Below are 57,671 nucleotides of genomic sequence, written 5' to 3' on the forward strand. Positions count from 1 at the left end.
GGGATGCTGGTCGGTCTGATCTTCACCATGGGTTATATCATGTCCTACAAGGGCATCTTTATCCCGGTATTGATCGAAAACGTCGAAGCAAACTGGCTGTTCGGCATCTCGCCGGAAGGCATTGGCGTCGTTGGTATGATCCTGAACTTCATCGTTGCTTTCGCTGTGTCGAAAGTCACCGCTGAGCCGCCAGAGCATATCCAGCACATGATTGAAGACATCCGCGTTCCGAAAGGAGCCGGTGGCGCAGTTGACCACTAATCGGTCAACTGGTTTGCCAGGAACTGTTGCAGGCCCCCGGATCATTGATCCGGGGGCTTTTCTTTTCGGCCTTAGTCAGGCAACAATGCACTCAGGGCATGCCCTTGCGGAGGAAAACAGTCATGAGCATCGAACTCGAAGAAATTGCCGAGTTTCTAAAACAGCACCACCCGTTCGATCTGTTACCTGACGAAGAAATCAACGCCCTGCCCAAGCGCCTGTCGGCCCGTTATTTCCGTGCAGGAACCAAAGTCCTCTCGCCCGAGGAACAATGCCTTCATCTATACATCATCCGCACCGGCGGGACCGAAACCCGCGACCCGAACGGGCAGTTGCTTGCCCGCCTGTCAGAGGGTGAATGCTTTGGTGTGCGCGCGATGTATCAGAATGGACGGGCCGCCAACAACATTACAACTCTCGAAGACAGCCTGTGTTACTTGCTGCCCGAGAAGGATTTTCATGCGCTGACTGGCAAGTATCCGCAGTTTAGCTATTTCTTCGCCCAGATGGGTGGCGAACGCCTGCGCAGTGGCATGCAGTTGCTCGAAAGTCGCGATGACGATCAGCTCAAACTGATGAGTGTGAAGGTCAGTGACCTGGTCGCGCGCGAACTGGTCAGCATCGACAAGTCGGCATCGATCCTTGAAGCGGGCCAGTTGATGAGCAAGGAACGCGTTTCCTGTCTGTTGATTACCGAAGGCGGTGACGGCGTTGCCGGAATCATGACCGACCGTGACCTGCGCAATCGTGTCATCGCCAAGGGCCGCAGTTATGATGAGCCGGTAACGGCAATCATGACCGAGAAGCCGATCTCGATCGATCCCGATCAGTACGCCTTTGATGCGCTTCTGACCATGACGCGCAACAATATCCGCCATCTGCCGGTGATGAAGGATGGCAAGGCAGTTGGCATGATCACCACCAACAACTTGCTGGCACGCCAGTCGCTGTCGGCTGTTTACATGGCAGGTCGGATCGGCAAACTGACCGAACCCGAAGAAATGGCAAAGGTCATCGCCCAGGTCCCTGAACTTCTTAGCCACCTGATTGAAGCGGGCGCGACATCGCAAAATGCCGGACATATCGTAACGACCCTGTCGGATGCGGCGACCGCCCGGCTGCTGCAACTGGCAGAGGAAGAATTTGGCCCCCCGCCCGTCCCCTATGTCTGGATGGCGGGTGGGTCACAAGGCCGCCAGGAACAAACAGCACTTTCAGATCAGGACAATTGCCTGATTATTGATGACGCCTATGACGCGGATCAACACGGGGACTATTTCAAAAAGCTTGCCGACTTTGTCTGTGATAGCCTGAACAAGGTTGGCTACGTTTATTGCCCCGGTGAAATGATGGCCAGAACAGATGAGTGGCGGCAACCGGTGCGCACCTGGCAGCACTATTTCAACAAATGGATCGAACAACCCGAACCAAAGTCCCTGATGCTTTGCTCGGTCTGGTTTGATCTGCGCCCGGTCCACGGCACCAAGAGCCTGTTTGAAGACCTGCATCGCATGATCATCTCAAAAGCCAAGGACAACCGTATTTTCCAAGCCTATATGGTGGGCAATGCGCTGAGCCATCATGTCCCGCTTGGTTTCTTCAAGAATTTTGTCATGATCCGTGGCGGCGAACATGACAAGACCCTTGATTTGAAACATAACGGCGTGGTGCCAATCGTTGATGTCGCCCGCATTCACGCCCTTGCCAACGGGGTCGAGGCCGTAAACACCTATGAGCGGCTCAATGCCGTAAAGGCATTCCCATCCATAAGCAATCAGGGGGCGTCAGACCTTCTCGATGCCTTTGAATTCATCAGCATCACCCGCCTGAAACATCAGGTGCGTCAGATCCGGCGCGGCGAAAAGCCCGATAACTTCCTGCAACCTGAAAGCCTGTCGGCGTTTGAGCGCAGCCATCTCAAAGATGCGTTCTCGGTGATCAAGAACCTTCAGGGCGCGCTTGAGCACGCCTTTGGCAAAAGCGGGACGTAAGCCATATGGGATTGCGCCAGAAAATCCTCGACAGTCGGCTGTATCGTGACTTCATCCAGCGCAAGGCAACCGGGCCTTTGCGGACCTATTACGATGTGCCGCCTGCCGATCCTGAAAGATCCGTGATGGAAACCGAATTCATCGCTCTTGATCTGGAAACCACCGGCCTTGATCCCAAAAAGGATGAAATCGTCAGCCTCGGCTGGGTGATTATCCGTCAGCTTTCGGTCGATTTTTCAAGTTGCGAACATATTCTGGTGCGGCCAACCAAGGAGCTCAGCGAAAGCTCGGTTGTGGTCCACCGGATATTTGACAGCGATGTCGCCGATGCCCCAAGCATTGAAGCAGCCCTTGAGCATCTTTTGCCCCAGATGGCTGGCCGGGTTCTGTTATCCCACCATGCGCCGATTGAACTGGGATTCCTTGGCCAGGCCTGCAAACAATCCTTTGGCGCGCCGCTGCAAATCCCGACGGTCGATACCCTGGTTCTGGCTCTGCGCGACATCCGGCGTAGTGGTGAAACCATGAAATCCGGGGCGCTCAGGCTTGATACATTGCGCCGAAATCATAACCTGCCCCCTTTCCGGGCCCATAACGCATTGTCTGACGCAATTGCCGCGTCGGGCCTGTTTCTGGCCCAAATCGCCAAACGTGATCCGAAAGGCGAACTTGAGCTCGACCGGATACTGCGCTAATCGGTTATCAGGGCTCAAAAAATGCCCCGCCAATAATAACAGCAGATCGGGAGCCACCAGCCTATGTACGTCTTTATCTTCTCAACCGTTGTTATCGGGTTTGCGTCGGCTGGCGTGGTCATGTTGCTGTTCCGGCTTTGGGGCCGCAAGGCACCGAAATATGTCATTCCGCTCGTCGCAGCGATTGCGATGTTTGGCTACATGATCTGGGATGAATACACATGGTTTGATCGCTATGAAGCCCGCCTGCCTCAGACCATCAGCGTCATTCAGACCTTTACTGACGAAAACATTTTCGCGCCGTGGACACTGGTTTCCGCACCGACCAACCGCTTTACGGCGATTGATCGCGAAAAACTGGTATCCAATCCCCAAAACCCCGATGAAAAGCGCGTCATGACCCTGCTGCTGCGCAAGGGCGGCGAAACCCTTGCCCTGACCCATCTTGTTGATTGCGCGCAAGGACGGCGTGGCTATATCACGCCCGATACGTCACTCGACAGCAATGGTTTCCCGGCCGCAATGAATGAATGGTTTGATATGGATGCCGACGACCCACTGCGCGCGGCGGTCTGTTCCTGAACGCTGTTTCCATCGCGAAACCGGATAACCTTTGGCCCGCCCTGTGGCGGGCCTTGTCATGTGTGGCAACAAAACTGATTTCGTCTATAGTGATGCAAACGCGCCCTTTTTTAAGCTACGGGTCCCTATGCCCCATTTTCGATCCCCATTGCCATCTGCAGTCGCCTTCTTTGTGATCGCGGTCGTATTTGTCGGCAGCATCTCAACAGCGGCCCGTGCGCGCGACATCACTGTCTTTGCCGCTGCGAGCCTGACCAACGCCATTGAAACTGCGGCCGCCACCTATGAAAAGGAAACGGGTGATACAATACGCCTATCACTGGCAAGTTCCTCGACACTGGCGCGCCAGATTGCCGCAGGGGCACCCGCAGATGTCTTTATCTCTGCCAACGAAAAATGGATGACGTGGCTAAACGATCAGGGCTTGCTTGTCCCCGGCAGCCGCCATGACCTGCTGACAAACCGTCTGGTTATTGTCGCCCCCAAAGATAGCAATCTTACCCCGATTAAAATTAGCAATACTTCAGACCTGACAGCATTGATCGAACCCAGTGATCGCATCGCAGTCGGCGACCCGGATCACGTGCCGGCCGGCATTTATGCCAAACAGGCGCTGACATCTTTGGGGCAGTGGGAAACGGTCGCACTAAGGCTTGCGCGTACTGACAATGTTCGTGCGGCCTTGGCGCTGGTTGAACGGGGCGAAGCACCGATTGGCATCGTCTATCAAACTGACGCCGGCATTTCCGATAACGTCAAAATCATCGGCACCTTCCCTGAAAACAGCCACCCGATCATTACCTATCCTGTTGCCCTGACGGGTGATCCGTCCGAAACCAAAGCCACGAAATTCCTACTTTGGCTTTTGGGGGATGACGCGGGCCGCATTTTTGCAGACTATGGCTTTGAACCCGTTGCAACAACGCAAGCCAACGTGCCCGGAAAATGATCAGTTTGACCCCCGCCGAAATAGAGGCACTTCTCCTAAGCTTGCGCATCTCAGGCGTTGCTGTTGCTTGTGCCCTGCCCTTTGCGATTATTGTCGCAACTGCGCTTGCCCTTGGTCGGTTTCCCGGGCGCTTTATTCTTGATGCGATTGTGCATCTACCGCTGATCCTGCCACCGGTTGTTATGGGCTATTTATTATTGCTCGCGATGGGCACCCGGGCCCCCTTGGGTGCTTGGCTGTATGAGACCTTTGACCTGCGCTTTGTCTTTAGCTGGACGGGCGCGGCACTGGCATCGGCGATCGTAAGCTTCCCGTTTCAGGTCCGCGCCATTCGACTGAGCCTGGAAAACGTCAATCCGGGTCTTTATCAGGCTGCCGAAACCCTTGGCGCCGGGCCGATTGACCGGTTCTTTTCGCTGACATTGCCCTTGGCACTTCCCGGTATCATTGCTGGTGCCATTACCGCCTTTGCCGCAAGCCTTGGCGAATTTGGTGCGATAATCACGTTCGTATCAAACATCCCAGGCGAGACCCGCACCCTGCCACTCGCGATTTATACGGCGATCCAGACACCGGGCGGCGAACTGGCCGCAGCGCGCTTGGCGGCTCTTTCGATCGGCTTGGCCTTTGCCGGACTGCTTCTGTCTGAATTGGCGCTCCGTCGTATTCGCAAAAGGGCCGCGTCATGAGCATCGGTGTCAATGTTGAACGCAATCTCAAGACTTTCCGGCTTGCCGCCGAATTCAATATTCCTGAACCGGGTATAACCGCCCTGTTTGGCCCTTCTGGCAGTGGCAAGACGACGCTTGTTAACATGATTGCCGGTTTGGTCCGCCCGGATCGCGGCCATATTCAAATCAACGATCATGTGCTTTTTGAACATTCGCGTGGCATCAACCTTCCGGTTCGCAAGCGTCGGGTTGGCTGCGTGTTTCAGGATAATCGCCTGTTCCCGCATAAATCGGTGCGCGACAACCTGTTTTACGGGGCGCGCCGCAATCTCCACAAACTGCCACAGGATGAACAACAGACCATCCTTGAGATGCTTGATATCTGGGATCTGATGGATCGCCGACCCAACCTTCTGTCTGGCGGGGAAAAGCAACGGGTGGCACTTGGGCGTGCTCTTTTGTCCAATCCGGATGTATTGCTGCTTGATGAGCCGCTTTCCGCCCTTGATCACGCCCGCAAACAGGAAATCCTGCCGTATCTCGAATGGTTGCGCGATCATCGCAAGATACCGATCCTTTATGTCACCCACGCGATTGACGAGGTCGCCCGCCTTGCTGACCACATGGTAATCATTGATCAGGGCAAAACACTTGCGACCGGGTCGGTATTTGAAATGCTGGGCCGCACGGACTTGGCGCCGCTGGCCGGGCGCTTTGATGCCGGAACGGTTCTGGCCGCCCGGATTGTCAGTCGTGACCCCAAGGCCGAGGTCAGCTTCCTTGAATGTGGCGGGCAACGACTTGTCGTGCCCTATCTCGGCCGTCCGAAAAGTGATCGTGTCCGACTGCATATTCGTGCCCGTGATGTGATGATTGCCCGTACCCCGCCGCACGATATCAGTGCGAACAACATCATTCCCGTCACCATAACCAAAATCAGTGACGAGCCCGATGACACCATTGATGTAACCATGTGCTTTGGTCAGGATGCGGATGCCACCCTTCTTGCGGAAACCAGTGGCCGCCCCAAAATTCATGCCCGCATCACGAAATGGTCGGGATCACGCTTAAAACTGCAACCCCATCAAAAAGTCTTTGCCGTGATCAAATCGGTCACGGTCAATGGGCAGTTGCGCGATCGCTAAAACTGACGCACCAGGAAACGACAAACCCCCGTCGGTATCTTCGACGGGGGTTTGTTTTAAGGCTTAAGGGTGCTGATACGCACTGGGCGCTGGCCAGTCCCATTTGTCCTGCAAGGCTGAATCGGTTTCATAGATCTCGACCTTAAGCGGATAACAGGCGGCATCATCACTTGAATGGCCGGTGCTGCAATCCCCACCCGGACAGGTCGAAAGATTGCCCAGCAAATCGATCTCGGCAAACATTTCAAGATAGTCCCCCGGGCGTACCGGGCTTGCCTTCATGAAATACTGATGGGTGTCCTTGGTAAAGCCGGTGCACATGAAGACGTTCAACACATCATGCACATAGTGATCGGCTTCCTGCATCGACATGCCGGTCTCATCACTTAAAGCCCGGCACAGATTGGAATGACAGCAATGATGATAATCATTGCCTGACAACAACCGGTTGGTAAACGGATCGCAGCGGGTGCCAATCACATCATGCACACTGCCGCCATCCTCATCAAAACCATACCAATCAAGGGTATCTTCGCTGATGAGCGCCATCGAACGCAGATAGGGCATGTTGGACCACAAACGGTCACCGGTGGTCAGGTGGGTCCGATGCAGGGCACGGGTCTTGCCGCTGAAAAACCGTTCCTTAAGGTCATTTGCATTCCAAAGGTTCAAATCACCGACCTGCGGCCCATCGACACTGATAATGCGGAAAAAGTATCCCTTGGGCACATGAAACGTGCGCGCATCGCGCGGCGGAACGATAACCTCGTTCACTTTCTTCATTGATGCCTTGAATTCTGCGAGCGTCGCAAAGTCAGGCTCGGGCAAGGTTCCGTTGGGATAAACAACGACCGGCTTGATCGCGCGACGCTCGGCGGCGTCTGTTGGGGCTTGGTGCTGGGGCTTGAAAGTCATGGGGTGGCCTCGATAACAGGAAAATAGATGGGCGACAGAATGGCACAGTGACACGTTGACACAAGCCTGTTTCAACGGGGCCGACTGGCAGATCAAACGAACAACTAAACAAGCGGTGTGATCAATTCTTGGCGTTCATCCCACGCATCAAGATTATCGACAACCAATTGGCCCATGGCATCGCGGGTTTCCACCGTTCCACTTGCCAGATGCGGATAGAGCACAACATTATCAAGATTGGCAAATGCCGGATCGATATCCGGTTCATTTTCAAACACATCAAGTCCCGCACCGGCAATCAAGCCATGCTGCAACGCCCGGATCAAAGCCGGTTCATCAATCACCGATCCCCGTGCGATATTGATCACGACACCATCTTTGCCAAGGGCATCAAGCACCGCTTCATTGACGATGCCTTTGGTCGCGGCCCCACCGGGGCAGGACAACACCAAGATGTCCGACCATGTCGCGAGTGCCGTCAGATCGTCAAAGAACCGATAATCGACATCCTTCTTGCTGCGTCCGAAATAGCCGACCTCGACCCCGCTTGGAATTGCGCGTGATGCGATTGCCTGTCCGATCCGGCCCAGCCCGACAATGCCAAGCTTCTTGCCGCGCACACTTCTGGTCAGTGCCATCGGACCTTTTGCCGCCCACTTTCCGCTGCGCACCCAGTCATCACCCAACACAAGCTGTCTCAAGGTGGCATGCATCAACATGATCGCCGTGTCGGCAACGTCATCGGTCAGAACGTCAGGTGTGGTTGAAAGACGAACGCCGCGGTCACGCAGTGCCTTCAGATCAAAGACATCATGCCCAACGCCAAAGCTTGTAATGACTTCAAGGTTCGGGAGTTGCGCCAGCAAGTCTTCCGGAACACCAAAGCGTGCGGATGTCACAACGGCTCTGATCTGATCGCCCATTTCATCAAGAAATTTCTGCTTGTCCGGAACCAGGTCATAGCGATGCAGATCGTGGCGTTCTGCCAACATGGCCGTATAGGCCGGGCGGATATCAAGAAGGGCAAGGACGGAACGTATCATTGGGGCGTCTTTCGGTGGCTGCGTGTGCCCCAAAGACTAGCTGCCTCAATCACCTGAGACAAGTTGATGCGCAGTTTCATATCGCCAGAAAACCACATTCGACCCAATACGTTTGCCTAGATACAATAAGGGCGGGGATGGCAATCGCCAAATCCCCGCCCCAATGCAGATTATTCTGCCGCGAATTCCATGCAGCCGGTGCACAGCAGATCAATGATGTGCAGGGCGAACGAACGCCAGATATCCATGCGGAAGCTTTGCTCGGCATCCCGCCAAAGAACAACCGTGACACCATCGATCACCGTACGGCAGCCACCGCCAACCGGGATGCTGTCAATGTCGCGCGGGCAACCGATGGTCAGCAACTCGCTCGCACGTTCGCCTTCGATGCGCACCGTGACTTCACGGGCTGACACCTCGGTCAGGCTGTGGGTTGCCGATGCATAGACATCCGCGCACGCCTTGGTCACTGTGTCGGTATCATCCGGCTTGGCGATGATCAGCCATTCATCCGGGCCAAGACAGATGGACTCAGTCGTGCCATTGGCCGCACGTGCGCCAACTGTGGTTGCAAGATCAACACCAATCGCCTTGGATACGGCCGGAATGTTGGCCGCCCGCAAACGTAGCGAGAAACGGGCAACCGGCGCCATCAGGGTCAGTTTAACCGGCCCGGAAGCAACGATCGGACCCGGCGTAAATGCGTGTGTAAGTACCGTCATTTTTCTGTTCCCCGCCTAGAGTTTCAACCGTTCGCCTTCGGGATCGTAAAACACGGTCCCGGTGACGGTCGCCTTGATCACACGATCTGGCATCGGAATGTAAATGGTTTCACCCATACGATTGAAACCGTCTGCAAGCAGCGCCATGGCAATCGGGCGACCTGCGGCATCGCTGTGATAGCTCGATGTCACATGACCAACCATTTTCATCGGCTTGGGCTGGTTTGGATCAAGAACGATCTGCGCCCCTTCCTCAAGCTTGGTTTTGCCATCTTCGGTCAGAAGACCAATCAACTGCTTGCGGCCTTCGGCAACCAGATCCGGACGCGCCAGACCACGTTTACCGACAAAGTCGGGTTTCATTTTACCGATTGCCCAACTCAGCCCGGCATCATGCGGGGTGACAGTGCCGTCGGTGTCCTGACCGACAATGATATAGCCCTTTTCGGCACGCAGCACGTGCATGGTTTCGGTCCCATAGGGGCAGATATCGTATTTCTTGCCTGCTTCGAACAGCATTTCCCAAAGCGCACGACCAGCGTGGGCCGGAACGTTGACTTCAAAGCCGACTTCACCGGTAAAGCTGATGCGGAACAGTCGGGCCGGGAAGCCACCCACGCGGCATTCGGCAACTGACATGTGCGGGAATGCATCATCAGACATATCAAGACCTTCGACAAACGGCTCAAGCACCTTGCGGGCATTCGGGCCGTTCAGTGCAATGGTCGCCCACTGCTCGGTCGTTGAGGTCAGCCAGGCATCAAGGTCAGGCCATTCGGTCTGAAGGTAGTCTTCCATCATGTTCAAAACGCGCGCCGCACCACCGGTCGTGGTGGTGACATGGAAGCGATCATCGGCCAGACGGCCAATGACACCGTCATCGCGGATAAACCCGTCATCCCCCAAAAGCAGGCCATAACGTGCCCGTCCGGGGGCCAGTTTGGTCCAGGGGTTGGTGTACATACGGTTCATGAATTCAACCGCATCCGGGCCAACCACCTCGATCTTGCCAAGGGTCGATGCATCAAAGATACCGACACTTGCACGCGTCGCACGGCATTCGCGCGATACGGCTGCATGCATGTCTTCACCGTCTTTCGGGAAGTACCATGCACGGCGCCACAGGCTGACCGGCTCATAAACCGCACCGTTTTCTTCGGCCCAGCTGTCAATCGGGGTTTTTCGCGTCACTTCAAAGTGACTGCCCTTGTGATAGCCACAGAACGCGCCGAAGGTGGTCGGGGTGTAAGGCGGGCGGAAAGTGGTCAGACCAACTTTCGGCTGCGGCACACCCAAGGCGTCAGAGGCAATGTTCAGGCCGTTGATGTTCGACATCTTGCCCTGATCGGTCGCCATGCCGTTGGTGGTGTAACGTTTGACATGCTCGATCGAACGCATGCCTTCACGTACCGCCAGACGAAGGTCCTTGGCTGTCACGTCGTTCTGGTAGTCGACAAAGGCGCGTGCCTTGCCTGCATCCAGATCGGTCGGCAGTTCCTTGTGGCTGACACCGGTTCCCGGACGATCATTGGCAACGGCATATGTCGCCGCCTTGGCCTTCTTGCCAAGGCTTTTGGCCGCAGACGCGCCCATTTCTGCCCCGTCATTTAGAACGGCCTCAATGCCCCACAGGCCACGGCCTGCACCGGCGATTTCGCATTCCTCTGCCTTGTGATCGGGCAAGAAGGTCTGGCGTTCGTCGTCCCACTTAAGCGTTCCCTTGGTGTGGGAAAACAGATGCAGCGACGGCGTCCAGCCCCCCGACATCAGAAGGCAATCACATCCGATCATTTCAGCCGGACCGACCGTCGATCCGGTCACCGGGTTGACCCGAACCGATTTGACACGCAGGCGGCCTTCGGTGCCGGTCACGGTATGACCGGCCATGATGCGAATACCGCGACGCGTCGCCTCGGCAAGCAGATCCGCATTCGGTTCGGAACGGGTATCGACGATGGCGGCAATGGTGGTGCCCGCATCGGCCAGATCAAAGGCCGCGTACCATGCGCTGTCATGGCTGGTGACGATGACGGCCTTGTTGCCAACCCGCACGCCATAACGGTTGAGGTACGTCTGCGCCGAACCGGCAAGCATCACGCCCGGGCGGTCATTGCCATCAAACACCAGTGGCTTTTCCAGCGCGCCTTGCGCCAGAACAACCTGCTTGGCACGGACACGCCACATGCGTTCGCGCGGGGTTTCCCCATCCGGGCTAGCAAGATGGTCGGTCAGCTTTTCACACAGACCAACCATGTTCTGGTGGTAATAGCCAATCGCCGTCGTGCGGGTCATGACCTTGACGCCAAGCTCTTTGAGCTCCGCCACGGTTTTGGCAACCCAATCCCATGCCGGCATGTCTTCGATCATCGCTGATGGCTCAGACAGAAGCGAACCACCCGCTTCGGGGTTTTCATCAACAAGGGTCACTTGCGATCCGGCACGCGCCGCTGACAAGGCCGCAGCAAGACCGGCAGGACCGGCACCGATGATCAGAACATCAGTGTGCAGATAACGCGATGCATAGTGATCCGGATCGGGTTCGGTCGGCGAAACGCCAAGACCGGCTGCCGCACGAATAAACGGCTCATAAACCTTGTCCCAGAAGGATTTCGGCCACATGAAGGTCTTGTAATAGAACCCGGCCGAAAACAGCATATAGGCCTTATCGTTGATCGCACCAACGTCAAAGGACAGGCTGGGATAGCGGTTCTGGCTGTTGACTTGAAGACCGTCCCAGATTTCCTGAACGGTTGCACGGGTGTTCGGCTCAAACCGGCCCGGACCACGGCGCGTGCCGACCAGTGCGTTCGGTTCTTCCGAACCGGCCGTCACGGCACCACGCGGACGGTGATATTTAAACGAACGACCCATCAGGTGGATGCCATTGGCCAGCAATGCCGATGCAATGGTATCGCCTTTGAAGCCTTTGATTTTCTTGCCGTCAAAGGTGAACTGGATCGGTTGGGTGTGATCGACGCGACCACGCCCGGAAACGCGGAAGCTGCTCATTTCGATTTCTCCAACAATTTGGACAGTTCAGGACGGGGATCATCAGTTTTATAGGTGATCAGGAACAGGTCACTGACAGTGTCACGCACGGCGTTGAAATATCGACCGCAGCCATGGAAGTGGCGCCAACGTTCATAATGCGGGCCCTTGACGTTGGTGCGGATGAACAGGAAATCGCGCCATTCCTCGTCACTGACAGACGACGGATCGGCCGGACGTGCAATATGCGCTTCACCGGCATAGGTAAATTCCAGTTCCGGCAGGGTCTGATTGCAATAGGGGCAATGGATCAGAAGCATGTCCGGTCTCCTTAGTGCGCAACAGCGGCAGCAGCGGCTTCGTCAATCAGACGACCAGTGCTGAAACGTTCAAGGGTGAAGGGCGCGTTGGCCGGATGCGGATCATCCTTTGCCACGGTCCATGCCAGTGTATGGGCAGCACCCGGGGTCGCCTTGAACCCGCCGGTCCCCCAGCCACAGTTGACATAAAGACCTGGCACCGGCGTCTTGCCAAGGATAGCCGAACGGTCCGGGGTCACATCGACGATACCACCCCATTTACGCAGCATGCGCATGCGGTTGAAGATCGGGAAAATCTCGCAGATCGCGGCAACCGTATGTTCGATCAGCGGCAACCCGCCACGCTGGGAATAACTGGTGTACTGGTCGGTTCCCGACCCGATCACGAGCTCGCCCTTGTCAGACTGGCTGATATAGGCATGCACGCTGTTGGACATGACCACACAGGGGAAGATCGGCTTGATCGGCTCTGACACCAGCGCCTGCAGCGGATAGCTTTCAAGCGGCATGCGAACACCGGCCGTATCCATCACGACCGAGGTATGACCCGCGGCCGAGACAGCAACCTTTTTCGCCCCGATAAAGCCCTTGGCGGTTTCAACGCCCGTCACGTGGCCATCCGGGCCACGGCGAATGGCGGTTACCGGGCAGTTCTGAATGATATCGACACCACGTGCCGCAGCGCCACGGGCATACCCCCATGCCACGGCGTCATGGCGCGCGGTTCCTGCGCGACGCTGAAGTGCCGCGCCAACGACGGGATAGCGTGCAGTGGGCGAAATATCGAGTGGCGGGCAGAATTCCTTGGCTTCCTCGGCCGACAGCCAGACGTTATCGACACCGTTCAGACGGTTGGCATGTACGTGGCGCTGGAAGCTCTGAACATCATGAACGTTATGCGCAAGCATCAGAACGCCGCGCTGCGAATACATGACGTTGTAGTTCAGTTCCTGGCTCAGCCCATCCCACAGATCAAGCGCGTGGTCATAAAGCTTGGCACTTTCGTCATAGAGATAGTTCGACCGAATAATCGTCGTGTTACGGCCGGTGTTCCCACCGCCCAGCCAACCCTTGTCGATCACGGCGACATTGGTGATGCCGTGTTCCTTGGCCAGATAATAAGCCGCACCAAGACCATGACCACCCGCGCCGACGATGATGACATCGTATTCGGCCTTTGGCTCACTGTCGGGCCATTGCGGCTCCCAGTTTTTTTGGCCGCTAAGGGCGTTTTTGATAAGCGATAGCGCAGAAAAATGGGTCATGATTATACGATCCCCCGATTTACCATTGCCTGAACTCTATCAATGTCCATGCTCTGCGGACTGGATAATTGCGACAATTTCATTGTATATTTTTGCCATGAACTCTTTTTCGAACCTGGGATCAAACCCCGGTAAACCCAATGCAAAAAAGCGCCTTCGCGTCGCCTTTCTGCTGGCAGACAATTTCACGCTGACAGCGTTTGCCAGTTTTGTCGATGTCTTGCGTCTTTCGGCCGATGAAGCTGACCGTTCGCGGCCCATTCACTGCGACTGGACGGTGCTGTCTGATACCATGAACCCGGTGCGTTCAAGTTGCGGGGTCAAGGTGCAACCCGACACCCGCCTGCGCAATGCCGGTGACTACGACTATATCGTGGTTGTCGGCGGCCTTATTCAAGAACAGGGCGGGTTTTCATCTGATTGCATTGCCTATCTCAAGGCGGCTGCCGCCGAGGGCAAGAACCTGATCGGGTTGTGTACCGGGGTTTTCGCGCTGTATGAGGCGGGGTTGCTTGAAGGATACCGATGCTGTGTTAGCTGGTTTCACCATGACGAATTTGTCGCACGGTTCGAAGCCGCCCAACCGGTTTCCGATCAGATCTTTGTCGTGGATCGGGATCGCCTGACCTGTTCGGGCGGGCATGGCGCGGCACATCTGGCGGCCTGGGTGGTGGAAAAGCACATCGGGCGCACGGCGGCGACCAAAAGCCTGAGTATCATGATCATCAACGAGGCCATGACCGGCGAAAACCCGCAACCGGGCTTTCAGACCGATCTGGTTGCCAAAGACGCACTGGTGAAAAAGGCGCTTTTGCGAATGCGCCAGAATATTGAGTCGCCCGAAACCGTCGCCAAAATGGCCGAAAAACTTGGCGTCACACGCCGTAAGCTCGAACGGGCGTTTAATGCCGATATCGGCATTTCACCATCACGTGCTGCTTTGCGCATCCGGCTTGATGCCGCCAAAAAGCTGCTGGGCGAAACGGGAAAAACAACCACCCAGATAGCACTTAGCACCGGATTTTGTGATGCATCGCATTTCATTCATGCCTTCAAGGCCGAAATCGGCATGAACCCGTCGGAATACCGAAACAACATTCCGACGGCTCAGCCGTAATCAGGCATCAATGGTGACTTGCCCGATCGGGTTCGAGCAGCAAGCAAGGATGTAACCTTCTTCAATATCGTCGTCCGTGATCCCGCCATTGTGGACCATATGAACCTGCCCTTCGGTCTTGCGCACCTTGCACGTCCCGCAAATCCCCATCGAACAGCCTGACGGGATCACAAGGCCTGCCGTGCGCGCCGCGGCAAGGACGGTATCGGTTTGGGTGCAATTTGCCGTGATGCCAGATGCGGTGAATGCGATGACAGCCTTGCTGTCCTCATCAGGCACGACATCATCGGGCACGTCTTCTGCCTCCATTGTCGGCGCGTGGAAGCTTTCCTGATGGTAGCGATCCATATCATAGCCAAGCCCGACAAGAACCTCGCGCACGGCCTGCATGAACGGTTCCGGTCCGCAACAAAACACCTCACGTTCAAGATAATCCTGCGCCATCAGGCCCAGCATCAGCTGATTGAACGTCCCCAAATACCCGGTCCACGGCTTGTAGGGATCGGCTTCCTCCACCACCCACTTCAGGGCAATGCCGTTAATCCGCGACGCGCTGTGTTCCAAGCGTTCGCGAAAGATGATCTCGGAGGGGCGTTTCGCACAATTGACGAACACGATGTCGGGATCACGCCCGGCGTCATAAAGATAGGTCGTCATCGACATCATCGGCGTGATGCCCGACCCCGCCGAAATGAACAGGTATTTGTCCGCCGGATGATTAATCAGTGAAAAGCTGCCAGCCGGCCCCTTGGCCCGAATGCGCATGCCCGGACGCAAATGATCTAGCATCCAGCGCGTACCGACCGACCCCGCCTGCGCCTTGACCGTGACGGTCAAGGATGTCGGCCGCGATGGCGAGGACGAGATGGTATATGTCCGATAAAGCGTCCCGCCCGGCACCGGCAGCTCCAGAGTCAAAAACTGCCCGGGATCATAGCTGAACAACGCACCCGACACCGACTGAAAGCAAAATGTCATGACATTGGGGGCTTCTGGCAGGAACGAAACACATTCCAGTTCCTCGGAGTCCGACCAGAAGGCAAGCTTTGGTTTCTCGATCACAGACATCGCCCTACTCCGCCGCGATCAATCTGGTTTCGGCAAGCTTGTCAGACAGGGTTTTCGCATACCAGTTGCCAAACTGGGCAACACCGGCTTCGTGAATCTCTGAATACGGACCGACCTTGTAGGCTGGTGTCGCAATGCCACGCTGATTGTTTTCGACCACTTCCCTGTCTTCAGCATTGGTCGCAAGCCAGACTTCGGTCAGTCGGTTCAGATCATAGTCACGGCCTTCAACCGCGTCCTTGTGGACAAGCCACTTGGTGACGACTTCGGTTTCCATCGGGCTGATGGGCGTCACACGGAAAACAAGCGCATGATCAGACAGAAAATGGTTCCAGGTTGACGGATAATGGAACTTCAAAAGCGATCCGGCATTTTTGAACGGGATATTGGAGTTCGGCAGGCTGACAGCCGCCTTGGTATCAAGCGTGTAGCTTTCTGCTTCCCCCAAAAGCGGCACACGCACCAGACGCCATTCACCACTATCGGCCATCTGATAGGCAGATGGCGCGCCGACTGCCTCGCAGCGGGCCACATGATCATCAAGCACACCGGCCACAACACCATCGGACGTGCTGCCGATCGCACGCGCATCTTCCGGGAAGGTTCGGCACAGCGATGGGTGATTCCCGCCGCAGTGATAGCATTCCCGATTATTCTCCCAGACCAGCTTCCAGTTGGCCTTTTCGATAATCGTGCTTTCAAACGCGACCTTGGAATTTTCCAGATCGTGCGGCGCAAGGTATTGTTCTGCAGCCTTGGCAAACGGTTCGATATCCGGCGCATTTTCAGCCAGACAAATATAAACCAATCCGTGGATCACCCGGCAATGAACCGGGCTTAACCCGAATTTTGAATTGTCAAAATCCGGCCCCATATCACGCGCCCAAAGCAACTTGCCATCAAGGTCATAGGTCCACTGGTGATAAGGGCAAACCAGCCGTGGATTTCGGCCCTTTTTGGTTTTGCACAGAACCGACCCGCGATGGCGGCATGAATTGTGAAAGGCACGCACGATCTGATCGTTGCCGCGCACGATCACAACGGAATAAGCACCGACTTCATAAATGACGTAATCGCCCGCCTTGGGTATTTCGCATGCCGGGATCGCAAACAGCCATTCCTTGTAATGAATGTTTTCAAGGTCGAGCTCAAAGATCGACTGATCCGTATAGAACGGCTGTTCCAGAGAATATCCGGGAACACGACGCGCCAAAAGCTCTTGGACTGAATGCGGCATAACGGGCATGGCGGAAATCCGTTTCTTGATGGTTAAAAGCAACCAAAAGTGTGAACTTCATGCCACGATTTACAACGGCATTAATTTTCATCTTGGTTTAGCTCACCTAATCTGAAAAACTCACAGAAATTACCCTGCGCTGTTTTCAGGAGAGGCCGTTGGCCCGCCCGTATGATTTGTCTTCGATAAATGCCCTGATCTGCTTTGAGGCAGCCGGTCGCAACATGAGCTTCAAGGATGCGGCGGCAGAATTGAATGTGACACCTGCGGCTGTAAGCCACCAGATCAAGGCGCTTGAGGCCGATATTGGCAGCGCCCTTTTCATTCGCCGCAATCGCGGTGTGGAGCTGACCGAGAAAGGCGCCTTCCTTCTCGTCGCCCTGCAAAGGGGCTTTGAGACCATTTCCGATACGGTCATCCAATTGCGCGATCAACCCGAAACGGTTGATGTCACAATCCGGACGACAACAGCCGTCAGTTCACTCTGGCTTACGCCAAAAATTGCCGCATTCTGGAAAATTCATCCCAATATCACGGTCTCGCAAATTGTCTCGGATGTGCCCGGCATGACTGGGTATTGTGATCTTAGCATCCATTACAGCAACCCCGATGACGGGGCGGACGGATACTACAAACTGTTTCAGGATCGCGTGGCCGCCATCGGCACACCGGCCTTCAAGGCCGAACAAAACATCGAAACGATTGATGACCTTTTGCGTGCACCCCTGATCCACCTGCATAATGAGGAAACGGACTGGACAACATGGACCGACTGGTTCCGTGCATTGGGACGCCCAGCACCAAAGGGGCGAAGCTTCAAGCTTAACAATTACACAATTGCGCTTCAGGCCGCACAGGATGACGTCGGTGCGGTGCTTGGATGGGATGAACTGGTTGGACCGCTGCTGGAAGACGGACGCCTGATCAAACTTGTGCCTGACGAAATCCCCTCGCCGATGGGGTTTTATCTGCGCGTCCATCCGCGCGCATCCGAGAAGGCCCGCATATTTGTCGACTGGCTGATCGATGCCGCCTGAGATAGCGGGAAACGGCAAGCGCAGCACATCGCCACACTTGCCGCACAGATCAGACGTCTTTTAACAAACGCAATGCATCATAGATCGCCGCATGGGTATTGCGTGCTGATACTGCATCCCCGATCCGGAAAAGCTGATAGGCACCATCTGGATTGCGCACAACCGATTGCGGTTTTCCGGCCAACAGGTCGTCATGCGACATTTCACCATGGTTCGATGAGCCGGGCTTGAGATCAAAGTAGATGTCATCAAGCGGAATGGTGCCGTGGTTGACCACGATCTGATCAACGATCCGTTGCTTGGCAACCCCGCCATAGTCACTGCCGACATGCGCGATGAGTTGATTGCCCTGCTTTTCCACCGCCTCAAGGCGATAGGTCACCGTAAAGGTGGTATCAAGCTTCTGCATGCTGCGCATATAGGGCACAAGGTTCATCGCCATGACTTCGGGTGCAAAGGACCGATCCGGGGTCATGATTTCGACCTTGGCACCACTTTGGGCAATCAGTTCGGCCGCCTGCAAACCGGCATGATCCCCGGCATCGTCATAGACCAGAACATTGGCGCCCGGCTTGACGTCGCCCGAAATGATATCCCAGGTCGACACGACCAGATCATTACCCTCTGACAGGACTTCGGTATCGGGCATGCCGCCGGTGGCGATGATGACGACATCGGGGTTTTCGGCCGTAATCGTGTCGGCCTCTGCCCAGGTGTTGAAATGGAACGTCACGCCAAGTCGGGTGCATTCAGCCATGCGCCATTCAATGATGCTGATCATTTCACGGCGGCGTTCGTTCTGTGCGGTCAGGCGGATCTGCCCGCCCGGATTTGGGGCGGCTTCATAGACAACAACTTCATGACCACGTTCGCCGGCAACACGGGCGGCCTCCATCCCGGCCGGGCCGGATCCGACAATCACGACCTTCTTGCGGGTTTCTGCCGCCTCGATGATTTGAGGCATCGAAAGCTCACGCCCCGTGGCGGCGTTATGGATGCAATAGGCCGACCCGCCCTGATAGATGCGATCAAGGCAATAGTTCGCCCCGACGCACGGGCGGATTTCATCTTCGCGCTTTTCAATGATCTTGCGCACGATATGCGGATCGGTGATGTGCGCACGCGTCATGCCAACCATATCAACCTTGCCCGATGCAATCGCATGGCGTGCGGTTGCAACGTCCGGGATTTTCGCGGCATGGAAGGTCGGGAAATCGGTGGCGGCACGAATTTCACCGGCAAAATCCAGATGCGGCGAGTTCGCCATGCCCTGGATCGGGATCACATCGGTCAGGCCGGCATCCGTATCGATATGCCCACGAATGACATTGAGGAAATCGACCATGCCACTGTCTTTAAGGCGCTTGGAAATAGACAGGCCATCTTCCTTGGTCAAACCACCCTCAAGGTCTTCATCACCGGTATAGCGCACACCGACAATGAAATCTGGCCCGACGCGTTTGCGAATTTCGGTCAGAACATCAAACGTAAAGCGCAGGCGGTTATCAATGCTGCCACCATAAGGACCATCAAGTTCGTTGGTCAGCGGCGACCAGAACTGATCCATCAGATGGCCATAGGCCTGAAGCTCGATCCCGTCCATACCGCCCGCCTTCATGCGTTCGGCCGCATCGGCATAATCCTTGATGATGCGTTCGATATCCCAGTCTTCCATCTTCTTCGGGAAGGCCCGGTGGGCGGCTTCGCGCTTGTGCGATGGGGATACCACTGGCAACCAGTTTGCCTTGTCCCAACGCGTGCGACGACCAAGATGGGTCAGCTGGATCATAACCGCGGCACCCTGTTCATGCACCGCATCGGTCAGATCCTTCATCCACGGAACGACTTCGTCTTTCCAGACCAGAAGGTTGTTAAAGACCGGCGGGCTGTCCTTTGATACCGCAGCCGACCCCGCCGTCATCGTCATGGCAACACCACCCTTGGCGCGTTCCACATGATAGGCGCGATAACGATCCTTTGGCATGCCATCCTCGGGATAGGCCGGTTCGTGCGACGTCATCATGATGCGGTTACGCAGCGTCAGATGCTTAAGCTGATAAGGCTGAAGAAGCGGGTCGTTGGACATGTGCGGGGCTCCGGGTTTGGACTCTCTGCCCATGACGATATTCAGAAATGTACAGTTATGTCAATTTTAAGTTCACTGATGTATATTTTAGATACACTCATGTACACTTTGCTTGTCGCGAACCGCGCAGTTTGCTAAGGAAACGTCCATGGAAGAACAGATTGAAGATATCGCCGGACAAAATAGCGGCTGGCGCGGATCGGCCGAGATCTGGCTGAACGCGGCATATGACGCCCTGCTTGAAACCGGTGTCGATGGCGTCAAGATCCAGCCACTGGCAAAGCGCCTGAACCTGTCGCGCACCAGCTTCTATTGGTTCTTTAAGGACCGGAAGGAGTTGCTGGGTGCCTTGCTGGATCTGTGGCGCGAAAAGAACACCGGTAATCTGATCAAACAGACAGAGGCCTATGCCGAAACCGTCTCGGAGGCGATGCTGAACATCATCGATTGCTGGCTGATGCCCGACCTGTTTGACTCGCGTCTTGAATTTGCCGTGCGCAGCTGGTCGATGCAGTCCGACGATGTCCGGGCCGAAATTGAAAAGGCTGATCAGCAACGCCTTGATGCGCTTGCCAAACTGTTCATCCATTTCGGACAGGATGAACGCATGGCCGATGTCCGCGCCCGTGCTATCTATCTGGTACAGATCGGCTATATCTCGATGAAAGCAAACGAAGATTTAGCCGTGCGCATGGCACGCATTCCCGGCTATGTCGAAACATTTTGCGGCCAGGCACCGACGCAAAGCGAACTCAACCGGTTTTACGCGCGGCACAATTTTGCACCCTGAACCGATCAGCGGCATTCATCAGATTTTCAGGGCGGACAAATCCACCTTTCGGCTCAGAACTCTGCCTTGAAAATCGTATCATCCAGAAATTGATCCATCCCGACAAGCGATCGATCCGGTGCATCTGCGGCACCTTCAACGCGCCAATCATCCTGCGGAACCAGAACATCCAGCCCGGCAACCGCCGTTCGATAAAGGTCCGGTCGGAAGACATCGGGAATAACGGCTTTAAGATCCGTATCTTGGGGAATTTGTCGCCAACGCTTCATTTGTTCGCCAATCCAGCGCCCCTGTGACAACCAGGGGAAAGTCGCGGTATAGCGGTAAAATACGTGGCGGTCAGGCAGATCGATGGGCGGTTCCCCCGGACGCAATACCGGTTTACCGCTCAGCGATGCCTTAAGCACTTCAAACGGCGCGCCGACATTGGCCTCCTCAGACAGGATGTGGGCCAACTCAACGCGGTTCCCTGGCTGGTCTGCCCATTCAGCAGCCCGGACAAGCGCACGCACAAGTGCAGAAACAAGTTCGGGATTGCTTTGCGCCCAGTCTTCCCGCAGACCAAGAACCTTCTCCGGACTTCGTGACCAGATATCGTCTTTAAGCGCAACAATCACGCCATCACCGTGAAACACCGCGCGCTGGTTCCATGGTTCGCCAACGCAATAACCATCCACCCAGCCATTACGCAGACTGTCAAACATCCGCGGCGGCGCGATCACGCCGATATTCACATCCATGTCCGGATCAATGCCTGCTGCCGCCATCCAGTAGCGAAGCTCATAGTTATGGCTTGAGAACGGAAACACGGTGGCAAAGGACAGGATCGGCCGCCCTTCGGCCTTGTCTTCATCAATGACCTTTTTAAGCGCCCTGGCCGACCGCCCGCGCGGACCAAGCATCGCATTCGGGTCGGCCTCCAACATACGTTGATAAAGCTGGGTCGAGACCGTAATCGCATTACCACCACGACCCAACGCCATCGGCACGACGATATTTTGAACCGGCAGTCCGCCAAGCCCAAGCCGTGCAGCAATCGGGATCCCCGCCAAAAGGTGGGCCGCTTCAAACATGCCAAAGGAAAGTTTGTCGCGAATGGCTGCCCATGACATTTCGCGGACCAGTTCCAGATCGATATTTTCCTGCTGGGCAAACCCCATGGCACGCGCCACCACCGGAATGGCACAATCGACCAGTGGAACAAAACCGAGACGAACCTTGTTAGCCATCCATCAAAACTCCAACTGAAACGCCGTGATGACGCTTTGCGCGATTTCATAAATCTTGCGATTTTGCTTCATGGCGTTTTTGCGCAACAGCGCATAAGAATCTTCTTCGGACAGACCTTTTTCTTTCATCAGGATGCCCTTGGCCCGTTCAATGAGTTTGCGTTCATTGAGCTTCGCCTGCGCTTCATCACGTTCGCGGCGCAGCTGATCAAAGACGTTGAACCGTGAAATCGCCATTTCGACAATCGGGCGAATGCGGTCCTGACGCAGGCCATCAACCACATAGGCACTGACGCCTGCCGACACCGCCTCGTGGATCATGGATGCGTCGCTTTGATCAACGAACATCGCAATCGGGCGCGCAATGGCGCGCGACACCTGAAACATCTGTTCAAGCGTATCGCGGTCGGGGTTTTCAAGATCGATGATGATGATGTCTGGTGCCAACGCCTGAATACGTTCGACCAGATTGTGGGACGTGCCGATACGGGCCACGCGGGTATAGCCGCTTTCAACCAGACCACGTTCGACAATCGCCGCACGGTCCGGATTTTCATCAATCACCAGAATATTGAATTCTTCCAGCTTCACCAACTAACCCTAACTCCCTGACAGCCTGAAATGGCTGCGCCTCTCTGACGTATCTTTTTATATGCTCCGTCCCATTTGCGGGTCCGGATTACTGGTTTCGGGATGCGGTCGGAACCGCATCCCGAAAAGATCGTATCAAACAGCGTATCTTACTCAGCCGGAACCGGCTGCGCTGTACCTGAAGTCCCAAAACGTTCTGACTGCGCCGCGTCGAAACGCGCCTTTTCTTCAGCCTGGGTTTCCGCCGAGAAACGCACCGCCAAAGCCGCGAACGAGCAGATGATCACAGCCAGACCGAGATACAGAAGACCTTCCTGATAGGTAAGTGCTTCGGACTTGAACAGGAAGCCCGCTGCGACCGCGCCAGCATTACCGCCCGCACCGACAATACCGGCAACAGAGCCAAGCGCCTTGCGGTTGACGAACGGCACAATCCCGAAGGTCGCACCTTCTGACATCTGAACAAACAGCGAAAAGACGATCATCACAGATACGGCAACAACCAGTGCTTCCATCTGCGAAAAGGCAACAAGTGCGACGCCTTCGATGAACAGTGCCATGAACAGGAATTTCACACGACCCGAAAGGCCGCCCTTGGCAGCAAATTTGTCAGAGAACACACCACCCAGCGTCCGGGCAAAGATGTTCATCAAACCAAACAGACCGGCAATCATGCCAGCGGTTGCCAATGAAAGCTCAAACTTGTCGAAGAAATAGATCGCTGCAATGTTGTTGATCGTCAGCTCGACACCAAAGCACGCGGCATACACCAGGAACAATGCCCAGACACGGTAATCGGAAACGGCAGCCATCATGCCCTTGGCGGCACCGGCAGTATCGTCCTCCGGCTTAAGCGCGCCACTTTTGCGCATGTCGGAATAGTTGCCTTCCGGGCAATCGGTGGTGAAGACCCAGTATAGCACGGCAACAACCAGCATGATTGCACCCGGGAACACCATCGCCAGACGCCAGCCCATGGTTTCAGCCACGCCAAAACCAAGAACCATCGCAAGGATTGCTGGCATGACCATCTGGGTCACGCCACCGCCAAGGTTACCCCAACCCGCCGTCGTGGCATTGGCCGTACCGACAACGTTTGGCGCAAACATCATGGAGGTATGATACTGCGTGATGACAAAGGATGCGCCGATAGACCCAATGGCCAAACGGGCAAGCAGGAAGGTTTCATAACTGTCGGCAAGACCGATCAGCATGACCGGAAGCGACCCCAGCACCAGAAGGCCGGTATAGGTCTTGCGCGGGCCGATCTTGTCACAGAGCGGCCCGATCAGAAGCCTTACCAGAACTGTAATCGCGACCGAGGCAATGATAGTACTGCCGATTTCGCTTTTGCTAAGACCGAGATCATCGCGCACCAGCGGCATCAGCGGTGCGATCCCGAACCAGCCAAAGAAGCACAGGAAGAATGAAAGCCAGGTGAGGTGGAAAGTACGCATTTGGACAGTCTTGAGACTGAATAGATTTATGCGTGTAGCCTTGTTCTTGATTTCCATAACATTGAAGCCCTTCGTTTAGGTCGCGCAGAGCTTGATGTTTGCTTTGTACGACCGACGGTTTTTCCCCATGGGCCTCATGCTTCATCTGGAAGATGTCCGCAGGCGGCCCGTCATTCGTATCGGAAAGGCTGCGCGCTCATCGCGCTGCTGTTCCAAACGTCTGATCGTCCGCCGTTGGACGAAGAACTGTGAGCCACCCGTCATTGGGCATGCTTTCGTCGAAGCTGCTCACACGAAACCGGTATTGCAAACACCGCGCCAGTTCTTCCGCGATGCGGGACAATTCCATCAAATGATTGAAAATAATCATAATTTGACGACCGCATCTGCACAGGATGTTTTTTAGCCTGCCAAAATGACTATTTTTTGCACAAATTTAAATCACTCATTTTTCGTGATGGTTATTTTTTAATCATTCCGGTAAACCCAGCCAAATTCGTCAATCTGCCGAACAAGTATTTTCATCAATATTTTCAGTTTGTTAAAAGATAATTTTCTCAATTTTCAATTCTGGCACGGCACTTGAATACATTGACGCAAGAGCGCGGGCAGTGTCGCCTGCGGCTCCGGCGAAAAAGCCGATTGTATATATAAAGAATCCAAAGACGGGTTCACCGGATAACGACGTCCGTTGCGAAATGCCTCTTTTGAGGGCAGGCCGCATCGGGCGTTTTTTTGTGCCAATTAGCATCCCGCGACGAGGAGCCATAGACAAATGAACCACGTCACTGCTGCATTACGAACCGCCAAAGCCCGCCTGGTTGTCATCGGCAACGGCATGGCCGGCATGCGGACCGTTGAAGAAATCCTGAACCGCGCACCAGACAAATATGACATCACCGTTTTCGGTGCCGAGCCGCGCGTGAACTACAACCGCATCATGCTGTCGCCACTGTTGTCTGGCGAAAAGGATTTCGACGAGATCGTGATCAACACCCCGGAATGGTACACCGAAAACAACATCCATCTTTATTCCGGCGACCCTGTGGTCAAGATCGACCGCGACCGCAAAGTGGTGATTTCCAAAAGTGGAACCGAAACCGAGTATGACCAGCTTTTGCTGGCAACCGGTTCTGATCCGATCATCATTCCGGTTCCCGGTCACAAGCTTGACGGCGTTGTCACCTTCCGCGATGTCGATGATGTCGACACCATGCTGGGTGCTGCTGCCAAGGGCGGCCCGGCAGTCGTCATCGGCGGCGGCCTTCTGGGCCTTGAAGCGGCCGTTGGCCTGCAATCGCGCGGCATGGATGTAACGGTTTTGCATCTGGCAGGCCATGTTATGGAACGCCAGCTTGACCCGTCGGCAGGTTACCTTCTGGCGCAAGAACTGGAACGTCGCGGCATCACGGTGATTACCGAGGCCGATACCGCCGAAATCGTTGGCAGTGAAAATGTTACCGGCGTTCGCCTTAAAGACGGACGCATGATCCCGGCTGATCTGGTGGTTATGGCTGTTGGTATTCGTCCAAATGGGCGCCTTGCCGCAGACGCGGGTGTTGCAGTCGAACGCGGCATCGTGGTTGACGATGTCATGACCACCAGTGATCCGGCGATCTTTGCCGTTGGCGAATGTGTTCAGCATCGCGGTCAATGTTATGGCCTGGTCGCCCCGCTGTTTGAAATGGCCAAATCACTGGCCGATCACATGGCCGAAATAGACACTGATGGCTATACCGGCTCAGTCACCTCGACCAAGCTTAAGGTGACGGGTGTTGATGTCTTTTCGGCTGGTGATTTTTCCGGCGGCGGCGAGACAGAGGAAATCGTTTTCCGCGATGCCGGTCGCGGCGTTTACAAGCGCATCGTCCTTGAAGACGGCAAGATCAAGGGCGCGGTCCTGTATGGTGACACATCCGATGGCGGCTGGTATTTCCAGCTGATGAAGGACGGTGAAGATGTCACCGAACTGCGCGACACACTTGCCTTTGGTCAGGCATTTGCGGGGGGATCTTCTGGAAACCCTCTTGATGCCGTTGCAGCCCTGCCAGACGATGCAGAAATTTGTGGCTGTAACGGCGTTTGCAAAGGATCGATCGTTGCCGCCATCAATGAAAAGAGCCTGACCACCCTTGATGAGGTCAAAGGTCACACCAAGGCATCGGCATCCTGCGGATCCTGCTCTGGCCTTGTTGAAAACCTGTTGGCCGCAACCCTTGGCGGCGATTATCAGGCCGCAATGGTCAAGCCGATCTGCACCTGTACCGATCATGATCATGACAGCGTCCGTCGTCTGATCATTGCCAAAAACCTGAAATCCATGCCTGCCGTCATGCAGGAACTTGAATGGAAGTCATCTGATGGCTGCCATGTTTGCCGCCCGGCTTTGAACTATTACCTGCTGGCGGCGTGGCCGGGCGAATATGTCGATCACGGTGCGTCACGCTTTATCAACGAACGTGTTCACGCCAACATCCAGAAAGACGGCACCTATTCGGTTATTCCGCGCATGTGGGGTGGCTTGACCAACCCACGCGAATTGCGTGCGATTGCCGATGTTGCCGACAAGTTCGAAATTCCCACAGTCAAGGTTACCGGCGGCCAGCGCATTGACCTTTTGGGGGTCAAAAAAGAAGACCTGCCGGCTGTCTGGGCAGATCTCAATGCGGCGGGCATGGTATCGGGTCATGCCTATGGCAAATCGCTTAGAACGGTCAAAAGCTGCGTCGGGCAGGAATGGTGTCGCTTTGGCACCCAGATGTCGATGGGCATGGCCGTCGAACTCGAAAAAATGACCTGGGGGTCCTGGATGCCCCACAAGTTCAAAATGGCCGTATCGGGTTGCCCTCGTAATTGCGCCGAAGCAACCATCAAGGATTTCGGCGTTGTTGCCACCGATGGCGGCTGGGACCTGCATGTTGGTGGCAATGGCGGCATTCATGTCCGTGCGACCGATCTTCTGTGCAAGGTCACGACCGATGACGAGGTCAAGGAATATTGCGGCGCCTTCATTCAGCTTTACCGTGAAGAAGCCCGATACCTTGAACGCACGGCACCCTGGATCGAGCGGGTTGGCCTGAAACATGTTCAGGAACGGGTCGTCGATGATGAAGCCAACCGCAAGGCGCTATTTGAACGCTTCATGATCAGTCAGAAAACAGCGCAAATTGATCCATGGGCGGAACGCGCATCCGAAGGCGTTGACGCGCACGAATTCACCCCCCTTTCGATGGTCGCAGCGGAGTAAGACAGATGAGCAACACTCTGACATGGGTAGAAGTCGGACCCGCTGCCAACATCCCGCGGCAAGGGGCACGCACCCTTCAAACCGAAACAGATCGCATTGCGATTTTCAGAACGCTTGATGATCAGATCTTTGCTTTGCTGGACCGCTGCCCGCACAAACAAGGGCCGCTGGCACAGGGCATCGTCCATGGCCATTTCGTGACCTGTCCGTTGCATAACATGGTGTTCTCGCTTGAAACCGGCGAGGCACAGGGGCCCGATGACGGCTGTGCCGCCAAGGTGGAATGCCAGGTCATTGACGGGATTGTTCGAGTTGGCCTGACCGAACTGCAAGCTGGATTGCGCCATGCAGGATGAGGTCAAAACAACCTGCCCCTATTGCGGTGTTGGCTGTGGCCTGATCATTTCGCCAACCCGTGACGGATGGGCTGTCGGCGGCGATCAGGATCATCCGGCCAATTTCGGGCGGATATGTTCCAAGGGTGCCGCGCTGATCGATACTATCATGGCCGAGGAACAGCGCGATATTCGCCTGCTCGAGCCCGAAGTCGATGGCAAGCAGGTCGCATGGAATGATGCCATTGGCGAAACGGCAAAGCGCCTGCGCAATACCATCGAACAGCATGGTCCGAAATCGGTGGCGTTTTATGTCTCGGGTCAACTTCTGACCGAGGATTACTACGTCGCCAACAAGCTGATCAAAGGCTTCATCGGATCACCGCATATCGATACCAATTCCCGGCTGTGCATGGCCTCGACCGTGGTGGGACATAAGCGGGCGTTTGGCGCGGACGTTGTGCCGGGCTGTTACGAGGATCTTGAAATCGCCGATCTGGTCATTCTGACCGGATCAAATCTGGCATGGTGTCACCCGGTGCTGAACCAGCGCCTGCGCGCGGCCAAGGAAAAACACGGCACAAAGATCGTCGTGATTGATCCCAGGCGGACGGCAAGTTGCGATATTGCTGATCTGCACCTACCGATCAAACCGGGCAGCGACGTTGCCCTGTTTAACGGGTTGTTGGCCTGGCTTGATCAAACCCGCAATACCGACCTTCGTTACGTGGCCCGTCATGTGACCGGCTACGAACACGCCGTGGCAGAAGCACGTGCTGACTGCCCCGATATCGAGACAACCGCAGAAAAATGCGGGCTCGACACCCATGAAAGCGCTGATGAACTCGGCTCGGGTCTGGGAAAACTGGAAACGTTCTTTAACTGGTTTGCTGCCTTTGAACGCACCGTCACCGTGTTCTCGCAAGGGGTTAATCAGTCCTCAAGCGGATCGGACAAGGTCAATTCGATCCTGAATTGCCATCTGGCAACAGGCCGCGTCGGAAAACCGGGTTCAAGCCCGTTCTCCGTCACCGGCCAGCCAAATGCCATGGGCGGACGCGAAGTTGGCGGGCTTGCCAATCAGTTGGCCGCCCACATGAACCCCAATGACCCGATTGATGTTGATCGCGTGCGTCGGTTCTGGAAATCCGATGTTCTTGAACAGGGCGAAGGATACAAGGCGGTTGATATGTTCCGCGCTATTGAGCGTGGGGAAATCAAGGCTGTGTGGATCATGGCGACCAATCCGGCTGTTAGCCTTCCGGATGCTGATCGCGTCCGGCTTGCGCTGTCGCGTTGTCCTTTGGTGATTGTTTCAGATGTGGTGAACGATACCGATACATTGCGCCATGCCGACATCAGACTCCCCGCTGCTGGTTGGGCCGAAAAATCGGGCACGGTCACCAATTCCGAACGTCGCATTTCGCGCCAACGCCCCTTCCGCGAAGCCCTTGGCAATGCCAAGCCAGACTGGTGGATCATGTCCGAAGTCGCCAGGGCCATGGGCTATGCCAAGGCGTTCAAATACAAGGACCCAAGCGACATCTTTGCCGAGCACGCCGCCCTGTCGGAATTCGAAAATGATGGCACACGTGCCTTTGATATCGGTGCATGGTACAAGGCCAGAAAATCAGCCTATGACAGTATGGCACCGTTTCAATGGCCGGCCTCGCGCAAGTCTCAGCCTGCGAATGGCGCCACACGTCTTTATGGCGATGGGATCTTCACCACATCAAGTGGGCGCGCCAAGATGCTTGGCCTTACCCACAGCGGCCCGCAATCTCAAACCACCCGGGAATATCCCCTGATTGCCAATAGCGGTCGTTACCGCGATCAATGGCACACCATGACGCGCACAGGTACTGCCGCGCGCCTCAGCGCGCATCGCCCTGAACCGTTGCTTGAAATTCACCCAAAAGATGCTGTGCTTTACGGCCTTTCTGATGGCGGGATCGCCCGGATCAAAAGCCCACATGGCACTGCATTGATGCGGGTGGCAATTACGGATGCGCAAACACCAGGACAGGTTTTCGTTCCGATGCACTGGAACGATGTCTTTTCGGCCGCGGGTGGGATTGGCCGACTACAGCCCCCCAATGTTGACCCCCACTCCGGCCAACCCGAAAGCAAACATGTTCCGGTCGCCCTCGAGCCGTTTAGCGCCAAATGGCAGGGATTGCTGTTTTCAAGCACACCGGTCGATCTTTCCAAACTGCCCTACTGGGTCGGTGCGACCGGACCGGGCAGCATGGTTTACGAAATCGCCGGTGATGCCCCGATCCTGTTTAAATCCCTGTTGCCGATTGCCGCGAACAGGGACGTTGAGCAGATCATTGAGTATTCCGACGCCAACAAGGGGGTCCATCGGTTTGCCCGCCTCGAGGGAGATCGGATTACCGGGGCGCTGTTTGTCGGCCCTGATCGCCCGGCACTTGGTCGTGACTGGGTTTCAAACCTGTTGGGTGCGAATGCCATCGCGCCGGTTGAACGCAACGCGCTTTTGGCCGGGCGAATGCCCGATGCCGGGGCGATCAATGATCGCCTGATTTGTTCATGCTTCTCGGTCGGTTTGGCCGCAATCAGCAATGCCATCTCTGAACAGAATGCCGTGACGGCGACCGATATCGGCCGCCTGCTTCAGGCCGGAACAGGATGCGGATCCTGCGTGCCGGAGATAAAGGAGATTCTCGATGACGTATTACCGCGCGCCGCAGAATAGCACTCTGAACGCCACGGCACCTCGGGCAAGCACCGATCAGTCGGACGAAAAATTCGCCTACTTCCCGGCATTTGTGAAAGTGCAGGGCAAGAAGGTTGTTGTGCTTGGTGGCGGCGAAGTTGCCGCGGGCAAGCTCCGCCTTCTGCTGCGCAGTCATGCCGACATCACGGTAATCGCGCCTGAAGTGTGCGATGATGTTGCAAAAATGCACAATACCGGTCAGATCACATGGGAACGTGCCCCGTTTGTCGATACCATGATTAATGGCGCGATCATGGTGTTTGACGCGACGGACAATCCCCACCTGACCAAGCGGGTCGAGGCGGCAACCAAACGACGCAACATCTTGCTTAATGTCGTCGACAAGACCGCGCATTGCGATTTCATTGTCCCCGCCATTCTTGATCGCGCGCCAATCATGATCACGATTTCGACGGGCGCCTGCGCCCCGGCACTGGCACGCATGTTACGCCAGCGACTTGAAACCGTGTTCCCGGCAACCTTGTCAAACATTGCCAAAATCGCCCGTGATGCCCGCGCAACCGTGGCCGCACAGTTAAGCGACAGCCTGTCACGACAGCGCTTCTGGACCCGGTTTTTCCAAAACGCCTTGCGCGCGGACAACACCGGCAAAGTCACCCCGGATGACCTTGCACATGAACTCCGCACCTTTGTCCCGCAAGGCAGCAGCGCAACCGTGCCATCCGGCCAATCCTTGCAGGTCACAATCAGCGCCGATAACGCCTATGACATCCCGCACGGTGTTGCCGGCAACATCGAAACAGCCGATATCATTTTCCACGACAAGAACGTGGCACCCGACATCCTTGCCCTGGCCCGCCGGGATGCGACCCTTATCAGCATCAGTCCGTCTACCGACAAACACGGCGAAATACCTGACACCGGATTGGCGATCAGCAAACAGATCCAGTTCTTCACCCAACAGGGCATGAACGTCTTGCGGCTTTGTCGAAACTAATCGCCAAAGCAAGCATTTGAAGGTCATTCACCCCCGCGACGACCAAGACCACTGGTGGGTTTTGCAATGTGAAGCGAGGTGATATCAAACCTCACCCGAAATCATAATCCGGTTTTAATACGACCATCCGCATGGTGTTGAATAGCGCGCTTTTGCAGGGCTTCCGCGTTCAGGTTGTTTGGAATCAGGCAGAACCCTAAAGAGCCAGGTTCGACAGGCCATGCCCGTAATCGGGGAAACTTCATTCGCCTCGTTCCGAATATCGGAGCTGAGCAACGACGATGAAGAAAGAGCTGCACTAACCCAGAACACCACAAGAACGCTAAGCACAGCCATGACAACATGCACCGCAAGGCGTGTCACCATGTTGCAATTGCGCGCCCTGTTGGGTCCTGGATCAAACAAGGGCATCACTTGCTATCGCGCTGGAAGATCCAGTCATGGTCTGGATGGTTCTGGAACCGCCATTTGCGCATCGGGCCTGCCATGACATTGAGGTAATACATCTCATAGCCATATGGGCTTCCACACGGATGATGGCCTTTGGGCACCAGCACAACATCGCCGTCTGACACCGCCATGGTTTCATCAAGTTCGCCATCTTCGGTAAAGACCCGCTGGAAACCAAATCCCTGTTTGGGATTGAGGCGATGGTAATAGGTTTCCTCGAGATAGGTCATGTCGGGATAGTTATCCTCGTCATGACGGTGTGGCGGATAGCTTGACCAGTTGCCTTGCGGGGTAAAGACCTCGGTCACCAGAAGACTATCGGCGATGTCTTTTTCTTCCATGGCAATCGGATGGATATATCGGGTATTCGCCCCTTTGCCACGCTCTACGAGCTCGATGTTTTCGATTACGCGCGCAGTGTAATTCCCCTTGCCGGGTGCGGTACAAACCGCAAGCGTGCAATCGGTTGTCGCAACAGCTTTCCAGTTGGCATCATTGGGCGCATAGACACAGGCTGGCGGGATACGCTCAAACACGCTCATGCGTTTGCCGAGCTCACCGAAATCCTGATCATCGACAGAAATCTTTGCCTTGCCTTCAACCAAGACCAGAATGACCTCACGGTCGCCGGTTGCTTCCCGGGCAGTTTCGCCGGGTTTCAGATGATACAGCCCAAACCCGACATACCCCCAATTGGCACTATCAGTCGTGATATCGTGGACCTTCCCGGTCGTTCCATTCGGCTTTCTGAGCAGATCAGCCATCAGGCGTCTCCTTTATCCAGTCCGGTTTTCCGTGCCATGTCGCGCAGCGATTTCAGTCCCAAGGACTGATATTCAAACGGGTTGCGAACGTTCGGGTCCTGTTCGGCCTCGATCACCAGCCAGCCGGAATATCCATGGTCGGCTGCGATTTTCAGAACCGGTTCAAACGCAACGCCCCCCTCGATATCACCCGGGACGGTAAAGACCCCGCGCCGCACACCTTCAAGGAAGCTAAGCCCTTCTTCACGGACCTGTTTGCTAATAACCGGGCGCACGTTTTTGCAATGGATATGGCCGACACGATCCATGTAACGCGCCGCCAGTTCTTCCGGGTCGGCACCTCCGAACCAGGCATGACCGGTATCAAGCAGAAGCTTGGTTTTCGGCCCGGTATTTTTCATGAAGGCATGAATTTCATCGGCCGTTTCGACAATCGTACCCATGTGATGGTGATAAACGAGATCGATACCCTGTTCGGCACAATAGGCGGCGATTTTTTCGACATCCGCACCGAACTTGGCCCAATGATCGGCATGGAGAACCGGGCTGTTATTAAGGGCTGCGTTATCATTGCCGTGAATGGCGTTTGACGTTTCACAGACGATGCAAACCTTGCATCCCATCGCCCTCAGAAGATCCAGATGCGGCTGAATGGCCTTTTTCTCGTCCTCGACCGAATGGGTCAGAAGATTAAGCGAATGCCAACCTGAAATGAATTTAAGGCCATGTGGCGCAAGGGCAGCTTTCAGTGCCGCTGGCTCGGTCGGCATCTTGTGGCCTTTTTCAATGCCGTAAAAGCCAATCTTTCCCGCCTCGGACAAACAGGTTTCAAGGCTTATGTCTGCGCCAAGGGTCTGGTCATCATCATTGGACCAGGCGATCGGATTGGTACCGTAAAGGATCATTATTTTAATCTCCCGGGCGCTGCTTTTTCAGCGCGGCTTCGTAATTTTTTCTGGCTTCGTTGACGCTTGGGCGAACCGATACTTCCGGCACGGCGACATCCCACCAATGACCACCGGCTTCCGTGCTTGGCAACGGATCGGTATCAATGACAATGACGCAGGATCGATCAGCCTCCTTGGCGCGCACCATGGCGTCTTCAAGCTCGGTGATCGACGATACCTTTTCGGCAATTGCCCCCATCGCACCGGCATGCGCGGCAAAATCAATTGCCGAGGGCACGACATGGCGCGCGGTATCAAGAAGGTTGTTAAAGCTTTCCCCACCGGTTGCCATCTGCAAACGGTTGATACAGCCAAAGCCCCGGTTATCAAGGATCACAGTGATGATCTTGTGCCCCAGCATCACACTGGTCGCGAGCTCGGAATTCATCATCATGTAGGAGCCATCCCCCACCATAACGACAACTTCGCGATCCGGGCAGGCCATCTTGACCCCAAGCCCACCGGCAATCTCGTATCCCATGCACGAGAAACCATACTCAACGTGATAGCCATTGGGTCGGGCTGCTTTCCAAAGCTTATGAAGTTCGCCAGGAAGCCCACCGGCCGCACAAACAACAATCGCATTTTCATCTGTGCTGCGCTGAACCGCACCAATCACCTGTGCGTCCGTTGGCAACGCGTTTCCTGTTGGCGCCGCGGTGACACCCTCAACCGCATCCATCCAGCTTTGCTTGAGTGCCGGGTCCACCGCACCTGCACGATAGTCGCCCAGTTCCTTGGTGAGCTCCGCCAATGTGGCCTTCGCATCGCCGACGACCGAAATCGCATCATGTTTACGCGCATCATAGGCCGCCACATTGATCGAAAGAATACAACGATCAGGGTTCTTAAACAGCGACCAGCTGCCCGTCGTGAAATCTTGAAGACGTGTGCCAACCGCAATGATCAGATCGGCGTCCTCGGCAATGGCGTTGGCACTGCTTGCCCCGGTAACACCAATCGAGCCCATATTAAGATCATCATCCCACGGCAAGGCAGATTTCCCTGCCTGTGTTTCGGCCACCGGGATGTTGTGACGATGGGCAAATTCACGCAGATCATCACAGGCTTGGGCGTAATGCACGCCACCACCGGCAATGATCAGCGGCTTTTTCGCCGATCTGATCGCGCCAATGGCGTCTTCAATCTGTTGAAGGTCCGCACGGGGACGCAGGTTTTTCCATGTCTTTGGCACAAAGAAGCTTTCTGGCCAGTCATAGGCTTCTGCCTGCACATCCTGACAAAATGCCAGGGTCACCGGGCCGCAATCAGCCGGGTCTGTCATAACCGCCATTGAGCGTGGCAATGCTGTCAGAAGCTGTTCCGGGCGGGTAATACGATCAAAATACCGACTGACCGGTTTGAAGCAGTCATTGGCCGAAATCGTACCGTCCCCGAAATCTTCGATCTGTTGCAAGACCGGGTCCGGTGCACGATTGGCGAACACATCGCCGGGTATAAACAGAACGGGCAAGCGATTGACATGCGCCAGTGCCGCGGCCGTCACCATATTGGTCGCACCCGGCCCGATCGACGTTGTTACCGCCATGGCGCGTTTGCGATTGGATGCCTTGGCATAGGCAATCGCCGCGTGGGCCATGCTTTGTTCGTTATGACCACGCCATGTCGGAAAACTGTCGCCTGCGCCATGAAGTGCCTCGCCCATTCCGGCGACATTGCCATGACCGAAAATAGCCCAGCAGCCCCCGAAAAAGTCTTCTCCGTCGTGATTGCGCTGTACACTCAGATACCGCACCATTGCTTGGGCGGCGGTTAATCGAACGGTTTTCATGCCGCTCCTCCCGATTTTTTGCGTGCCGCGTCCCAGGTATCACACAGGGCGCGATATTTTTGGGCCATTGCTGTAACGGCCTGATCATCGGCAATCGTACCTTGCATCCAGTCACGCGCAACATCGATAAAGATCGTGCGCCCGACAGCAAAGCCTTTGACCATGTTAAAGCGCGCTGCGACTTCGAAGCTTTCAACCAGCTCCGCTTCCGGTGCATCAAGACCAAGCACGACGATACCCCGGCAATAGGGATCATTTTGGGCAATCGCATCGCAGGCATTGCGCCATGCCGCATCCGATTTCATCGGTTCAAGCTTCCACCAATCGGGATAAACACCGATTTCATAGAAACGCCTGATCACCTTGGCCGTTGTTTCATCATCACAATCGCGAACCTTTGACGGAATAACTTCCAGAAGGAATTCCAAGCCATTGCCGCGCGCTGCATTGGCAAGCCGAATGATGGTGGCTTCCTGATCGGCCTTGGTCACGTCATCATCATCGGGATGATAGAAACACAAAACCTTGACCACATGCTCCACCGGCCATTCCGCCAGTTGCGTGCCAAGATCGGGACCAATTTCCAGCTCAAGCGGACGCGACCCCGGAAGTTCAACCGGTCGCCCGATCCAAAGCCCGGTGCCGGCCGCCGCATAAAGGGCATCACGCCCCAGTCGGCGGTCGCACAGGATGCCGTATCCATCCCTGCCGCCGGAAACATTCTGGACCGCGCGCAGGCACAGCTCCTTGAACGGACCAATGCGGTCATGTGAAACGCCAACATCATCGGCTAGATCTTCAAGCTGCATCCGATGATCAAATGCAAAAACCCGCATTTCCGGCCAACTGCCGCTACGGTTGGTTGACCAGTGGATTTGCTCCAACTCTGCATCGTTGCGCAGTTCCGGCGTTTTGATACCGCGATCAAAGAAGAATTGCAGTTCATCCCAACTCGGATAAGCAGGCGTACAGCCATGGCGCGAAACCGCAAATGCACCACAGGCATTGGCGTATTTCAGGGATGTTTCCCAATCCGCATCAGACAGCCATCCTTTCAACATGCCCGACATAAACCCGTCACCCGCACCCAGGACATTAAACACATCAACCGTAAATCCCGGCCCGGAAATTCCGTCATCAAGGCTTTTGCCAATTTTGTCAGCAAACGCCACGGCCCCCATCGGACCACGTTTGCAAACCAGCGTCGCATTCGAAATCACACGAACATTTTCAAGCGCTTCGAGCGTATCGGTCACACCACCGGCAATATGGAATTCTTCCTCAGTGCCGACGATCAGATCAAACAGATGCAGGGTCGCCTGCAATTCCTTGGTAACAGCGTCCGAGGCAATGAAACGGTTTTCACCATCCCCATGCCCCGACAGCCCCCAAAGATTGGGACGGTAATCGATATCGAGTGCGGTTTTGGCGCCGGCATCACGGGCCAGTCGAACGGCCTTAAGAACGGCCGCACGGGTTTTGGGATGCGAAAGGTGCGTCCCGGTAACCGTCACACAGCGTGCACTTGCAATGAAGTCGGGATCGATATCATCCTCACACAACGCCATATCGGCACAGTTTTCGCGATAGAAAATCAACGGAAACTGCTCCTGATCGCGCACGCCCAACAGCACAAGCGCAGTCAGGCGTTCAGGATCGGTTATAACACCCTGAACATCAACGCCTTCAGCAACCAGCTTTTCGCGGATGAAACGCCCCATATGCTCGTCGCCGACCCGCGTAATAAGCGCAGATTTCAATCCCAGTCGCGCAGTCCCGCACGCCATATTGGTCGGGGAACCCCCGATATATTTTTTGAACGATGCCATGTCCTCAAGACGCCCGCCAATCTGGGCGCCATAAAGGTCAACGGATGATCGTCCAATCGTAATGACATCAAGCCGCTTCATTAAATCGTCCCTCCAAGGGACCCTTCGAGTTCGGCCAGTTCCTGACCGCCCGCCATAAGGTCTTGAAGCTCTTCGGGTTTGATTTCACCCCGCTTCGCGGTGCCGTGGGTTTGGCCGCGGTTCAAAACCGTAAACCTGTCGCCCACTGCCATGGCGTGGCGCACGTTGTGGGTAATGAAGATCACGCCAATTCCGGCTTTGCGCACCCGATCAATGGTCGCCAGAACGTTTGACGTCTGGCGCACACCAAGTGCCGATGTCGGTTCATCAAGGATCAGGACCTTGGCCCCAAAATACACGGCACGCGCAATCGCAACTGTTTGCCGCTCCCCGCCCGACAGCGTACCAACCGCCTGTTCGGGTTCGCGCAGATTGATGCCCATCGATGCCATTTCGTCCAAGGTGACCTTGTTGGCATGCTTGAAGTCGATCCATTTGAATGGACCAAAGCTTTTGCGTGGCTCGCGGCCCATCCAGAAATTGCGCGTAACAGACATCAGCGGGATCATCGCCAGATCCTGATAAACAGTCGCGATGCCGGCTTCCATCGCGTCACGCGGACTGTCGAAAACGGTCTCTTGACCACTGACCCGCATGACACCCTTGGTCGGCTTGTGTACGCCTGACATGGTCTTGATGAAGGTCGACTTGCCCGCACCGTTATCCCCCAAAAGACAGTGGCACTCGCCTTCCATCACATTAAACGAAACGCCGCCCAACGCGATTACCGGTCCGAAATGCTTTTCGATATTGTCCATTTCAATCAATGGCGTACTCATTACCGTTCTCCCGTAATCATGCGGCGGATATAGGTATTCATGATCACAGCGAAGATCAGGATACCGCCCAGGAACACCCGGAAAAGCGAACTTTCTGCACCAGCAAAGAACAAGCCTTGCTGAACCACACCAAAGATCAAAGCCCCCAGCGCAGCACCAATGACCGAACCATAACCACCTGTCAGAAGTGCGCCGCCAATCACCACACAGATGATGGCTTCAAATTCCTTGAGCAAACCTCGGTCTGCCGCAGCCGACCCGAATTCCATGACCTGGCAGGTCGCAAAGACGGTGGCGCAGAATGCGGTGAACATGAACATCAGGATCTTAACGCGATTTACCGGAACACCGACATAACGTGCGGCCTGCGCATCCCCGCCGGATGCAAAAATCCAGTTACCGAAACGTGTTTTGGTCAAAAGCCAGTGACCAAAAATGATCAATGCCAGCGCCCAGATGACCAGCATCGGCAGACCTTCAACAACCGGCTGCCCGACACGGGAACCACGGGTAAAGGTATCAATGACACCGATATCGCCAAGCCACTGGAAAAAGCCCTTGAAGATCACGCCGCCAAACAGCCAGGCAAGCGGGTCTCCCTCGGCAACTTCCTTAACCCCGCCAATAATGGTCTGTCGGGTTGTCAGGATGGAAAGCCAGATGGTCAGACCACGCAGAATATATAAGAACGCCAGGGTAACAATGAAGCTCGGCAGGCCGGTTTTGATCACCAAAAAACCGTTCAGTGCGCCCAGTGCCGTGCATACGATGAAGGCCGCAATGATAGACAGCCAAACCGGCAGGCCCCATTGAACAGACAGAATGGCAATCACCACGCCTGCAAAGCCGATCATTGAGCCGACCGAAAGATCGAATTCACCGGCAATCATCAACAGGCAGGCACCGACTGCGATGATGGCAAACTGGGCCGATACAACGCCCCAATTCTGAATGCCTTCCGGGGAAAACATGCCGCTATCACCGGCAATCATAAAGAAGAAAACAAAGACCAGGATCGTACCGCAGATCGCACCGAGTTCGGGCCTGATCATGGCACGGCGAATGGCTGAGACTTGCTTGAGCCGCTCGTCCGACATGGCATCACTCTTTTAACTATCAGGTGGGTACCAAGGGCGGCCTGAGGCACGCCCTTGGCGGGAGGAAATCTTAACGATATTCGCCGGCGTATTTTTCGACCTGCGCGATGTTGTCTTTGGTAATGAAACCGGGGCCCGAGTTGATATGACCGGACGGCAGAACGCTATAGCGGGCATAGTTGGTCAGGATAACGACCGGAAGGTAACCCTGAAGGTAAGGCTGCTGATCGATGGCAAAGTTGATTTCACCAGCCTTGATGGCCTCGGCAATCTCGGATGACAGATCGAACGTGCCAAACATCATTTCGCCAGCAAGACCCGCGTCACGCAGGGCTGCAAGGGTCGGATGGGCAGAGTTCGGGCCCAGTGTCAGCACAGCATCAACATCCTGATTGGTATTGAGATACGCGCTAACCTTGTTCTTTACTTCCGACGGGTCCTGGCCGCTATCGATCATCTGGCTGCCAAGCTCGACACCAAGTGCGTCGGCAAAGCCACGGCAACGCTCAACAGATGCCGGGTTGGTGATGTAGTGGTTTACACAAACAAAGCTTTTCGCGCCAGCGGCGGCAGCACGTTTACCGGCACCAAATCCGGCATCATATTCCGGCTGGCCGACATGCATCAGCGCGCCAAGTTCTTCGGATTGTTCCTGCGTGCCGGAGTTGATCGTGATGACCGGGATACCCTTATCCACCGCATCGGTGATCGGCCCCTTAAGGACGTTAAAGTCCGCGATGGTCACGATGATGCCATCCGGATTGGTCGCAGCAGCCTGTTCGACAATACGCGCCATATCGGCAAGGTCACCGGTCGGCGGGTTACGATATTCGACTTCTGCACCCATCTGATCACCCGCGACCTTGATCGCGTTTTTGATCACGTTCCACCAGCTATCAGAATCCGGTGCGTGGCTGATGAGAACGAATTTTTCATTTTCTGCGGATGCGGTTGCGGACAAACCGGCAAATGCAAATGTTGCTGCCGCGATGGCAGTAAGCGCCTTTTTCATCTGTTGCCTCCCTAGTCGGCTGAAATATTGGGGTTTTCCCATTGAATTTATGTGTTCTTCTGGCAGTCAGTCGTCTTTGTGCAACCTTTCTGCTTCTGGCGGCGTGGGTCGATATGACCCGTTGAAACCGTTGAATAGAATTTTTGTTCTATTTTATGTCAAAATCAACATTTTTTTTCCATTGCACTGCGAGATAACCCTCTGTCGCTGCCACAAGGCCTTGCCAAACCAACTGAAACCGCCGCTCATCCCGCCCCGAACCAAATGCGATGGGCAACAACGTCCGTGCAAATAAAGGTAGTCGCCATCGGTCGTTTTAAGTTTTCGGGACGACTCGCATGGCACAGACCCCTGATCGCCAAAAGAAAACCGGCGCAGCTGATGGGCCACGCCGGTTAATGTTCAAGCCCTGATCTGGACGCGTTTAATCAGGGCAGAATTTCTTTTGCGACATCAACGCTCCTTCCCTCACGCGCGGAAAGCGCGGCGGCCTCGGCGACGACTAGCGCATTGATCCCGTCCTTCAGGGTCACTGGAAGGGGCGATGCCCCCTGCACGCCCTCAATGAAACTGTTCCATTCAATTTGATAGGCCTTGGCATAACGTTCGAGGAAGAAATGCTCCGGCTTGGCCTTGGTTGCACCGTGCGCGGTGATTTTCTCAATCGTGTTTTCCAGAACGTTATGTGCGGCAAGCAACCCGTCCGAGCCCAGAAACTCGATGCGCTGGTCATAGCCATAGGCAGCACGACGGCTGTTTTTAATCACGGCAATACGTCCACCAGAAAACTCAAGCGTGGTAACGGCAGTATCAAAGTCACCTGCCTTTCCGATCTCCGGATCGACAATACTTGATCCGACGGCGGTGACTTTGTCGGGCAGCGAACCATACATCCAGCAGGCCATATCAAAATCATGGATCGCCATATCGCGGAAAATCCCGCCAGATACCTTTACATAGCTTACCGGCGGTGGTGCCGGATCAAAGGAAGTGATCGAAAGCAGCTCCCCCTTGCCGATTTCGCCTTGATCAAAGGCCGCTTTCAGATGGGCAAAGTTCGGATCAAAGCGGCGGTTAAATCCAACCATGATGGGTTTGCCGTGCGGTTCACATCTCGCAAGACAATCCAGGGCACGCTTAAGATCAAGATCAACCGGCTTCTCACACAGAACCGCCTTCCCTGCTGCTGTCGCTGCCTCCAGCAGATCGGCGTGGGTATCGGTCGGTGTTGCGATCAACACAGCATCAATCGCCGGATCGGCAATGATGTCCTCGCTGCTACGCACAGCAGCGCCATACATCTGGGCGAGCTTCTCGGCAGGCTCGTCAAATTTGTCCGACACCGCGACCAGTTCACTTTGCGGGTGCGCGACAATATTCACCGCATGGACCTGCCCGATACGTCCAGCGCCCAGCAAACCTATTTTAAGCATTCCGATGTTCCTTCCCTTCGGCGTTCCCGCCTTGACTTACGTTGACCGTCCCGAACTACCTGCGACACGCCAGCAAGAACCTGGCAAACCGATTTGCAGATCGATGATTTCGGGATGATCACGCGGATGTCTCTCGCACCCGTTTATGCTGATACGCATATTCTGCTTGGAATACGCCATGGAATTTTTATTCCATTATTTTTGTTTTTCAATAATTATTTTCCATCGATCAGTTTCTCGCGCTTTGCCCCGACAGAGACAGCCAAGGCAATCGCCAACGAGATTGTCGCCGAAAGTGCCCTGAACGCCCCGACATCGACTTCCGATACCGATAACATCAAGGCTTCTGTTTTGCGCATCGGCCCGCTCAGCGAATCACTGATCGCCACAACCTTGTTTCCAAGGTCATGCGCATAGGCTGCAAGATCAATTGTTTCCTGTGAATAGGGCGCAAAGGTGATCGCAATCACCACATCGCCCTCGCGGATCGCGTGGCGTGGATTGAGGTTACCAACACCGTCATGCAGAACGGCGGCAATGTTCATCTTTTCGAACGCATAGGAAAGATAACTCGCAACCGGAAAGGCACGTCTGAAACCAACCACATGGATCATCGGGGCTTCAGCCAGAACATCGACCGCCTTTTCCAGCGTTTCCAGATCAACCGTTGACGCCAGATTTTCCAGAGACAACCGCCCGGCTTCGACAAACTCGGCCAGCAGGGCACTGGGGCTGTCATCCCCTGTTGCGCGCAGATTCTCAAGCCGGGTGGCGTAGTCCGGCCATTTTTGTGCATAGGTTTCCCGAAACATTTTCTGCATTTCGGAAAATCCGGAAAATCCCATCAACTGGCAGAACCGCATGAAGGCCGAGGGTTGCACACCTGCACCGACCGATAGTTCGGCAACTGTGGAAACAGCGATGCGGTCCGTATTTTGCGCAACAAACTCCGCACATTGGCGCAGCCTTTTGGGCATGGTCTCCGATATTTCGGCCAGACGGTGATTGAATTCCTCAAGCGAAACAGGTGCGGTCTGATCACTCATGGCGTTTATTCTTCCTTGTTTTGTTTCTGCTTGACGCACGGCGCGTTCCATGACCATCCATTAAATAGAACAAAAATTCTATTTTGACTAGGTGAGGAGTTCCGGCAAATGAAATCTCTTGGCATTGGCCTGATTGGCACTGGTTTCATGGGAAAGGCGCATGCGCTGGCATTTGGTGCAGCACGGGCTGTTATGGGTGAGGTGCCGGAGTCTCATCTTGCGGTTTTATGTGATACGCCGGTCGAAAAAGCCAAACAGATGGCCGATCAGTTCGGCTTTGCCAAAAGTACTGCCGACTGGACATCGCTGATTTCAGATCCGGATGTCGATATCGTCTCGATTACCACGCCGAATGCGCTTCACTTCAACATGGCTATTGCCGCCATCAAGGCGGGCAAACATGTTTATTGTGAGAAACCCCTGGCTCTGACGCTGGATCAGGCGCGTGAAATGCGCGATGCCGCCCGCACAGCAGGCATCAAAACCATGGTCGGGTACAACTACATCAAAAACCCGGCATTCACACATGCCTGTCGGCTGATCCAGGGCGGTGAAATTGGAGAGATCGTCCATTTCCGCGGCTGGGTGGACGAGGATTATCAGGCTGACCCTGCACTCCCCTGGACATGGCGGGCCAAGCTTGCCGATGCCGGTCTTGGGGCATTGGGGGATATGGGATGTCATCTGGTATCGATGGCATATGGCCTTGCCGGACCAATCGACAGTTTGATTGCCGATATGCAAACTGTTCACACTACGCGCCCACTCCCCGATGGAACCGGGCGGGCCAAGGTCGAAAACGAGGATACGGCATCTGCCTTGGTGCGGTTCGCCAACGGCGCTCAGGGCAGCCTTTCGACATCGCGCTCCGCCTGGGGGCGAAAAAACCGGCTGGCTTGGGAAGTTCATGGCACCAAGGGTATGATCTGCTTTGATCAGGAGCGCATGAACGAGTTGCAGCTTTTTCGCAATTCAGGCGACAAGGCGCAGCAGGGTTTCACCACCATCCTGACCGGCCCGGCACATCCGCCTTATGGCGAATTCTGCCCGGCACCGGGACATCAGCTTGGCTTTAACGACCTAAAAGTCATCGAAGCTGCCGCACTGCTTCGTGCGATCCGCGATGACAACCCGGCCTACCCCGATTTCGAACACGCTTACGAATTCGAAAAAGTCATTCATGCAATCGCGAAATCCGCGACTGACGGGACAAGAGTCTCGCTGTCTGAGGTATAGCTGTCACGTGCCGCAAAAGGTGACATTCGAGATACAGCAGAATCAACTACTTGGTATTTCCGATTGCTACAAACGCTCACAAAAAGTTGCTGAACTGAGGGAAAAGAAGACATTTCTCTCAGAGCACTTCTGTAGGTCTATGACTTTCTCTGCCTGAAACGGTCAAACGCCACGGCGATCACAATGAACGATCCAACAAACGTTCCCTGCCAAAATGTGCTTATACCAAGCAAAATAAGACTGTTGCGGATCACTTCAATCAAGAGTGCTCCGACCACGGCACCAAACGCAGTGCCACCACCACCTGCAAGATTGGCACCGCCAATGACCGCGGCGGCAATGACGGTCAGCTCCATGGCCTGACCAAGATTGGTCGTAACCCCACCAAGCCAGCCAACTTCCAGGACCCCGGTAATACCCGCCATCAGGGCCGAAAACATATAAACGCTGACTTTGATGCGCGCGACGGGAATGCCGGTCAGAACCGCTGCGTTTTCGTTGCCGCCAATCGCGAACAAATGCTGGCCCCAACGTAAATGCCTGAACGCAAACGCCGTCAGACAGGCCAGAATCACCATGATGATCAACGGATGCGGAAGACCAAGCGTTGAACCACCCCCAAGCCAAAGCAAAAAGTCGTGATCCGGCCCGAACTCGTAGATCATTTTGTTATCAGAAAGCACCATTGCCAGACTGCGCGCGACCGACAACATGCCAAGCGTCACCACGAATGGCGGCATTTTCGCATAGGCAATCAACACGCCATTAACCGCGCCCACAAGCAACGAGATGCCAAGTGCGGCAATACAACCGAGCCAAAACGGCATTCCTGCGGACATGATGACGCTGACCGTCATCGCAGAGATCACCAGCGTAGAGCCAACAGAAAGGTCAATCCCGCCGGAGGCAATAACCGCCGTCATGCCAAGCGCAATGATCCCGACAAACGCAAAATTGCGGGTCACATTAAACAGGTTGCGCTCTGTTGCGAAACTGTCGGTCAGGATCGTCAATGCCAGGCAGGCAAAGACAGCCGCCATAAACACCCAAAAAATCTGTTGGCTTGTGATCCGCGCGATCAGCCCATGATGCTGAGAACGATTGATGACTTCAGCAAGAGTCGGCGTTGCCATATTCATTGTTCCTTTTTTTGGTCCACTCATGCGTGCTCAATCGCGCCGGTAATCAGGCCCGTAATTTCTTCTGGCGAAGACTGCGATGCTTTTTTGTCTGCGACAAGTTCGCCCCGCCTTAGGACAACAACCTTGTCTGCGACCTCAAAGACATCGGGCATTCGATGGCTGATCAGAACAACGGCGATACCCTGATCACTAAGCTGCCGGATAAGGTTGAGGACTTCCGCCACCTGCCGAACAGAGATCGCAGCCGTTGGCTCGTCCATCAAAACGATCTTGGCATCACTCAAAAGGGTTCGTGCGATTGCAACAGCCTGACGCTGCCCGCCGGACATTTTGTGCACCAGATCACGGGGACGGGTTTCCGATTTCAATCGCGCAAACAGTTCGGCGGATTTGCTGCGCATGAAGGCATAATCCACAACTTTGATCGGCCCGATCCTGCGGGTTGGTTCACGCCCCAAAAATACGTTAGACGCTGCACTCAGATTGTTGCAAATCGCCAAGTCCTGATAAACGACCTCGATACCGGCTTTCTGTGCATCCAACGGCTTGTTAAACGCCACTTTCTTATCGGAAATAAGGATATCGCCCGACGTCGGGGCAAAGTTCCCCGCAATCACCTTGACCAAGGTGGATTTCCCCGCACCGTTATCGCCCATAAGTCCGACAACTTCGCCCGGCGCAATGGCAAGTGACACGCTATCAAGCGCCTGTATGGCGCCATAACGTTTGGATATGTTTTTAAGTTCAAGCACATTCATGAACACCCCCCATATCTGCTGATCCACCTAACGCGGTAGCAAGCAGACGGTTTTCTTTTGTGATTTATGGCTTTTGCAGCAAGCCCAGCGCCCTTTCGGTGTTTTTTCTGGTGCGATAGGCTGCAAATTGCTGATCTGCCAGAACACCCAGCAAAATCACAGCGCCCATCACTGCGAAGTTCAGCGAAGATGGAATGCCCAACAAATTCACCAGGTTCTGCAGTTCCTGTAGCAACACGGCCCCAAGAACGATCCCGATCACTGATCCTTCGCCCCCGCGCAAAGAACATCCACCCAAAACAGCCGCCGCAATCGCATAGAGCTCGTAAAAGTTACCGTGCGAAGACGGTTGGACGGACTTGGTGAACATTGCGAAATATATCGCCGCAATCGATGCGAGCACGGCACAGATCACATATGCCATCACCGTTACGAAACGGGTGTTTATCCCCGAAAAGCGTGCGGCTTCCTCGTTTTTGCCAACCGCGCAAAGGTGACGACCAAAAACTGTGTGATGCAAAACAACCCACATCACCGCCGCTACAATCAGCATCGCGACGAACGAGTGCGGCACGCCGAAACTCCGCCCGATTGTAAGCCATTCAAGCTGGGGATAACTGGAACCAAAAGGAAAGCCTGCCGTAGATTCGGCCGTGTATCCACGTGCAATGCCGCGATAAATCAAAAGCCCGCACAAGGTAACGACAAATGGCTGCAGCCTAAATCTTGTAATCAGGATACCGTGCGCCAGCCCGATCAGAACACCAAGGCCAATGATGATCGCCAAGGCCAATGGCCAGGGAACACCGAACTTACCGACCATGTCGACAAACAACACACCAAGCAGCGCGATCACCGATCCGACGGAAAGATCAATACCGCCGGTCATGATGACAAACCCTTGCCCAATGGCAAACAGGCCAAACAGGCCGATCAGATTTGCGGTATTGCCAAGGTTGATGGGCGACAGAAAAAGCGGGTTGCGCATATATACAATTGCGCCAACCACGATAATCAGAATGCCAAGACCGATATCTTTTTTTTGCATTTCTCAGGCCTCTTCCAGCACTTTACCGACGGCAAGATTGAGCACATTGCTCTCGGAAAAGCGAAAGCGCGGCAATTCCCCAGTAATGAGCCCGTCTTTCATCACGACAATCCTGTCTGAAACCCCGATTACTTCTTCCATATCGCTCGATATCATCATCACCCCCACTCCGCGATCGGCCAGCGATCGCATCAATCCATAAATCTCGGCTTTTGCGCCGACATCGATCCCCCGGGTCGGCTCATCGAAAATGATGACTTTGGGATCCATGGACAGCCACTTTGCCAGAACGACTTTTTGCTGGTTTCCACCAGACATTTCATTTGCTGCCCGGCGAACATCATGTGTCTTGATCGCCAGCGCACTGCGCTGGGATTCCGCCACAGCGATCTGACGTTTCTGGGAAACAAGCCCGCGCGATGTGTATGCTGGCAAGTTGGCCATCGTGACATTTTCCAATGTCGGAAATTCAAGGATCAACCCGGCCCGTTTGCGGTCTTCGGGCACAAGATAAAGCCCTGCTGCGATGGCATCGGTCGGGCTATTGATCTCGGTCTTTCTGCCATCAATCCGAATTTCGCCACCAAGCTTGTCACCGACACCAAAGATTGCCTCGGCCAAGTCTGTACGCCCTGCCCCGATCAAGCCCGCAACGCCAAGGATCTCGCCCGCCATCACATCAAAGCTTGCCGTGCGATCAGGCTTGCTTTTGATCGCAAAGTTTTTGACGGAAAGAACGGGTTTGGTCGCAGGCACCGAAGGTGGTGTGTAAAGCGCCTTGAGCTCTCGTCCGATCATCATGCGGATCATCGCATCATGCGTAACTGCCTGACGCTCAAGCACGCCTACATTATGGCCATCGCGCAGGACAACCGCACGGTCGACGCATTCCTCCACCTCGCTCAGGCGATGTGAAATATAGATGACGGCAATCCCTTGTGCCTTAAGGTCTGCAATGACCTTAAGCAGCATGTTGGTTTCAGAAAGTGTGAGACTTGATGTCGGCTCATCCATGATGACCAACCGCGCGTTCATCGACAACGCCTTGGCGATTTCCAGCAACTGGCACTCCGCCAGGGACAATGTGGAAACCGGTGTTTCTGGCCTGAACGGGGCGCCAACCCGCTCGATCAGCGGCTCCGCCATTTTATTCATGGCTTTGCGATCCGTCAGCCGCAAAGGCCCACGCACCAGTTCCCGGCCAAGGAAGATGTTTGCGGAAACATCCATGTTATCGAAAACATTCAGTTCCTGATGGACGAACGCGATCCCTGCTTGTTGGGACTGTTTGACGTCAAAGGCGTCATACTGCTGTCCATCGAGAATAATTTTCCCGGATGTAGGCGCGATCAGCCCGCCGAGAATCTTCATCAGGGTCGATTTTCCGGCCCCGTTTTCACCAAGAAGTCCAACAACTTCGCCAGCTTTGATCTGCAATGAAACATCATTAAGGGCCACCACACCGGGATAAACCTTGGTGACGCCTTCAAGTCGCAGATCAAGCCCATGCACTGCACTCATATATTCGGCTCCCCAATGTCCATTCGACATCGTTGGAAAGGTGCGAGCAGGCGCACTCGCAGATTTCACACGCCCGCTCGCTAGGCAGGGGGAAGAAAATTACCCGCCTATTCTTTCCTTAACGACCGCCTCGAACTCATCAACATTGGATTTGTCGATCACCTGGGTCGGCACGATGATCAAGCCATCTGCGGGCACCTTCGACATATCGCCCTCAAGATAATCCGCCATCAGGTGCATGCCCTGATAGCCCCACTGGTAGGGGTCCTGAACAACCGTGCCAGCAAAGCTGCCCTCACGAACCGCGCCAAGCGTCACAGGGTCTTCATCAAAGGCAACAACGGTCACCTGCCCCAACTTGCCAGCAGCCTGCAATGCTTCGTAAATTTTCGGCGGGTTGTAGGAATAGAATCCGACCATGCAATCAATGTCGGGATTTGCCGCAAGCACGTCATCGACGTTTGATCGCGCACGCGCAAAATCAACATCATCACCACGCACATCGACAAGCTCGATACCGCTACCTTCAACCGCCTGGCGGAAACCGGCGATACGCTCGATCGCGTTGTCGGCACCAAGGAACCCGACAAAGCCCATGCATTTTCCGCCGTTTGGCAGTGCTTTCACGGCAATCTCACCAGCCTGAACGCCAGCGGCAACGTTGGATGATCCAAGATAGGCGATGCGATCACTTTGCGGGGCATCACTATCGGTGGTAAAGAGCGGCACCTGGGCCGCAATGCGATTGAACGCATCAATAGAGTTCTTTGGATCGGCCGAGGAAATCATGATCGCATCCGTTCCCCCGGCGACCAAATCATCCATCAGCGCATTCTGAAGTGCAGCCGTTCCCTGTGCAGGATACCGGAACTGCAGCTCATATTCGGGGAGTTCTGCCTGTGCGGCTTCGACCCCTGCTTCTGCCAGTTTCCAAAAATCCGAAGCAGCATTCACCACGAATGCAAGCTGCTGCTTTTCTTGTGCGAACGCCCCGCCAGCCAGAACCATTGACAGACCGAGGGTTGCGAATGTTGTTGCAAATTTCATGCGTTTAATCCTCCCGATTAACAATCCGCACGACTGTATTTATAAATTATCTGTGCGGCTAATAATTAATAATATCATTAATAATTTTGGATCAAGCGTTTTTCACCCACGGTTGTGTAAGTTGATGGTTTTAATCACAGATTGGCCCACGTTTTTTGCTCTTCGCTCGCAAAAACGGCATCAAGAACACGCATGGAGGCAATCGAATCCTCGATGCCGTATGGCAAACCTCTTCCTGACAGAATGGCCTGCGCAAACATTTCCGCCTGTTCGGTATACTGATCACACGCAGGCACGATCTCGCAGCCAGCCAGACTGCCCTCCAGGCTCTCGCCTGCATCGACAATCAGGGCGGTTTCTTTATCTGCCGGCGCATTGTAGGGGATCATGATTTCGGCCCGTGCCTTCGTGCCAAACACATTCAAGGTCTGATACGGGCACAGTTGCGTCGAAACCATGAATGACAATTGCCGGCCGCCGCCAAAGTCCGCAACCACACTCGCCATCCGATCGGTTTTGAATGCGGGATCTCGATCGATCAGGGCCATGACGCGCAAAGGCTCGTCTTCGAACAAAAACCGGCCCACCGTAATCGGGTAGCATCCGATATCCATGATGGCACCACCACCGGCCTCTGGCCTGTTGCGGATATTCTGGCCATCATCGTTAAAGTAACTGAATGCCGCCTGGATCGCTCGGACCTCACCAAGCTCACCGCTTCTGACCATCTCGCGCACACGCATCCATTGCGGGTGGTAGCGCACCATAAAGGCCTCTGCGACCAACACATTTTTCGGACACGCCCGTAGCCTTTCTGCATCGTGTGCATTTAATCCGATGGGCTTTTCACACAGCACATGCTTACCCGCCCGTGCTGCAGCTAGCGTCCAGTCGACATGCATATGGTTTGGCAACGGGTTGTAAATCGCGTCAATTTCCGGATCAGCAATCAACGCCTCGTAAGACGCATAAGACTTCTGTATTCCAAGATCATTTGCCACCCTCGCCGATCGCCCTGCATTGCGCGATGCAATCCCCAGCACATTCGAAGAGGCTGATTTTTTGACTGCCGGAATAACTTTCTCCACGCCGATATTGGCCGTCGAAAGAATGCCCCAGTTGATTTTTGTTTTTGTCACGTTGTCTTCCGCCCTGTGTAAGTCCGGATAAAAATCGAGCCGGATCTGATCAACAAATCCGGCCCAGTTCATCAAGGATTGGTATTAGTTATCCGCACAAAAACCCGGATCCGACTGATTGCAAACATCCAGCCCGGTATAGAGTGGATCATCTACCTTTTCGCCATTGATCAGTTCGATCATCACGTCAGGTGCCCGATACCCCATTTCAAACGGACGCTGACCGACCTGCGCGTGACTGCGCCCGTCGCGGAATGCCTGGGTTTGCGGAGGAAGTGTATCGCCCGCAATCAGGATCAGCTCCTTGGATTTCAGCCGATCCATGACCTGATCGGTAACCTGGGCATAGGCTTGCGGTGCAAACTGTGCCCAGCCGCCAATCAGAATAAAGGCATCAAGATCGGGATTTGCCGTGAAGGTATCGGCCATCTGCTGATTGGCAAGATCGACCTGATCATTGGTAAAGACCGGACACCCTTCAATTTCCGTCCAGCCATTGCTGTTCGCAAGGCGCTCTGTCCCCTTAGCCCCTGAAATCGTGTCGCGGAAGCCAGAAGCACGCGCGTTGATATTGTCCGCCGCAACATTCCCCAACTGCAAACATACCGACCCCCCATCCGGCTTAAGCATCATGGCTTCTTCGGCCATTTTGACACCCATCAGATAGTTGTCAGTCCCCAGATAGGTCGCACGCAAGTCGCGATCTTTTTCAAGGAAATCGGCATCAATCGTCATCACCGGAACATTCGGGTTGATCTGACGAATTCGGTTTGCCATTGCCGGCGCATTTGACGGCGAAATTGCGATTGCGGCAACACCGCGGGTCAACAGATCATCGACGATCTGAACCTCGCCAGCCTCATCGGCACTGGATGCAGGCCCGGTGTACAAACACTCGTATTCAGAGTCCATATTCTCCGACATCCACTTCTGACAACCCAGATTGATTTGCTCGAAGAACGGGTTATCCAAGCCTTTCACCACAATGGCCAATGTCTTTTTCCCATCGGCATTTGCAGCGCCAACACCTGTCGCAAGAATGAGCGCAGATGTGAGAGTTAGTAACATTTTATGTTTCACGTTTAGCTCTCCCTAGTTGGTCTGGCCCGGAATTGATTACCCCGGATACCAGATTTTCCGAGGATCGCTCGGGCTTCTTTCATATGCCCAGGCCCGCTCGATCATCTCCTCGAAATCTACTTGCGGCCGCCAACCTAAGGCGTGCCGTGCCTTGGTGTTATCAAGCCAGTTGCTGTGAAACGGTGTGGGGATTTCCACGGGTTCCATATCGCGCGTTCGCACCAGGTAATCTGCGACCTGCGCGTAATCGATCGGCTCATCCATAGAGATATTGAAAAGCTCCTGCATCGCGGCAGGGTGATCGAGGGCTGCCATCAACGCAGCGACCAGATCATCGACATGCACAAAGTTGCGCTTAAGAGCCGCGCCCTTCTTATCACGCATCAACGGCACAAAACTGCCCTCGGCAAGGCGCGCAGCCTTTTCCGCGCTTATCAAGTCGCCCCAGACCGGGCCACCAAACTGGTCCGGACCAAACGAAAGCGCATATTTGAAATCGTCTTTTTCCATGATCCAGGGCGCACGCAAAACGGTGCCATTCAGGCCATACTGGATCTGATATTGCTCGATCATCACCTCTTCGAGCACCTTGGTCAGCGCATAACAGCCGCTATAAGCCTGCCGCGGGGAGGTTTCTGTGATTGGCGCCGGATAATCCTTGAAAATGTGCCCAACAGAGCAATCACCACCTATCAGAATGAACTGCTTAAGCGTCGATGACTGGCGCGCGGCTTCCAGAAGCAGGAACATCCCCTTGATCGCAACATCAATGACCAGATCGGGGCTTTCTTTCACCGCCGCCATATGAAGAACGTGGGTGACACCCTCCATCGCGTGCGCAACCGCATCCGGATCAGACAGAGACCCCGTAATGACCTCTACCCGTTCACCCGCTTCGATCTTGCGGTTATGACACAGCGCCACGATCTTGGCCGATGCATACCTGGGGTTATCAAGAAATGCCGCCAAAAATGCCTTACCGACCTTGCCGGCTGCACCCGTAATCAAAATTTTCATTAATTATCCTCCCTATTGAATTAATAATATTAATTAATAATATGGAGTCAAGTGACCTCAGGATAGAATGCCGATATAAATTCAACCGCAAGAATGATTACTAATTATGCTGCAGGCGCGGCAGACGGCTTGTCTTGATCGTCTTGAATAAGGTATTACCAATATCGGCTTGGTGGTTCAGACGTGCGCCAACCTGTTCAATTCTAAGGGCGAAAACGCTGTCTATCGGTCGTTTTTGCACCATCTGACGCAATCACTGCACAATATCGGTTGGCGAAAAGACCAGAGGCAAAACGAGTTCAATGTCGCAAAAGAAACATTACGGTGGCAAAAATCGCCCGACGATGATGGATGTTGCCTCGATGGCGGGCGTATCGCAGGCAACAGTCTCACTGGTCCTGAACGGGAGCCCGGCCAAACTGACTGAATCTACACGTCAGCGCGTGATCGATTCTGCGAACAAACTTGGCTATCAGCTTGTTCGACGTGAAAACCAGGTTGCGCCAAGCAACAAGTCACGGTCAGTCATTATCTTTATCGCAGATGAAATCAGCACCGATCCCTGGATGGCGCTGGCCTTTGAAGGGGCGCACAACAAGGCCCTGGAATACGGGATCAATGTTTGCCTCGCGGTCAGCCACGGCAATGCGAACATCGAAGCCAGCATCGTCAATCAACTGGCAGACTCGAACGTCATCGGGATCATTTACGGTACAATTCTTACCCGACTGGTGGAACTGCCACCGGTCCTGTCAAAGAAGCCCACTGTGCTTGTCAATTGCTACGACAGCACCCGTACACTTCCGTCTGTTTTGCCAGGTGACCTGCTGGGGGGACGGGCGGCAACTGAACGTCTGATACAAGCGGGTCGCAAGCGTATTGCGATCATTAACGGGCAAAAAGGTGTCGATGCCTCGCGCGACCGCCTCAAGGGATACCGGCAGGCACTTTCAAGCAACGATATACCGTTTGATCCAGCGCTTGTGCGTCCAGGCAACTGGGAGCCCTCAACCGGTTATTCGATGACCCATGAGCTCATGGCACTCGACAATCCACCAGACGCGATTTTCTGTGGCAATGATTTGATGGCGCTTGGTTGTTTTGACGCCCTGCGCGAACTGGGGAAAAGTATACCGGACGATGTGGCTGTAATCGGCTTTGACGACCGCGAAATCGCCCAACACACGCACCCTGCCCTCACGACGCTCATTCTGCCACACTACGAAATGGGTGAAATCGGTGCCGAACTACTGATCGACAGCGTTGGCGGCCTTTTGGCGACACCAAACCAGATCAAGGTCGAATGCCTTATGGTAGAACGCGATTCTGTCGAGAAATCCGAAGAAAGTGCTTGAATACCCCGAATTATGACAAACCATTGGCGGCACCGACGCATATATGCGTCGGTCTCAGGCGGCATAAATTTTTCGGGTGTCAGGTGCCACAAAAGGTGACATTCGACTTCTTGAAAAATCAGTTGGTTAGCATTTTCGATTGCCAGATAAGTTGTCATCGATTGTCACAAAAGATGACAAAAACCTGCAGAATTGACAGAAAAGCTGACAATTTCAAACATATGGTCCGTCATACCCTCTAAATTGAGCGAAATGACAAACTGCCGTTGTGCCTCATGGCATTTAGAGTAGGGAACGTTTTTTGCAGTTCGGCTCTATACTGCATAGATAAATTCTTATTCGTTTTGAGATTTGGTTCTGCGCGTTAGTCAGAGCTCTGCTCTCAATTTTCAGCCCTCCCTCGAAGACACGGGTTTTGTTCGAGATGCTCAATCAGCATTTCGGTAAGCACTTGGATTTTTCTTACAGGGTGCTGGCCGGGTGGTCGGACAACATACGCCGCGGCAGGCGGCGGAGGATACCCAGTCATAACTGTAATGAGGGCGCCCGACCTCAAATATTCACAGATCAAGCTGTCGGGAAGGTAGGCAAGACCAAGCCCGGCTGTTGCCGCAGCGGTAAGAGCGATGCCGTTGTCGGATTTAAAGCGCCCCTGTGGTTGGACCGTGACGACCCTGTCACAATCCATAAATTTCCAGGACTCTGTTCCCTGCATTAGAGCCTGGTGCGCCATGACTTCCTTGGGCGTTTCTGGCGCTCCATGTGTCTCGATATAAGACGGGCTTGCGACAAGTTTCAAATAGACGGGCCCAATGCGTTTAGCGAGCAAATTGGAATTTTCAAGGTAGCCGACCCGGATCGCGCAATCAAAACCTTCGGCGATAAGGTCAACAATGCGGTCGCTATAGCAAGCATGTAGCTGAAGCTGGGGATAGCGTTGCGCCATCTTCGCAAGAACGGGGGCGAAGTGTGTTGGTCCCAATGAGAGCGGCATGGCAATTCTCAGGCGCCCCCGAAGATCCCCCGTGGGCATGATCGTATCCCTCGCAATTTCGATTTCGGCACTCACCTTTGCGGCGTGCTCACGAAATGCAACCCCGGATTCAGTGAGGGCAGCACCACGTGTTGTTCGAGCAAGAAGCTGAACACCAAGCGCCGCTTCAAGCCTAAAGAGCCTGCGACTGACAATTGATTTGGATACACCTAGCCGTCTTGCAGCGGGAGAAACTCCGCCCGCATCGGCAACCACGACGAATGTTTCTAAGTCTTCTATATTCAACTTGGCATTCTCTATTTCACGACACAGCAGCACGACACGGTATGTTGAGTTACTCCGCGCGAAACTGAGCGTATCCATCTCATAGATGTACAGCGGTTACTGGTTGTGATCTCAGAAAAAGACATTTCGAAATGAGTGCTAAAGCAACCCCGGACCGACTTGGCTGTCTTTGAGGTATTTCCGCGACGCCGCTCAATCCGGCATGGGGATGTACTCATCACGATCATTGATAGGCAGATCAAAACGTCCATTGCCCCAGTTTGCGGCGCGCCATTCGACCTTGGCTTCTTCGATACGCTCTTTTGACGAGGCAACGAAGTTCCACCAAATGTACCGTGGACCCTCAAGGGTGGCGCCGCCGAGGATCATGATACGAGCACCTTTCTCACCAGCCGATACGGTGATTTTGTCTCCGGGGCGGAAAACCATCATTTGAGATGATTGATACTCCTGTCCGGCGATCAATATTGAGCCTTCGACGATGTAGATGCCTCTGTCCTCGTGATTGTCGGGTAAAGGCAATCGACCTCCTGCTTCGATCATCACATCGGCGTAAAAGGTCTCGGAGAGCATTGTCGCAGGTGCAACCTTGCCATAGGCGTTGCCGAGAATAAGTCGAAGCTTGACGCCGGAATCCTCGATTATTGGCAGCGTCTCTTGATTATGGTGTTCGAATGTCGGGGCCATATCCTCATACTGATCGGGTAGTGCGAGCCAAGTTTGTATTCCGAACAAACTGTTGGGCCCGGACCGGGCTTGCGCTGACGTCCGCTCTGAGTGGGATACACCGCGCCCGGCAACCATCCAGTTCAACTCGCCGGGACGAATGATCTGGTCTGCCCCTGTACTATCCCGATGATGAAAATCACCGCGGAAAAGGTACGTGACTGTGCCAAGACCGATATGCGGGTGTGGTCTTACATCAACACCTCGGCCGGTCAGAAATTCTGCCGGTCCAGCTTGATCAAAGAAGATGAAGGGGCCGACCATCTGCCGCTTTGGTGCAGGCAAGGCGCGACGAACCTCAAAATCGCCAAGGTCTCTTGCACGCGGGACAATAAGTGTCTCAATCGCGTCAGTATCTACATCATCGGGGCAGCCCGGTTGCAATGCGGGGTTCCAACTCATACGCGCACTCCTTACTTGTCCTTAGCGCCCTTGCAGGCCGAGCAGGCAAAATTGCACTACCGATCAGAAGGATACTCCACACACTGGCGGATGTTTTTTCGCTGCGCTAGTCACGCTATGCGCTTAACTGTGTCGCACGAAGTGGAATGTCTGCTCGGAATAATACTGACCGAGGTGACCGAGTTGGCGCTTGCTAGCTTGGCAGGGCTATGCTTCCCATAGATGGGGATTGGCCTGAACATGCTCAATCAGCATTTCGGTTAGTATGCGCACCTTGCGGTCCGGGTAACTTCCCGGTGGTCGCACCACAAAGCCCCCTCCGGACTTTGGGGGATATTGTGGCATCACCGGAACAAGGGCTCCGGAAACCAAGTATTCGTGGGTAAGGCAATTGGGAAGACATCCAATGCCAAGACCTTCTGCCGCAGCGGCGGTCAGTGCTATGCCATTGTCCGACTTGAAACGCCCTTGCGGCTGCACCGTGACGATATTGTCACCGTCCATCAAATGCCATGTCTCGGTACCCTGTAAAACGGCTTGGTGAAGTACAATATCTTCGGGCGTTTCAGGTGCACCATACATCTCGATGTACGAGGGGCTAGCAACGAGCTTGCCATGAATGGGCGCAAACCGCTTTGCAATCAGGTTGGAGTCAGGAAGGTGACCCAGCCGGATCGCGCAATCGAACCCCTCGGCAATAAGGTCTACGAAACGATCACTATAGCAGGCATTGATTTGAAGCTGGGGATGGCGTTGCGCCATTTTTGCAAGAACAGGGGAAAAGTGGGTCGGACCAAATGAAAGCGGCATGGCGATACGAAGCCGTCCGCAAAGCTCACCGGTTGGCAGCAGTGTGTCTTTCGCCAACTCTAATTCATCTCGAATCCGCGCAGCATGTTCACGAAACGTCACTCCGGCCTCGGTAAGTGCCGCACCTCGGGTCGTGCGCGCCAGAAGCTGGACACCAAGCGCAGATTCCAGACGTGAAAGTCGCCGACTGACGATTGATTTGGAGAGACCCAGTCGACGCGCGGCAGGAGAAATCCCCCCGGAGTCAGCAACTTCTACGAATGTTTCTAATTCTTCTATGTCCAATTTCGCGTTCCCTGTGCTGCGACACAGCATATCATATACGGGCACTAGTGTCTTATCCAGAGACCTGCGACTGTCATTTCACGGGGCGCAAAATACAATAATTCGAGCAATCAAGCCCTGATTCGAATAACGAAAGGGACAGTCTATGCGCATTCGT

General features: G+C 54.7%; 50 protein-coding genes (2 of these 50 running past the window's edge). 18 read left to right on the top strand and 32 right to left on the bottom strand.

Going from position 1 to position 57,671, the window contains the following annotated elements; translation table 11 throughout:
* The 7 genes from AC5Q5A_RS09170 to modC form a co-directional block, all read left to right on the top strand.
* Positions 1-261, top strand: partial view of a sodium:solute symporter family protein gene (locus AC5Q5A_RS09170; RefSeq protein ID WP_063088812.1) — the final stretch only. Its footprint begins 1,506 nt before the window's first position; the window shows 261 of its 1,767 coding nt (coding positions 1,507-1,767); its start codon lies off the left edge, out of view; it ends in the stop codon at positions 259-261.
* Between the two features lie 122 nt (positions 262-383).
* Positions 384-2,252: a DUF294 nucleotidyltransferase-like domain-containing protein gene (locus AC5Q5A_RS09175; protein WP_493895048.1), complete on the top strand. Its 1,869-nt coding sequence runs from the start codon at positions 384-386 to the stop codon at positions 2,250-2,252.
* Between the two features lie 5 nt (positions 2,253-2,257).
* Entirely contained in the window at positions 2,258-2,947 is a 690-nt protein-coding gene (locus tag AC5Q5A_RS09180; protein WP_064789452.1) for an exonuclease domain-containing protein, read from the top strand.
* Positions 2,948-3,010: 63 nt separating this feature from the next.
* The gene (locus AC5Q5A_RS09185; protein ID WP_493895049.1) at positions 3,011-3,529 is read left to right on the top strand and encodes a hypothetical protein; all 519 of its coding nucleotides are present in this window, start codon (positions 3,011-3,013) and stop codon (positions 3,527-3,529) included.
* Positions 3,530-3,677: 148 nt separating this feature from the next.
* Positions 3,678-4,478, top strand: a complete 801-nt coding sequence (modA, locus tag AC5Q5A_RS09190; RefSeq protein WP_493895050.1) for a molybdate ABC transporter substrate-binding protein — start codon at positions 3,678-3,680, stop codon at positions 4,476-4,478.
* Positions 4,475-5,167: a molybdate ABC transporter permease subunit gene (gene modB / locus AC5Q5A_RS09195; protein ID WP_493895051.1), complete on the top strand. Its 693-nt coding sequence runs from the start codon at positions 4,475-4,477 to the stop codon at positions 5,165-5,167. The genes modA and modB overlap by 4 nt, the downstream gene beginning before the upstream one ends.
* Positions 5,164-6,294, top strand: a complete 1,131-nt coding sequence (modC, locus tag AC5Q5A_RS09200) for a molybdenum ABC transporter ATP-binding protein (RefSeq protein ID WP_493895052.1) — start codon at positions 5,164-5,166, stop codon at positions 6,292-6,294. The genes modB and modC overlap by 4 nt, the downstream gene beginning before the upstream one ends.
* Before the next feature lie 63 nt (positions 6,295-6,357).
* Here the strand turns inward: modC and AC5Q5A_RS09205 are convergent, their stop codons facing one another.
* The 6 genes from AC5Q5A_RS09205 to AC5Q5A_RS09230 all read right to left on the bottom strand — a co-directional run bounded on the left by AC5Q5A_RS09205 (position 6,358) and on the right by AC5Q5A_RS09230 (position 13,547).
* Entirely contained in the window at positions 6,358-7,209 is an 852-nt protein-coding gene (locus tag AC5Q5A_RS09205; RefSeq protein WP_493895053.1) for an urea carboxylase-associated family protein, read from the bottom strand.
* A gap of 104 nt (positions 7,210-7,313) precedes the next feature.
* The gene (locus AC5Q5A_RS09210) at positions 7,314-8,252 is read right to left on the bottom strand and encodes a 2-hydroxyacid dehydrogenase (protein ID WP_493895054.1); all 939 of its coding nucleotides are present in this window, start codon (positions 8,250-8,252) and stop codon (positions 7,314-7,316) included.
* Between the two features lie 170 nt (positions 8,253-8,422).
* The gene (locus AC5Q5A_RS09215) at positions 8,423-8,974 is read right to left on the bottom strand and encodes a sarcosine oxidase subunit gamma (protein ID WP_493895055.1); all 552 of its coding nucleotides are present in this window, start codon (positions 8,972-8,974) and stop codon (positions 8,423-8,425) included.
* A gap of 15 nt (positions 8,975-8,989) precedes the next feature.
* Positions 8,990-11,983 carry a sarcosine oxidase subunit alpha gene (locus AC5Q5A_RS09220; protein WP_493895056.1) on the bottom strand — a complete coding sequence of 998 codons (2,994 nt, stop codon included), beginning with the start codon at positions 11,981-11,983 and terminating at the stop codon, positions 8,990-8,992.
* The gene (locus AC5Q5A_RS09225) at positions 11,980-12,282 is read right to left on the bottom strand and encodes a sarcosine oxidase subunit delta (RefSeq protein WP_493895057.1); all 303 of its coding nucleotides are present in this window, start codon (positions 12,280-12,282) and stop codon (positions 11,980-11,982) included. Before AC5Q5A_RS09225 ends, AC5Q5A_RS09220 begins: the two co-directional genes overlap by 4 nt.
* 11 nt (positions 12,283-12,293) lie before the next feature.
* A complete protein-coding gene (locus tag AC5Q5A_RS09230; RefSeq protein WP_493895058.1) occupies positions 12,294-13,547 on the bottom strand; it encodes a sarcosine oxidase subunit beta family protein in 1,254 nt (417 codons plus the stop codon).
* 97 nt (positions 13,548-13,644) lie between these two features.
* Here AC5Q5A_RS09230 and AC5Q5A_RS09235 point away from each other — a divergent pair, with 97 nt between their 5' ends.
* Positions 13,645-14,664: a GlxA family transcriptional regulator gene (locus tag AC5Q5A_RS09235; RefSeq protein WP_493895059.1), complete on the top strand. Its 1,020-nt coding sequence runs from the start codon at positions 13,645-13,647 to the stop codon at positions 14,662-14,664.
* Here AC5Q5A_RS09235 and AC5Q5A_RS09240 read toward each other — a convergent pair whose 3' ends face one another.
* Together AC5Q5A_RS09240 and AC5Q5A_RS09245 are read right to left on the bottom strand one after the other, a co-directional pair.
* Positions 14,665-15,732: an FAD-binding oxidoreductase gene (locus tag AC5Q5A_RS09240; RefSeq protein WP_493895060.1), complete on the bottom strand. Its 1,068-nt coding sequence runs from the start codon at positions 15,730-15,732 to the stop codon at positions 14,665-14,667.
* A 4-nt stretch (positions 15,733-15,736) separates the two neighbouring features.
* Positions 15,737-16,978 (bottom strand): aromatic ring-hydroxylating oxygenase subunit alpha, encoded by a 1,242-nt coding sequence (locus AC5Q5A_RS09245; protein WP_493895061.1) that lies wholly within the window; start codon positions 16,976-16,978, stop codon positions 15,737-15,739.
* 149 nt (positions 16,979-17,127) lie between these two features.
* On the opposite strand from AC5Q5A_RS09245, the gene AC5Q5A_RS09250 reads away from it, so the two are divergent.
* Positions 17,128-18,006, top strand: coding sequence for a LysR substrate-binding domain-containing protein (locus AC5Q5A_RS09250; protein ID WP_008889542.1), 879 nt, complete (start codon positions 17,128-17,130; stop codon positions 18,004-18,006).
* A gap of 49 nt (positions 18,007-18,055) precedes the next feature.
* On the opposite strand, the gene AC5Q5A_RS09255 is transcribed toward AC5Q5A_RS09250, so the two are convergent.
* Positions 18,056-20,092 carry an oxidoreductase gene (locus AC5Q5A_RS09255; protein ID WP_493895062.1) on the bottom strand — a complete coding sequence of 679 codons (2,037 nt, stop codon included), beginning with the start codon at positions 20,090-20,092 and terminating at the stop codon, positions 18,056-18,058.
* 148 nt (positions 20,093-20,240) lie between these two features.
* On the opposite strand from AC5Q5A_RS09255, the gene AC5Q5A_RS09260 reads away from it, so the two are divergent.
* A complete protein-coding gene (locus tag AC5Q5A_RS09260; RefSeq protein ID WP_063088798.1) occupies positions 20,241-20,882 on the top strand; it encodes a TetR/AcrR family transcriptional regulator in 642 nt (213 codons plus the stop codon).
* A gap of 53 nt (positions 20,883-20,935) precedes the next feature.
* On the opposite strand, the gene AC5Q5A_RS09265 is transcribed toward AC5Q5A_RS09260, so the two are convergent.
* The 3 genes from AC5Q5A_RS09265 to AC5Q5A_RS09275 form a co-directional block, all read right to left on the bottom strand.
* Positions 20,936-22,111, bottom strand: coding sequence for a CmpA/NrtA family ABC transporter substrate-binding protein (locus AC5Q5A_RS09265; RefSeq protein ID WP_063088797.1), 1,176 nt, complete (start codon positions 22,109-22,111; stop codon positions 20,936-20,938).
* Positions 22,112-22,114: 3 nt separating this feature from the next.
* On the bottom strand, positions 22,115-22,702 hold the full coding sequence (locus tag AC5Q5A_RS09270) for an ANTAR domain-containing response regulator (protein WP_008889538.1): 588 nt from the start codon (positions 22,700-22,702) through the stop codon (positions 22,115-22,117).
* A gap of 149 nt (positions 22,703-22,851) precedes the next feature.
* Positions 22,852-24,159 (bottom strand): NarK family nitrate/nitrite MFS transporter, encoded by a 1,308-nt coding sequence (locus AC5Q5A_RS09275; protein WP_493895063.1) that lies wholly within the window; start codon positions 24,157-24,159, stop codon positions 22,852-22,854.
* A 94-nt stretch (positions 24,160-24,253) separates the two neighbouring features.
* Here AC5Q5A_RS09275 and AC5Q5A_RS09280 point away from each other — a divergent pair, with 94 nt between their 5' ends.
* From AC5Q5A_RS09280 to AC5Q5A_RS09300, 5 genes are all read left to right on the top strand, one after another.
* On the top strand, positions 24,254-24,565 hold the full coding sequence (locus tag AC5Q5A_RS09280) for a hypothetical protein (protein ID WP_493895064.1): 312 nt from the start codon (positions 24,254-24,256) through the stop codon (positions 24,563-24,565).
* A gap of 369 nt (positions 24,566-24,934) precedes the next feature.
* On the top strand, positions 24,935-27,406 hold the full coding sequence (nirB, locus tag AC5Q5A_RS09285) for a nitrite reductase large subunit NirB (RefSeq protein ID WP_493895065.1): 2,472 nt from the start codon (positions 24,935-24,937) through the stop codon (positions 27,404-27,406).
* Between the two features lie 5 nt (positions 27,407-27,411).
* Positions 27,412-27,762, top strand: coding sequence for a nitrite reductase small subunit NirD (gene nirD, locus AC5Q5A_RS09290; protein WP_493895066.1), 351 nt, complete (start codon positions 27,412-27,414; stop codon positions 27,760-27,762).
* Entirely contained in the window at positions 27,752-30,460 is a 2,709-nt protein-coding gene (locus tag AC5Q5A_RS09295) for a molybdopterin-dependent oxidoreductase (protein ID WP_493895067.1), read from the top strand. Before nirD ends, AC5Q5A_RS09295 begins: the two co-directional genes overlap by 11 nt.
* Complete coding sequence (locus tag AC5Q5A_RS09300) at positions 30,432-31,439, top strand: precorrin-2 dehydrogenase/sirohydrochlorin ferrochelatase family protein (RefSeq protein WP_493895068.1); 1,008 nt, start codon at positions 30,432-30,434, stop codon at positions 31,437-31,439. Before AC5Q5A_RS09295 ends, AC5Q5A_RS09300 begins: the two co-directional genes overlap by 29 nt.
* A gap of 410 nt (positions 31,440-31,849) precedes the next feature.
* Here the strand turns inward: AC5Q5A_RS09300 and iolB are convergent, their stop codons facing one another.
* The 9 genes from iolB to AC5Q5A_RS09345 all read right to left on the bottom strand — a co-directional run bounded on the left by iolB (position 31,850) and on the right by AC5Q5A_RS09345 (position 42,669).
* Positions 31,850-32,653, bottom strand: coding sequence for a 5-deoxy-glucuronate isomerase (gene iolB / locus AC5Q5A_RS09305; RefSeq protein ID WP_493895069.1), 804 nt, complete (start codon positions 32,651-32,653; stop codon positions 31,850-31,852).
* Entirely contained in the window at positions 32,653-33,558 is a 906-nt protein-coding gene (iolE, locus tag AC5Q5A_RS09310; protein WP_493895070.1) for a myo-inosose-2 dehydratase, read from the bottom strand. Before iolE ends, iolB begins: the two co-directional genes overlap by 1 nt.
* 4 nt (positions 33,559-33,562) lie before the next feature.
* Positions 33,563-35,392, bottom strand: a complete 1,830-nt coding sequence (iolD, locus tag AC5Q5A_RS09315; RefSeq protein ID WP_493895071.1) for a 3D-(3,5/4)-trihydroxycyclohexane-1,2-dione acylhydrolase (decyclizing) — start codon at positions 35,390-35,392, stop codon at positions 33,563-33,565.
* The gene (locus AC5Q5A_RS09320; protein ID WP_493895072.1) at positions 35,389-37,302 is read right to left on the bottom strand and encodes a bifunctional 5-dehydro-2-deoxygluconokinase/5-dehydro-2-deoxyphosphogluconate aldolase; all 1,914 of its coding nucleotides are present in this window, start codon (positions 37,300-37,302) and stop codon (positions 35,389-35,391) included. The genes iolD and AC5Q5A_RS09320 overlap by 4 nt, the downstream gene beginning before the upstream one ends.
* Positions 37,302-38,081 carry an ATP-binding cassette domain-containing protein gene (locus AC5Q5A_RS09325; RefSeq protein WP_063088785.1) on the bottom strand — a complete coding sequence of 260 codons (780 nt, stop codon included), beginning with the start codon at positions 38,079-38,081 and terminating at the stop codon, positions 37,302-37,304. The genes AC5Q5A_RS09320 and AC5Q5A_RS09325 overlap by 1 nt, the downstream gene beginning before the upstream one ends.
* Positions 38,081-39,178, bottom strand: a complete 1,098-nt coding sequence (locus tag AC5Q5A_RS09330) for an ABC transporter permease (RefSeq protein WP_493895073.1) — start codon at positions 39,176-39,178, stop codon at positions 38,081-38,083. The genes AC5Q5A_RS09325 and AC5Q5A_RS09330 overlap by 1 nt, the downstream gene beginning before the upstream one ends.
* Before the next feature lie 70 nt (positions 39,179-39,248).
* Positions 39,249-40,190, bottom strand: coding sequence for a sugar ABC transporter substrate-binding protein (locus AC5Q5A_RS09335; RefSeq protein WP_493895074.1), 942 nt, complete (start codon positions 40,188-40,190; stop codon positions 39,249-39,251).
* 428 nt (positions 40,191-40,618) lie between these two features.
* Complete coding sequence (gene iolG / locus AC5Q5A_RS09340) at positions 40,619-41,623, bottom strand: inositol 2-dehydrogenase (protein WP_493895075.1); 1,005 nt, start codon at positions 41,621-41,623, stop codon at positions 40,619-40,621.
* 215 nt (positions 41,624-41,838) lie between these two features.
* Positions 41,839-42,669 (bottom strand): MurR/RpiR family transcriptional regulator, encoded by an 831-nt coding sequence (locus AC5Q5A_RS09345; protein ID WP_063088781.1) that lies wholly within the window; start codon positions 42,667-42,669, stop codon positions 41,839-41,841.
* A gap of 108 nt (positions 42,670-42,777) precedes the next feature.
* On the opposite strand from AC5Q5A_RS09345, the gene AC5Q5A_RS09350 reads away from it, so the two are divergent.
* Positions 42,778-43,905, top strand: coding sequence for a Gfo/Idh/MocA family protein (locus tag AC5Q5A_RS09350; protein ID WP_493895076.1), 1,128 nt, complete (start codon positions 42,778-42,780; stop codon positions 43,903-43,905).
* Positions 43,906-44,042: 137 nt separating this feature from the next.
* On the opposite strand, the gene AC5Q5A_RS09355 is transcribed toward AC5Q5A_RS09350, so the two are convergent.
* The 8 genes from AC5Q5A_RS09355 to AC5Q5A_RS09390 form a co-directional block, all read right to left on the bottom strand.
* A complete protein-coding gene (locus tag AC5Q5A_RS09355) occupies positions 44,043-45,038 on the bottom strand; it encodes an ABC transporter permease (RefSeq protein ID WP_064779986.1) in 996 nt (331 codons plus the stop codon).
* Between the two features lie 26 nt (positions 45,039-45,064).
* Positions 45,065-45,805: an ATP-binding cassette domain-containing protein gene (locus tag AC5Q5A_RS09360; RefSeq protein WP_064779987.1), complete on the bottom strand. Its 741-nt coding sequence runs from the start codon at positions 45,803-45,805 to the stop codon at positions 45,065-45,067.
* A 64-nt stretch (positions 45,806-45,869) separates the two neighbouring features.
* Complete coding sequence (locus tag AC5Q5A_RS09365; RefSeq protein WP_493895077.1) at positions 45,870-46,853, bottom strand: ABC transporter permease; 984 nt, start codon at positions 46,851-46,853, stop codon at positions 45,870-45,872.
* A 3-nt stretch (positions 46,854-46,856) separates the two neighbouring features.
* A complete protein-coding gene (locus tag AC5Q5A_RS09370; protein ID WP_493895078.1) occupies positions 46,857-48,374 on the bottom strand; it encodes a sugar ABC transporter ATP-binding protein in 1,518 nt (505 codons plus the stop codon).
* Positions 48,375-48,473: 99 nt separating this feature from the next.
* The gene (locus AC5Q5A_RS09375) at positions 48,474-49,421 is read right to left on the bottom strand and encodes a sugar-binding protein (RefSeq protein ID WP_083952669.1); all 948 of its coding nucleotides are present in this window, start codon (positions 49,419-49,421) and stop codon (positions 48,474-48,476) included.
* Between the two features lie 134 nt (positions 49,422-49,555).
* Positions 49,556-50,632 carry a Gfo/Idh/MocA family protein gene (locus AC5Q5A_RS09380; RefSeq protein WP_493895079.1) on the bottom strand — a complete coding sequence of 359 codons (1,077 nt, stop codon included), beginning with the start codon at positions 50,630-50,632 and terminating at the stop codon, positions 49,556-49,558.
* Positions 50,633-50,644: 12 nt separating this feature from the next.
* Positions 50,645-51,628 (bottom strand): substrate-binding domain-containing protein, encoded by a 984-nt coding sequence (locus AC5Q5A_RS09385; RefSeq protein WP_338186305.1) that lies wholly within the window; start codon positions 51,626-51,628, stop codon positions 50,645-50,647.
* A gap of 48 nt (positions 51,629-51,676) precedes the next feature.
* Positions 51,677-52,657, bottom strand: a complete 981-nt coding sequence (locus AC5Q5A_RS09390; protein ID WP_493895080.1) for an NAD-dependent epimerase/dehydratase family protein — start codon at positions 52,655-52,657, stop codon at positions 51,677-51,679.
* A gap of 302 nt (positions 52,658-52,959) precedes the next feature.
* On the opposite strand from AC5Q5A_RS09390, the gene AC5Q5A_RS09395 reads away from it, so the two are divergent.
* Complete coding sequence (locus tag AC5Q5A_RS09395; protein WP_493895081.1) at positions 52,960-54,012, top strand: LacI family DNA-binding transcriptional regulator; 1,053 nt, start codon at positions 52,960-52,962, stop codon at positions 54,010-54,012.
* 382 nt (positions 54,013-54,394) lie between these two features.
* On the opposite strand, the gene AC5Q5A_RS09400 is transcribed toward AC5Q5A_RS09395, so the two are convergent.
* The 3 genes from AC5Q5A_RS09400 to AC5Q5A_RS09410 form a co-directional block, all read right to left on the bottom strand.
* Complete coding sequence (locus tag AC5Q5A_RS09400) at positions 54,395-55,369, bottom strand: LysR family transcriptional regulator (RefSeq protein WP_493895082.1); 975 nt, start codon at positions 55,367-55,369, stop codon at positions 54,395-54,397.
* A 114-nt stretch (positions 55,370-55,483) separates the two neighbouring features.
* Positions 55,484-56,419: a pirin family protein gene (locus AC5Q5A_RS09405; protein ID WP_493895083.1), complete on the bottom strand. Its 936-nt coding sequence runs from the start codon at positions 56,417-56,419 to the stop codon at positions 55,484-55,486.
* A 207-nt stretch (positions 56,420-56,626) separates the two neighbouring features.
* Positions 56,627-57,514 carry a LysR family transcriptional regulator gene (locus AC5Q5A_RS09410; RefSeq protein WP_493895084.1) on the bottom strand — a complete coding sequence of 296 codons (888 nt, stop codon included), beginning with the start codon at positions 57,512-57,514 and terminating at the stop codon, positions 56,627-56,629.
* Between the two features lie 145 nt (positions 57,515-57,659).
* Between AC5Q5A_RS09410 and AC5Q5A_RS09415 the strand changes: the two genes are divergently transcribed.
* Positions 57,660-57,671, top strand: partial view of a hydrolase gene (locus tag AC5Q5A_RS09415; protein WP_493895085.1) — the 5' portion only. The gene runs 639 nt beyond the window's last position; 12 of the gene's 651 nt are visible here — the first part of the coding sequence; the start codon lies at positions 57,660-57,662; its stop codon lies beyond the right edge, outside the window.

This window comes from Thalassospira sp. CA1 (genome assembly GCF_059052855.1).

What these genes read in the sequence shown, in the direction of transcription:
- AC5Q5A_RS09175 (WP_493895048.1), top strand. Translation starts at nt 384, where the DNA reads ATGAGCATCGAACTCGAAGAAATTGCCGAGTTTCTAAAACAGCACCAC.
- AC5Q5A_RS09180 (WP_064789452.1), top strand. Translation starts at nt 2,258, where the DNA reads ATGGGATTGCGCCAGAAAATCCTCGACAGTCGGCTGTATCGTGACTTC.
- AC5Q5A_RS09185 (WP_493895049.1), top strand. Translation starts at nt 3,011, where the DNA reads ATGTACGTCTTTATCTTCTCAACCGTTGTTATCGGGTTTGCGTCGGCT.
- modB (WP_493895051.1), top strand. Translation starts at nt 4,475, where the DNA reads ATGATCAGTTTGACCCCCGCCGAAATAGAGGCACTTCTCCTAAGCTTG.
- modC (WP_493895052.1), top strand. Translation starts at nt 5,164, where the DNA reads ATGAGCATCGGTGTCAATGTTGAACGCAATCTCAAGACTTTCCGGCTT.
- AC5Q5A_RS09205 (WP_493895053.1), bottom strand. Translation starts at nt 7,209, where the DNA reads ATGACTTTCAAGCCCCAGCACCAAGCCCCAACAGACGCCGCCGAGCGT.
- AC5Q5A_RS09210 (WP_493895054.1), bottom strand. Translation starts at nt 8,252, where the DNA reads ATGATACGTTCCGTCCTTGCCCTTCTTGATATCCGCCCGGCCTATACG.
- AC5Q5A_RS09215 (WP_493895055.1), bottom strand. Translation starts at nt 8,974, where the DNA reads ATGACGGTACTTACACACGCATTTACGCCGGGTCCGATCGTTGCTTCC.
- AC5Q5A_RS09220 (WP_493895056.1), bottom strand. Translation starts at nt 11,983, where the DNA reads ATGAGCAGCTTCCGCGTTTCCGGGCGTGGTCGCGTCGATCACACCCAA.
- AC5Q5A_RS09225 (WP_493895057.1), bottom strand. Translation starts at nt 12,282, where the DNA reads ATGCTTCTGATCCATTGCCCCTATTGCAATCAGACCCTGCCGGAACTG.
- AC5Q5A_RS09230 (WP_493895058.1), bottom strand. Translation starts at nt 13,547, where the DNA reads ATGACCCATTTTTCTGCGCTATCGCTTATCAAAAACGCCCTTAGCGGC.
- AC5Q5A_RS09235 (WP_493895059.1), top strand. Translation starts at nt 13,645, where the DNA reads ATGAACTCTTTTTCGAACCTGGGATCAAACCCCGGTAAACCCAATGCA.
- AC5Q5A_RS09240 (WP_493895060.1), bottom strand. Translation starts at nt 15,732, where the DNA reads ATGTCTGTGATCGAGAAACCAAAGCTTGCCTTCTGGTCGGACTCCGAG.
- AC5Q5A_RS09245 (WP_493895061.1), bottom strand. Translation starts at nt 16,978, where the DNA reads ATGCCCGTTATGCCGCATTCAGTCCAAGAGCTTTTGGCGCGTCGTGTT.
- AC5Q5A_RS09255 (WP_493895062.1), bottom strand. Translation starts at nt 20,092, where the DNA reads ATGTCCAACGACCCGCTTCTTCAGCCTTATCAGCTTAAGCATCTGACG.
- AC5Q5A_RS09260 (WP_063088798.1), top strand. Translation starts at nt 20,241, where the DNA reads ATGGAAGAACAGATTGAAGATATCGCCGGACAAAATAGCGGCTGGCGC.
- AC5Q5A_RS09265 (WP_063088797.1), bottom strand. Translation starts at nt 22,111, where the DNA reads ATGGCTAACAAGGTTCGTCTCGGTTTTGTTCCACTGGTCGATTGTGCC.
- AC5Q5A_RS09275 (WP_493895063.1), bottom strand. Translation starts at nt 24,159, where the DNA reads ATGCGTACTTTCCACCTCACCTGGCTTTCATTCTTCCTGTGCTTCTTT.
- AC5Q5A_RS09280 (WP_493895064.1), top strand. Translation starts at nt 24,254, where the DNA reads ATGTTTGCTTTGTACGACCGACGGTTTTTCCCCATGGGCCTCATGCTT.
- nirB (WP_493895065.1), top strand. Translation starts at nt 24,935, where the DNA reads ATGAACCACGTCACTGCTGCATTACGAACCGCCAAAGCCCGCCTGGTT.
- nirD (WP_493895066.1), top strand. Translation starts at nt 27,412, where the DNA reads ATGAGCAACACTCTGACATGGGTAGAAGTCGGACCCGCTGCCAACATC.
- AC5Q5A_RS09295 (WP_493895067.1), top strand. Translation starts at nt 27,752, where the DNA reads ATGCAGGATGAGGTCAAAACAACCTGCCCCTATTGCGGTGTTGGCTGT.
- AC5Q5A_RS09300 (WP_493895068.1), top strand. Translation starts at nt 30,432, where the DNA reads ATGACGTATTACCGCGCGCCGCAGAATAGCACTCTGAACGCCACGGCA.
- iolB (WP_493895069.1), bottom strand. Translation starts at nt 32,653, where the DNA reads ATGGCTGATCTGCTCAGAAAGCCGAATGGAACGACCGGGAAGGTCCAC.
- iolE (WP_493895070.1), bottom strand. Translation starts at nt 33,558, where the DNA reads ATGATCCTTTACGGTACCAATCCGATCGCCTGGTCCAATGATGATGAC.
- iolD (WP_493895071.1), bottom strand. Translation starts at nt 35,392, where the DNA reads ATGAAAACCGTTCGATTAACCGCCGCCCAAGCAATGGTGCGGTATCTG.
- AC5Q5A_RS09320 (WP_493895072.1), bottom strand. Translation starts at nt 37,302, where the DNA reads ATGAAGCGGCTTGATGTCATTACGATTGGACGATCATCCGTTGACCTT.
- AC5Q5A_RS09325 (WP_063088785.1), bottom strand. Translation starts at nt 38,081, where the DNA reads ATGAGTACGCCATTGATTGAAATGGACAATATCGAAAAGCATTTCGGA.
- AC5Q5A_RS09330 (WP_493895073.1), bottom strand. Translation starts at nt 39,178, where the DNA reads ATGTCGGACGAGCGGCTCAAGCAAGTCTCAGCCATTCGCCGTGCCATG.
- AC5Q5A_RS09335 (WP_493895074.1), bottom strand. Translation starts at nt 40,190, where the DNA reads ATGAAAAAGGCGCTTACTGCCATCGCGGCAGCAACATTTGCATTTGCC.
- iolG (WP_493895075.1), bottom strand. Translation starts at nt 41,623, where the DNA reads ATGCTTAAAATAGGTTTGCTGGGCGCTGGACGTATCGGGCAGGTCCAT.
- AC5Q5A_RS09345 (WP_063088781.1), bottom strand. Translation starts at nt 42,669, where the DNA reads ATGAGTGATCAGACCGCACCTGTTTCGCTTGAGGAATTCAATCACCGT.
- AC5Q5A_RS09350 (WP_493895076.1), top strand. Translation starts at nt 42,778, where the DNA reads ATGAAATCTCTTGGCATTGGCCTGATTGGCACTGGTTTCATGGGAAAG.
- AC5Q5A_RS09355 (WP_064779986.1), bottom strand. Translation starts at nt 45,038, where the DNA reads ATGGCAACGCCGACTCTTGCTGAAGTCATCAATCGTTCTCAGCATCAT.
- AC5Q5A_RS09360 (WP_064779987.1), bottom strand. Translation starts at nt 45,805, where the DNA reads ATGAATGTGCTTGAACTTAAAAACATATCCAAACGTTATGGCGCCATA.
- AC5Q5A_RS09365 (WP_493895077.1), bottom strand. Translation starts at nt 46,853, where the DNA reads ATGCAAAAAAAAGATATCGGTCTTGGCATTCTGATTATCGTGGTTGGC.
- AC5Q5A_RS09370 (WP_493895078.1), bottom strand. Translation starts at nt 48,374, where the DNA reads ATGAGTGCAGTGCATGGGCTTGATCTGCGACTTGAAGGCGTCACCAAG.
- AC5Q5A_RS09375 (WP_083952669.1), bottom strand. Translation starts at nt 49,421, where the DNA reads ATGAAATTTGCAACAACATTCGCAACCCTCGGTCTGTCAATGGTTCTG.
- AC5Q5A_RS09380 (WP_493895079.1), bottom strand. Translation starts at nt 50,632, where the DNA reads ATGAACTGGGCCGGATTTGTTGATCAGATCCGGCTCGATTTTTATCCG.
- AC5Q5A_RS09385 (WP_338186305.1), bottom strand. Translation starts at nt 51,628, where the DNA reads ATGTTACTAACTCTCACATCTGCGCTCATTCTTGCGACAGGTGTTGGC.
- AC5Q5A_RS09390 (WP_493895080.1), bottom strand. Translation starts at nt 52,657, where the DNA reads ATGAAAATTTTGATTACGGGTGCAGCCGGCAAGGTCGGTAAGGCATTT.
- AC5Q5A_RS09395 (WP_493895081.1), top strand. Translation starts at nt 52,960, where the DNA reads ATGTCGCAAAAGAAACATTACGGTGGCAAAAATCGCCCGACGATGATG.
- AC5Q5A_RS09400 (WP_493895082.1), bottom strand. Translation starts at nt 55,369, where the DNA reads ATGGATACGCTCAGTTTCGCGCGGAGTAACTCAACATACCGTGTCGTG.
- AC5Q5A_RS09405 (WP_493895083.1), bottom strand. Translation starts at nt 56,419, where the DNA reads ATGAGTTGGAACCCCGCATTGCAACCGGGCTGCCCCGATGATGTAGAT.